This is a genomic window from Cupriavidus sp. 05L411, from assembly GCF_056398045.1.
Map to the genome: position 1 here is coordinate 1 of NZ_JBFTOQ010000044.1, position 56,449 is coordinate 56,449.

Consider the following 56,449-nt stretch of genomic DNA (forward strand, 5'->3'; position numbering starts at 1 on the left):
CAGGCAGGCCGCTTCCGCCAAGGACACCCTCGCCGGCGACAAGTACGGCTATGAATTCCGCACCTCGGTCCCCGCCGACAAGTACGGCTACGACTTCCGCGCAACCGACGCCTTCACCGACGGCGCACGCAGCGGCAAGCTGGATACCTTCACCGAAGGCGCACGCATCGCCGGCCTGGACCGCTCGGGGGTTTCGGCTTCGCCGGCTCGCGGATTCGATGCCTATACCGACGGCGCACGTGCCGGCAAGTTTGACCCGTACACCGATGGCGCGCTGGTTGCCGGCCTGGATCGCACCGGCGTATCGGCTACGCCGGCCCGCAGCTTCGATGCCTACACCGACGGCGCCCGCAGCGGCAAGGTCGATGTCTTCACCGAGGGTGCCAACGCTTGATGCATCCGTTAGCAAGCGGTTTCACCGCGCGCGGTGCCGGCTGACAGCCGCGCCGCGCGCTTTGCTTTGAAGCGAGATGGAACAGGTGAGCTAAGGGCTAATGGCTAACGGCTAACGGCTGGATTGCATTTCGCCGTCCACCCGCACCGCAAGGCCCAGCGGATTGCCCGCGCGCAACGCTTGCGGCAGCAAAGCCGCGGGCATGTCCTGGTAGCAGACCGGACGCAGGAAGCGCGCGATCGCCAGCGAGCCGACGGAAGTCGAACGCCCGTCCGACGTGGACGGATATGGGCCGCCGTGCACCATGGCGTGGCTGACTTCCACACCCGTGGCGAAACCGTTCACCAAGATCCGGCCCACGCGCCGCTCCAAGGCTGGCAGGAAGCTGCGCGCAGTGTCGTAATCGGCTTCATCGATGTGGATGGCGGCGGTCAATTGCCCTTCGAGGGATTCCACCACGTGCTGCATGGTGGCCAGGTCCGGGCAACGCACCACCAGCGACGCCGCGCCGAAGATTTCCGCGCGCAGGGCCTCGTGTTCAAGGAACGCTTGCGCGGTGGTGGAGAACAATGTGGCCTGTCCCTGGTATTGCACACCCGCCTGGCCACGCGCCACGGTGCTCACCTGCGGATGGCAGCCGATGGTTTCCACCCCCGCGCCGTAAGCGCGGTGAATGCCGGGCGTGAGCATGGTTGAAGCCGGGATCTGAGCAATCGCCGCTTCGGCCGTTGCCAGGAAGCGCTCCAGATCCGGGCCGTCCACGGCAAGGATCAGGCCGGGATTGGTGCAGAACTGGCCCGCACCCAGCGTCAGCGAGGCAGCGAATGCCTTGCCGATGGCATCAGCGCGGTTGCCCAGCGCGTGCGGGAACAGCAGGACCGGGTTGATGCTGCTCATTTCCGCGTAGACGGGAATCGGCTCGCTGCGGGCTGCGGCGAGCTGCATCAGCGCGGTGCCGCCGGCGCGCGAGCCGGTGAAGCCGACCGCCTTGATGCGATGATCGCTGACCAGCCCCTGCGCGATCTCCAGCCCGGAATCGAACAGCAGCGAGAACGTGCCCTCGGGCAAGCCAAGTTCTTCCACCGCCTTCTGGATCGCACGGCCGACCAGCTCCGAGGTACCGGGATGCGCCGGATGCGCCTTGACGACGACCGGGCAGCCGGCGGCGAGCGCCGACGCCGTGTCGCCACCCGCCACCGAGAACGCCAGCGGAAAATTGCTGGCGCCGAACACGGCCACCGGGCCCAGCGCGATGTGGCGCAGGCGCAGGTCCACGCGCGGCAGCGGCATGCGCTCCGGCTGCGCGGGATCGATGCGCAGGCCGAGGAAGTCGCCCTGCCGCACCACGCCGGCAAACAGGCGCAACTGGCCCACGGTGCGCCCCCGTTCACCTTCGATGCGGGCGCGCGGCAGGCCGCTCTCGCTGACGCAGCGCGCGATCAGCGCGTCGCCGAGCTCCAGGATATTGGCGGCGATCTTCTCGAGGAGCGCGGCGCGTTGCTCAAGCGGCGTTTCGCGATACACATCGAACGCCTGCGCGGCCAGCGCGCAAGCCTGGTCCAGTTGCGCGCGCGTGGCGCCGCCAAAAGCCGGTGTCAGGGTTTCGCCGGATGCGGGATCGATGGCCCGGATCTCGCCATGGGTGCCGCGCACGGACTGGCGGCCAATGAGCAGTTCGCCTGTGAGGTTCATCTTGGGTCCTTGAAATGAAAAAGCGGCGCGTCAGCGGCGCCGCCAGTCGTTCGATATGGATATGGGTTAGAGGATAGGGGATAGGGGATAGCAGCTCACGTCAGCCACGGCTCGCCTTACTTGCCCCAGCGCAGCACCATCGGATCCAGCCGGCGCGCGATCTGCAGCAAGCCGGCACGCGTGGCCGGGTGCATGGGCTGCAAGGGATGGCGCAGCGCGTCGCAGGCAATCACGCCGCCCTCCTTCATCAGCGCCTTGGCGGTTGCCAGCCAGCCTTGCCGGTTCTCATAGTTGATCAGCGGCAGCCATTGCTGGTAATGCTGCGCGGCCAGCTCCGTGTCGCCGGCCTGGTAGGCATCCACGATCATGCGGATGCCATCGGGGAAGCCCGCGCCGGTCATCGCGCCGGTGGCGCCGGCATCGAGGTCGGCCATCAGCGTGATGGCTTCCTCGCCATCCCACGGGCCGACGATGGCGTCGCCGCCAAGCGCGATCAGCTCGCGCAGCTTTACCGCGGCTTGCGGCACCTCGATCTTGAAGTACGAGACGTTGGCAATCTCCTTGGCCATGCGCGCCAGGAACGGCGCCGACAGCGTGGTGCCGCTGACAGGCGCGTCCTGGATCATGATGGGGATATCGATCGCCGCCGAGACGGTCGCGAAGAACTCGTAGATGGCGCGCTCGGGCACGCGGATGGTGGCGCCGTGATACGGCGGCATCACCATCACCATGGCGGCGCCGGCATCCTGCGCGGCACGGCTGCGCTCGGCGCAGATGCGCGAGCTGAAATGCGTGGTGGTGACGATCACCGGCACGCGGCCGGCCACGTGCTCAAGCACCGTGGCCATCAGCAGGCTGCGCTCATCGTCGGTGAGGACGAACTGCTCGGAGAAGTTCGCCAGGATGCAGATGCCGTTGGAGCCGGCGTCGATCATGAAATCGATGCAGCGGCGCTGGCCGTCGAGGTCGAGGCCCCCCTGCTCGTCGAAGATGGTGGGCGCCACCGGGAATACGCCACGGTAGGCGGGATGGATATTGGGCATGGTGTCTCTCTCCTTGTTATGGCTCGGCGACTTGCGGCAGGGAATGAATATACGGCGCGCCACGCCGCGCTGTATATTGAAACCTTTCCATCTCGTGATCGCTTTTACGACTCACGTGGCCGCCCACATGACCGCTCACATGGCCGTCACCCTTCCGGAACCCGAACGCACATGAAAGCCACGCTGGACGTGCTGATGTCCCGCCTGCGCATGAAGCAACTGCAATTGCTGATCGCGCTGGACGACCACAAATCGCTGCACCAGGCCGCGTCGGCCATGGCCATGACGCAGTCCGCGGCCAGCAAGGCCTTGCAGGAGCTGGAAGGCATGCTCGATGCGCCGCTGTTCGAGCGCTCCAAGACCGGCATGCGGGCGAACCAGTTCGGCCACTGCGTGATCCGCTATGCCCGCCTGCTGGCAACGGACCTGACGTCGCTGTGCCAGGACATGGCCGAGATCCGCTCGGGCCGTGGCGGGCACCTGGCCGTGGGCACCATCATGGGCGCGGTGCCGCAGGTGCTGGTGCCGGCGCTCGATGCCATGCAGGCCGACCAGCCGAACCTGTCCATCGAGATCGTCGAGGACACCAGCCTGCGCATGCTGGCGCTGCTCGACGATGGCCGCCTGGACCTTGTCATCGGTCGTGCGCTGGTGAGCGACCAGCCCGCCAGCTATCACTACGAGCCGCTGGGCGACGAGCCGATCTCCGTGGTGGTGGGCTATGCCCACGCGGCGCCGCGCGGCCGGGAACTGGGCTTTGCCGACCTTGCCGGCTACCGCTGGATCGTTTATCCCGGCCAGATGCCCATGCATGCCCTGCTGCAGCGGGAGCTGGACATGGCGGGACTGGGCATGCCGCCCAACGCGATCTCCACCTCCTCCACCTTTGTCACCGTGACCATGCTGCAGCGCAGCGCCAGGCTGGTATCACTGCTGCCGACCAGCGTGGCGGAGCTGTTTGCCCGGCAAAAGCTGCTGCGGATCCTGCCGGTGCGGATGCAGTCCCGGCAACAGACCTTTGGCATCGTGACCCGGCGCGGGGGCTCGCTGTCCGCCGCGGCCGGCCAACTGATCAAGCTGCTGCGTGCCGGGTGCTCGCCAGCCTGAAAGGGCGTTTCAGACCGGCCGCAGGGCGTGCAAGACACACCAGGGGGCTTCCCCACGTATTCCCGCAGGTAATCACCCATTCAATAAACATCATTAGTCAGATATCACTCCCATCCTTATAGTCTGGCTATCCGCGCATCAGCACATCAGCGCAGGCCCATAACAATGATGGAGACAATGATGAAACGATGGATGTCCGGCGCCCTCGCCGGCTTGCTGGGAATTGCCACCGCCATTACCGGCGCCTACGCGCAAGATACCCGCCCGGTACGGTTGATGGTGGGTGCCGCGCCCGGCGGCGGCACCGACGTCATGGCCCGCATCGTCTCCGACAAGCTCGCCGCCATCCTCAAGCAACCCGTGGTGGTGGACAACCGGCCCGGCGCTTCCAACACCATTGCCGCCGACATGACCGCCAAGTCCGCGCCCGATGGCAACACGCTGCTGATGGGTGTGGTCACCTCGCAGGCCATCGCGCCGCACCTGCTCAAGCTGCAATTCAATCCGCTCAAGGACCTGGTGCCGGTGGCGCTGGTGTCGTCGGTGCCCAATGTGCTGGTGGTCAACAACCAGGTGACGGCGCGCGACGTCAAGTCGCTGGTGGCGCAGATCCAGGCCAATCCCGACAAATTCCGCTATAGCTCCTCCGGCGTCGGCAGCACCCAGCACCTGGCCGGCGCGGCGTTTGCGCACCAGATCCATGGCAAGTTGCTGCACGTGCCCTACAAGAGCAGCAGCAGCGCGCTGGTGGACCTGATGGGCGGGCAGGTCGACATGAGCTTCGAGACCATGCCGTCCGTCATCAACCATATCAAGGCCGGCAAGTTGCGCGCGCTGGCGGTCACCGCCGATCAGCGCTCGGCGCTATTGCAGAGCGTGCCCACGCTGGCCGAAGCCGGCGTGCCGGGCATCCAGACCAATGCCTGGTACGGCGTCTACGCCCCCGCCGGCACGCCACCCGCCACGCTGCAAAAGCTGGGCGCCGCGCTGGCCACCGTACTCAAGGATCCCGACACCGTGCGCCGCCTGAACGACGTAGGCGCGCTGCCAGGCACACTCAATGCCGCCCAGTTCGATGCCTTCTCGCGCGCCGAATATGCGCGCTACGGCAAGATGATTGCCGAGCTCGGCGTCAAGCTGGACTGAACCAACATCTCCCGATCACTCTGAGAACCCCATGACCCAACGACCCAGAATCGCCATGGTGCTCGGCGACCCCGCCGGCATCGGCCCCGAACTGATCGCCAAGCTGCTCGCGGACCCCGATACCGCGGCGCGCGCCGATATCCTGCTGATTGCCGATCGCGACGAATGGCGTCACGGCATGCAGGTGGCCGGTGTTGACATCGCACTGCGCGAAACCGATTCGCTGGTGTTCGCCGGCAATGACAGCAACAACGCGGCGCGCCTGTTCCACTGGCAACTCGACGGCAAGCCCGCCTACCAGCGCGGCGTGGCCAGCGCCGAAGGCGGGCGCTACAGCCTCGGCACGCTGGCACTGGCGCTGGAACTGGCCGACGCCGGCAAGGCCGATGCCATCCTGTTCGGCCCGCTCAACAAGAGCGCGCTGCATGCCGCCGGCATGGGGCATAACGACGAGCTGCACTGGTTCGCCGAGAAGCTTGGCTACCACGGCGCCTTCTGCGAGTTCAATGTGCTTGATGGCCTGTGGACCTCCCGCGTGACGTCGCACGTGGCGCTCAAGGACGTGCCCGCCATGATCAACCGCGCCAGCGTGGGCGACGCCATCGACCTGATCGACCAGGCCCTGCGCGGCGCCGGCATGGCCCGCCCGCGCATTGCCGTATGTGGCCTGAACCCGCACAACGGCGACAACGGCGCCTTCGGACGCGAGGAGATCGACATCATCGCGCCGGCCGTGGCCGACGCACAGGCGCGCGGCGTGGCGGCCGATGGCCCGTTCCCCGCCGACACCATCTTCCTCAAGGTACAGGGTGGCCCGGCGCAGCGGCAGTTCGACGCCATCGTCACCATGTATCACGACCAGGGCCAGATCGGCATCAAGCTGATGGGTTTCTCGCGCGGGGTCACCGTGCAGGGCGGCCTGCCGGTGCCGATCACCACGCCGGCCCACGGCACCGCCTTCGATATCACGCAGCAAGGCCGCGCCGACCTCGGCGCCACGCTGCAGGCTTTCCGCATTGCCTGCCAGATGGGCAGCAGCCGCGCGGCCCGCAAAGCCGACTAAGCCCGCTAAGCCCACCAAGCCCACTAAGCCCTCTAAGCCCGCCACCCATTCGCCACCGGCAACCAAACCCACGGAGACTCTCTTGAAAATCACCAACATCCGCACCCGCGTCTTTGAATGGAAGGGCAAGACCGTGCCCCCGCAGGCCCACTTCTGCACCAACGCCACCGACATCCTGTTCGAGCGCGGCGACGCCATGGGCTCCTTCCGCTTCCACGGCTGGCTGGTGGTGGAAGTCGAGACCGACACGGGCCTCGTCGGCATCGGCAACTGCGCGCTGGCGCCGCGCGTGGCCAAGGAAATCATCGACCAGTACCTGGCCCCGATCGTGATTGGCCAGGATCCCTTCGACAATGAATACCTGTGGCAGAAAATGTATCGCCGCACTCATGCCTGGGGCCGCAAGGGCATCGGCATGGCAGCGATCTCGGCGGTGGACATCGCGCTGTGGGACCTGATGGGCAAGGCCGTGGGCAAGCCGGTGTTCAAGCTGCTGGGCGGGCGCACCAAGGAAAAGATCTGGTGCTACGCCTCCAAGCTCTACAACAACGATGACCGCGACGCCTTCCTGGCCGAGGCTCAGAGCTATCTCGACCAGGGCTTCACGGCGATGAAGATGCGCTTTGGCTACGGCCCGAAGGATGGCCCCGCCGGCATGCAGAAGAACATCGAGCAAGTGCGCCTGCTGCGCGAGCTGGTGGGCGACAGCGTCGACATCATGCTGGAGTGCTATATGGGCTGGACGCTGGAGTACGCCCGCCGCATGATTCCGCGCCTGGCCGAATTCAACCCGCGCTGGCTGGAAGAACCGGTGATTGCCGACGACATCGAAGGCTACGCCGAACTCAAGAAGATGAGCCCCTTCCCCATCTCCGGCGGCGAGCATGAGTTCACCTCCTACGGCTTCAAGGACCTGCTGGAGCGCCGCGCGGTGGACGTGATCCAGTACGACACCAACCGGGTTGGCGGCATCACCGCCGCGCAGAAGATCAACGCCATGGCCGAGGCCTGGTCCGTGCCGGTCATCCCGCACGCGGGCCAGATGCACAACTACCACCTCACCATGGCCTCGACCGCATCGCCGATGTCCGAGTTCTTTCCGGTGCACGACGTGGAAGTGGGCAATGAGCTGTTCTACTACATCTTCAAGGGGGAGCCGGCGCCGGACAGGGGGTACCTGCAATTGGACGATAACTTGCCGGGGTTGGGACTGACGTTGAATGAAGCGTATTTCGGGGAGTTCGAGATGCTTGAGTGAGGCCGAAGCCGTTTGAGCGGCGCCCGATCGCATCCGGACAAACGGCTTGCGCGCTCCGGCAAGCCGCGGTTGCGAACGATGCATCAGAAAACATGCCGAAGCCCGACCATCGCGCCCACCTTGCCACCCACCCTTCCTTGCGACTTGATCAGCGAGTATCCGCCAGTGATGCGGTTGTAGTCGGCTTCGACATAGACATCCGTGCGCTTGGAGAAACGGTAGTCGGCGAGAAGATAGGCGGCCGAGCGCCGGCCGCCCGGGTCCTTCTGCTCATCGTGGAATGCGCCCACGCCGACCAGCCAGGCCGGTGACAACTGATAGCTGACGCCGCCGATGATGACTTCGTTTCGGGTGCCAGCGGCGTTGTAGCGGTTAGTGAGGTATCCGGCAGTCGCTTTCAGGCGGCCGCTCGCGTATCCGGCCGTAGCGCCCACGGTCTTTCTTGCCTGCGCGCCATTGGCACTTCGGGCCTGCTGGTAAAACGCACTCGCCTGGAATTTCTTGTCGTCGTAGCCGAGGCTGATCCCGGTACTGGCATTGGCGCGCGTGTTGCCGGGCACTTCACCGAAGGCGTGGTGCGCGGCCAGCTTCCAGCTGCCGGCCTTTCCTTCATATTTGACCGCATTGTCTTGCCGGCTACCGGTATAGACGCGAGCGATCGCCAGCGTGTCCAGGTTCGGGTTGCCGAAGATCTGCGCGCCTGCCATCGCCTGATAGGCGACGCCATACTGGCGGCCCAGTGTGATCGCGCCGAAACGGCTTTGCATCCCGACAAAAGCCTGCCGGCCGAACATGCGCCCCGTGCCACCGGATGACGCTTGGCCATAGCCCGCGACGGATGACTGCAGGGCACTTCCCGTGCCGAGGTCAAAGCCCGCTTCCAACACATAGACCGCTGCAGTCCCTGCGCCGAGATCCTCTCTACCCCGCAGTCCGAATCGCGACCCGTTCAGCGCGCCCTCCGATAGTTCGAGCTTGCCGTCCCTGGCCGTATTCGCGTTGGTCGCGTACCGGATGCCGGCGTCGACGATGCCGTACAGCGCCACGCTGGATTGGGCATGCGCTGCGCACGCCATCAGTGTTGAGATCGCACCGAGCGAAGTGTGTTTTGCGACGCGCATGGCGAGGCGGTGTCGGTTCATTTGTCCCCCGTGGTTGGGTGTTGTGAGGCCATGTTGCGAGGCCACGTTGTGAGGTAAGGAGGTGCGCGAATCGTGCGATACACCGATGGTGCCGGGGCTGGCGCCGCACACCGGGAATTGCCGGAATCAGTCCGTGGTCATGCCGGCCGCCTGAACCACCCGCTTCCATTTGGCGACCTCGGCGCGCACGAGCGCGCCGAGTTCCTGTGGCGTGCTGGTCTGCACGTAGGCGCCCTGCTCCGCGATCTTCTCCGCGACCGCCTGGTCGCGCAGCGCTGCATTGAGCTCCGCATTCAGCCTGGCGACGATCTCCGGGGGCGTGCCTGCGGGGGAGAACATGGCATACCACTGATCGACCGCGACATCGATCCCCAGCTCGTTCAGTGTCGGCGTGTCCCTCAGCAGCGGCGTGCGCTTGCTGCTGGCCACGGCGAGAACGCGAACCTTGCCGTTGCGGATCTGCGGGTAGGCGGTGAACAAGCTCGGGAACATGATCTGCGTATTGCCCGCGATCGTATCGACCAGCGCCGGCGCGGATCCTTTGTAAGGCACGTGCACCATCAACGTCTGCGTGGCGAGCCTGAATAGTTCCGCCGCGGCATGGGGGGCGGTGCCGTTGCCCGCTGAGGCGTAGTTCAGGTTCGCATTCTTGTTACGTGCCAGATCGATCAGTTGCTGCATATCGCCGGCTTTCACCATCGGGTTGACGACAACCAGGGTGGGGGAATTGGCGACCATGCCGATCGGCGCGAAATCCTTGACGGGGTCGTAGCGCAGCTTCTGAAGAGCCGGGTTGATCCCATGCGTCGCGATGTATCCGAACAGGATGGTATGCCCGTCCGGCTTGGCCCGCGCAACATACTCGGATGCGATCGCGCCGTTGGCGCCGGCACGGTTCTCCACCACTACCGGCTTGCCGAGCGACACGCTCATGCGCTGGGCGATCACGCGCGCCATGGCATCGTTGCCGCCACCCGCCGAGGTTGGAACGACGATCGTAATGTTCTTGTCGGGGAAGGCGTGCGCCACGCCGACAGTGAGGGCCAGCGCGATGGCACAGGCGTGCCTGAAGGTACAAGTCATGATGGTCTCCTGGTGTTTTTTGTCGTGATGCGATGCTGGTCGAAGCGCCCTGGACGTCAGCCCAGCACTTCGTCGGGAACGGACAGCATGCCTTTCATGATGCGTCTGGCGGTGCGCACTAGCCCGATGCGGCGGAAGCGCGGCGGGCCGCCATCACGCTCCAGCTCGACGTGGACTTCGATGCTGCCGGCAGGGTGATGCACCACGATGCGGCCCTCCGGCGAGAGCGTCGAAGCAAGCCCGTTGGCCACTGTCCCAGGCACGCAATAGGCCGCTGCAATACCGACTGCACCGGTCACAGCGTGTGCCGCGTGGCAATGCGAAGGGGTGAAATAGCGCGACGTGATCTCATTCGCCCTGCCGTGGCGGCTGACGAGAACGGGCTTCGGAATGACGCTGTTGCTGACGTCGCCCAGCCCCATCCGGCGACCAGCCTCCCTGCGCAGCGACTCCAGCCGCGCGAGCATCGCCATATTGGCATCGAGCGCCATGGGGGTTTCGTCTCCACGCACGCCGAGCGAGGCCGCATGAACGACTACGAGAGGCATGGCGGCATCGATGCAGGTAACCAGGACCTCGTCGATCACGTCGATCGTGTTCCCGGTCGGGAAGATGGCGCCGGTCACGCGCCCCCATGCATCCAGGAAGTTCAGCATGATCGGGGCCGCGGTCCCGGCAACGCCATCAATCCGCGTATCGCCGGCGTAGGTCACCTGGCCGCCCGGGGTCTGGACCACGGCTTCGACGACTGACGAGGTATTGACGTTGAAGATGCGGATGGTGGTCGCGCACTGGCCAGCGTGCACCAAGCCCTCCTCGATGGCAAATGGCGCCACGGCGGCTAGCATATTTCCACAGTTGGGACGGGTGTCGACCCGATTCCTGTCGACCGCAACCTGCGCAAACAGATAATCTATGTCGCATCCTGGCCGATGCGAGCGCGACACGATCGCCGCCTTGCTGGTCAGCGAACTGCCACCACCAAGCCCATCGACCTGCAACGCATGGGGCGAGCCCATCGCCGACAGCAATACCTGATCCCGCCTGGCCGGGTCATCGGGCAGCCAGTCCGCACGGAACAAGGGTCCGCGGGAAGTGCCGCCACGCATCAATACACAGGGAATGTCTTTGCTCATGCATTTATGATGTCCTCAAGGTAATCATCTGTATATTGCAATCCCAGGAGACTTCGTTGCATGGCACGCATCAATTTCGATTTGCAGGAACTACAGGCATTCGTGGCCGTAGCGGACCGGCTGTCGTTCCGCGCGGCTGCGGACGACCTCCACCTCTCGCCGCCGGCACTGAGCCGGCGCATTGAAAAGCTCGAAGGCATCCTGGGTGTCAAGCTGTTCGAACGCAGCACGCGCCACGTTGCATTGACGAACGTCGGACGCCTGTTCCTGGATCACGCACGGGCGGCACTCGAGGAGCTTGAGGGAGGGGTGCTGAACATCACGGACCTTGCCGCGCAACGCAGCGGCCTGGTGACGGTGGCCTGCGTGCCGTCCGCCGCCTACTACTTCCTGCCATCGGTGATCCTGCGATTTGCGCAGCACTACCCGCGCATCCGTGTCCGTGTGCTGGATGAGAGCGCCAACACCGTGCTGAATGCCGTCATCACCGGGCGCGCGGACTTCGGCATCAACTTCATCGGAACGCAGGAGCCGGACGTGGCCTTTGAAGGGATCTTCAGCGAGAAGTTTGTGCTAGCTGTCTGCCATACGCATCCGCTTGCGCGCCGCAAAAGCGTAAGGTGGTCGGAGCTGGCCGACGAGCGGTTCATGACTGTCGACCGCTCCAGCGGCAATCGCGTACTGATTGACTCTGCCTTGGCAAACTGCGAACGCAGGCCGACAAGCTTTTTTGAGGTGGCGCATGTGTCGACGCTGCTCGGGCTGGTCGAAGCCGGGCTGGGCGTCGCCGCGGTGCCGCGCCTGGCCCTGCCCGTGAAGGCGCATGCCACATTGCGCGGCATCCCGCTGGTCGAGCCCGAGGTATCGCGGACCCTGGGCCTGATCACCCGGCACAGCGTACCGCTCTCGCCCACGGCCAAGGTGCTTTGCGACATGGTGCAGCAAATCGCCAGGCGAGCGCTATAGGGCGGCAGCCGACGGCCATCGCGTGGCGGACTACATGGATGACATCGGTGATGACCATCCTGTTGCCGCGGTTTGCTTCACCCCTTCACCGCCACCGCCTGCAGCAACGCCCGCACCAGCGCCTGCAGCGGTTCGCTATGCTCCGTGCGCCGCAACCACATCGCGCCCACCGCGGGCAGGTCCCACGTGAGCGTATGTGGCAGCACAGCCGCGCTGCCAGTGGCTGCGAGCTCGGCCGCCACCGCGCGCGGCACGATGGTGATGGCGCGTGGCTGGTTGCGCATCAGCGTGGCGATGGTCTTGATCGAATAGGTTTCCACCATTGGCGTGGGCGGCACCGCGCCGGCGGTGGCGAACAGCGTGTTGATGGTGCGCCGGATCGGCGTGTGCGCGGGCGGCAGGATCCAGTCCAGCGCCGCCAGGCGCTGCCAGTCCAGCTTGCCGCGCGCGAGCCGCGCAGCGGCGTCCACAGGCACCACCAGCGCCGGTTCCTCGCGGTAGAGCGGCGTCTGCGCGATGTCGTCGCCGGGCGCGTAAAAGGACCGCGCGATCACGCAATCAAGCTCGTGCGCGCGCAGCGCCGCCACCAGTTCATCCGTGGTGCCCTCGCGCACCAGCACCGCCACGCGCGGCTGCTGCTGCAGGCCGTGCGAGCAGGCCGCGTCCAGCACCACCGGCGCCACATAGGGAATCACGCCGATGCGCAGCCGCCCATGCAATCCGGCGCCGATCACCGCCAGCTCCCGCCCCAGCGCCTCCGTATCCGCCATGGCCAGCCGCGCATGCGCCAATACCGCCGCGCCGGTCCCAGTCGGCTCCAGCCCCCGGCGCGAACGCACGAACAGCGGCACCATGAAGATCTCCTCGATCTCCCGCAGCGCCTTGGTCACGGCGGGCTGGGTCAGGTCCATCTCGGCCGCCACGCGCGAGACCGAGCGCTGGCGGTCCAGCGCCAGGAGCAGCGCGAGGTGCTTCAGGCGCAGGCGCGAGATGAGGTTGTGCTGGAGTTTGTCGACTGGTGAGGGCAATGAAAGTCCTGGGCCTGTGCGCGTTGCAAGCCTTTGATTCTACTAGGGCACATTTGAACCACCGGCACTGGCACTGGCACTGGCAGCGTACGTGCGGTAACGCGCGGACCGCGGTCATGACGTTGTAGCACAATGCCTGGCGGATCCCGGCTGGACCTCAGCGCCGAAATCGTCACTTCTATGAGAAGACACGATGAACAGGGTCACAGGCCACCTGGCCGTCCTCCTCGCATTGAGCCTGTTTGTCATTCCTGGTGCGCAGGCGTCCGACATCGTCTGTAAAACAGCGCCCGGTGTGGCCCCTGCCGGCTGCCAAGGCCCGGCCGCAAGCCACCTGGCATGCGCGCGGCAAGCAGACAAACGCCCACGCGCGGCGCGGCTTATCTGCGATTACGCCCTTCTGTCGATTGGCTATGAGCGCATCTATGCCGAGCAGCAACGGCAGCTCCACGCGGGTGCAATTCGCAAAGCGGACATCGTAGCCTGGCGCAAGAAGCGGGACGCTTGCGACTCCGTGCACTGTCTTGACGGTGTCTTCGCACAATGGCCGCAGCACGATGCCAGGCCGAAGTCAGCCCGGGACGCCAATCGCTCTGGCAAGCGGCACGAGAAGCTGGAAGCGCATAGCAGCCCACGACGCGGCGAAGCAGCAAGGCCAATGCCCCCCAGACAGAATCCGCCAGCTCCGGCGCAGCCGATGGCCGCGCTGCACAACGCGCCACCGGCCATGACCGCCACCACGACGGAAACATCCGTCCACGCTTTGCCGACGGTCGCCGCTGCGCCCCCTCTCGCCAACAAGACGGCCTCCGGCCCCAAGGGCACTCTTGGTAACCTGGCCTGGTTTGGCGCGTTCGGCATGAGCCTGGCCTACCTGCTCAAACGCGGACGGGACGGGCGCTTGCACAAAGTGGTTGCGCAGTGCCGGAGCACGCCGGCGCCCATGCTGGTGTTGTACGCATTAATCGTTGTGAATGTCCTGCTTCTGCTCTTCGCGTTGGCGAAGGGCTAGTCCGAGTGCGGCCATGGCCCGTGCTATGCATAACCAATCTGTTATGCAACGATAATTTATTGACCAAAAACAGTTATCCGGTGACCTTATACTTCCTGGCACCAACCCACTCGGCTTGCGTTGCGCGCTTGAGCGCCAGCGCGTTTCGCCACCCTGCCCGATCCGCCACGGAGTCTCCATGTTCACCACCCGCCCGGAAATCGTCGGTACCTTTGGCGTGGCCTCGTCCACCCACTGGCTGGCCTCGCAAACCGCCATGAGCGTGCTGGAGCGCGGCGGCAACGCGTTCGACGCGGCCGTTGCCGGCGGCTTTGTGCTGCAGGTGGTGGAGCCGCACCTGAACGGCCCGGGCGGGGAGGTGCCCATCCTGCTGTGGAGCGAGCGCGAACGCGCGGTGCGCGCCATCTGCGGGCAAGGCCCGGCGCCCGCGCTGGCCGACCCGGCCGCGATGCGCGCCATGGGACTGGACCTGGTGCCCGGCATCGGCCTGCTGCCCGCCACGGTGCCCGGCGCCTTCGGCGCGTGGCTAACCATGCTGCGCGACTATGGCACCTGGACGCTGGCGGATGTGCTGGCCCCCGCCATCGGCTATGCGCGCGACGGCTTCCCGCTGGTGCCGCGCATCTCGCAAGCCATCCTGGCGGTGCGCGAACTGTTCCAGAACGAATGGCACAGCTCGGCCGATGTCTGGCTGCCTGATGGCCGCGTGCCCCGCCCGGGCAGCCTGCATACGCTGCCTGGCGTGGCACGCACCTATACCCGCATCGTCGAGACGGCCGAAGCCGCCAGCGGCAAGCGCGAGCAGCAGATCGACGCCGCGCTGGATGGCTGGTACCGGGGCTTCGTCGCCAAGGAAATCGACAGCTTCTGCCGTACCCAGGCGGTGCGCGACACCACTGGCGAGCGGCATAAAGGACTGCTGCGCCATGAAGACATGGTGCACTGGACACCCACCGTGGAGGCGCCCGCCACGCTGGATTTTGGCCGCTATACGGTGGCCAAGTGCGGCATCTGGAGCCAGGGCCCGGCGTTCCTGCAGCAACTCGGCATGCTACGCCACGCCGATCTCGCCGCGCACGCGCCCACCTCGCCCGAGTTCGTGCACCGCATTGCCGAGGCGGCCAAGCTGGCCATGGCCGACCGCCTGGCGTGGTACGGCGACCCCAACTTTGGCGATGCGCCGCTGGCTGGCCTGCTCGACCCCGGCTACCTCGCCGCACGCGCGCGCCAGATCGGCGAACGCGCCTCGCTCGACATCCTGCCGGGCACCGTCGATGGCCGCGCGCCACGCCTGCCTGACCTTGGCGCGGCGCAGCGCACGCTGCGCCACGCCGATGTGCGCTTCGGCGTGGGCGAGCCCACCTTTGCGGCCATGCCGCCGGTAGCGGAATGGGCCGAGCGCGAGATCTTCGTCGGCGACACCTGCCACATCGATGTGATCGACCGCGAGGGCAACATGGTCGCGGCCACGCCATCGGGCGGCTGGCTGTCGTCCAGCCCGGTGATTCCCGAGCTGGGCTTCGCGCTCAATACCCGCCTGCAGATGACCTGGCTGGAGCCGGGCCTGCCCAACACGCTAGCGCCGGGCAAGCGCCCGTGCACCACGCTGTCGCCCTCGCTCGCGCTGCGCGACGGCGAGCCCTATATGGTCTTCGGCACCCCCGGCGGCGACCAGCAGGACCAATGGTCCGTCGCTTTCTTCCTGCGCCACGCCGTGCACGGCATGAACCTGCAGGAAGCCATCGATGCGCCTGCCTGGCATGTCGATCATTTCCCCGGCTCGTTCTGGCCGCGCTCGGTGGTGCTCAACCGGCTCAGCGTGGAGTCCCGGCTGCCCGAGGACACCATCGCGGCGCTGCGCGCGCGCGGCCATGAGGTCAAGGTGGGCGAGCCCTGGTCGGAGGGGCGGATGTCCGCCTGCACGCGGGAGCGCGATGCGCAGGGGCGGCTGGTGCTGCGCGCCGGCGCCAATGCGCGTGGCATGCAGGGATATGCCGTGGGCCGCTGACGATGCATTGGCTCACTGGTCCACTGTCTGCTGGACCCGACTTGCAGGATCGAATCAAACCGGATCGCACCGTGCGGTTCGCATAGCCATCGGAGAAGGAAAGAGATGAAAGCCGTTTTGAAGCGCTGCCTGCTGGGCCTTGCCACGTTCTCGCTGTTTGCCGCCGCCTCGGGCGCTGGCGCCGCCGATCCCTTCCCGCAAAAGCCCATCACGCTGATCGTGCCGTGGGCCGCCGGCGGCTCCACCGACATCCTTGCCCGCGTGCTGTCCGAGCACCTGACCCGCTCGCTCGGCCAGCCGGTGATCGTCGACAACAAGCCCGGCGCATCCGGCAACATCGGCTCTGCCATGGTGGCGCGCGCCAAGCCCGACGGCTACACGCTGCTGGTCGGCTCCATGAGCACGCACGCGATGAACCCCGCGCTGATGCCCAACATGCCCTTTCGCGGCGTGGAAGACTTCACCCCGCTGGGCCTGCTGGCCTTTGTCACCAACACCATGGTGGTCAACCCATCGGTACCCGCGCACAACGTCAAGGAGCTGATCGCCTACGCGCGCGCCAACCCCGGCAAGCTGGCCTATGCCAGCGCCGGCCCTGGCTCCACCAACCACCTGAGCGCGGTGCTGTTCGAAAAGATGGCCGGCGTGCAGATGCTGCATGTGCCCTACAAGGGCGGCGCGCCCGCCGTGGTCGACACTGTGGCCGGGCAAACGCAATTGCTGTTCTCCGCCGGCACGCAAACCCTGCCCCACGTCAAGGCCAACAAGCTGCGCCTGCTCGCCGTGACCGAAGCCAAGCGCTCGCCGCTGCTGCCCAACGTGCCCACCGTGGCCGAGACCGTGCCCGGCTATGAGCTGTCCGTGTGGTACGGCGCCTTCGGCCCGGCCGGCATGCCGCCAGCGCTGGTGGCACGCCTGAACCAGGAGATCAACAGCATCATGTCACTGCCGGACGTGAAGGAAAAGATGAACGCCATCGGCGTGGAAACCGCCACCTCCACACCGCAGCAGTTCGGCACCATCCTGCGCCGCGACGCGGACCGCTATGGCAAGTTGATTCGGGACCTGGGCATCAAGGGAGAGTGAAGCCGTGACCGATATCGTGAATGATGCCGCGCCCTCCGTCGTGACCTTGCCTGTGGCCTTGCTAGCCTCGCTATGCGACACGCTGGCGCGCGCAGCCAAGCCCGCCATCGCCTTCGATGCGATCGGCAGCGCCACTGCCGCGCTGCTGGGCCCGGGGCTGCTCACCATCAACGCCTACCGGCGCGCCAGCTCCGAAGTGGTGCGGCTATGGTCCTCCGACACTGCCGCCTACCCCGTGGGCGGCCGCAAGTACAAGGCTGATACGCCGTGGACACGCTGGGTGTTGCATCAGGGCGAGGTCTTCGTGGGCGAGGGAGACGCGGCGCTTGAAGCCGTGTTCGACGATATCTCGACGATTCGCGGGCTTGCGCTTTCGGCCGTGGTCAATGTACCGGTATGTGAGCGCGGACAATGCGTAGGGACGTTCAACTTCCTTGCGGCGCGCGGCGCGTGGACGCAGACCGAGGTGGCCGTGTTGCGCTTGCTCGCGCAGATGGTGGCGCCGGCGGTGATGGCGGCTAGCCCGGCGGTGGGAGCAGAGCGCTGAGACGGGACGTCCGGCATCCGCGTTGCCGGCCAGCGAAACGTCTACTGTCGGCATTCCGGCGCTTTGCAGGGACCTGACGGAGATCCCTGCAAGGCGCCAGAAGCCGGATCATGCTCCAGTCAGTTAGCTGCGACCAGCTTCTGATAGGCAAGGAACAGCTCGTCCGCGGTAGCAAAGCCATCGATCCGCAGCCATGGATTGCCCGGCGCCGCACGCAGGAATACCACGGGACTGTGGTTCATCTTGTCCTCGTGATAGACGTTGAATGCGCGCTGCGTGGCAACGCTCGCGGCAACAGCGCCGGTGTAGTGCTGCCATTCGGGACCCGCTCCGAACTTCATCGCATATTCCCGCAGGCGCGACGGCGTGTCCTGCTCCGGGTCGATCGAGATCGACACCATGTGCACCTTGTCCCTGTTCGGGCCAAGCTCGCCCTGCAATTGCGAGAGCGTCTGGCTGATCACCGGGCAAACGGATGTGCAAGTGGTATAGATGAACGTCAGGACCACGGGGCGGCCGTCGTCCAGTTCATCCTTCAGGGAGACGGTACGGCCATCGTCTCGTACCAGCGTCACGGATGGCAGTGAGTAGGCCGCGGTGGATGTGCGCGTGTCCCGCATCATGTGGTGATGCGCATGCGGATCGGCGCCATCGTGCGCCAGCGCATACGGCATCACCGCCGCGATCGTGCTCCCCGCCGCAAGGGCCGATACCAGCGCCCTGCCCCATCGTTCTTTGAACGCGCTCATGGAAACCTCCTTCAGCAATTATCGACACGCTGCGCTAGCGGATCATGGCAATCCGCACATCCCTCCGGATGGACCTTCACCTGGATGCTTCCCTACGGCACCGTCCACTCCCCGTCCACGGTCAGCCGTGTATGCTCAGGCTCCGCGAACCGGACGATGTATCCCCCTTTGGAAGCGAAACGCTGGCCCGGCCCAAGCGTCAGGCGTGGATAGTAGCCGGTGATGATGCGGCGCTCTATCATGTCGTCCATGCGCTCCACCAGATAGTCACGCGCAAACGCGTCGACCATGTGGCTCAGCGTCTCAGCCAGCAGGCCACAGGCAAGAAACGTGTCCGCCTGCGTCTGCTCGGCGACGACCGGGATACGCCGGATCGCAAACCAGCCCAGCGCATAGTCCACGCGCACACGCCGGCGCTCTGGCAGGTCGACGGGATAGGCGAGGCGAGTCACGCCGCGCCAGCCCGCAGGCAACGGCGTGCGCTCGAGCCCGCCCATCAGGCCAGACATGAACACGTCGGCGCGCGGCGGCGGCGCGTTGCCAAGCGCGGCGATGTCGCCAGGCCGCAGCCACAGCATGAGCGCGTCCGCGCCCGCTGCGCCGCGCAGCGCTTGAGCCACGCTCTCGCCGTTGGCGAGAGCGTGGCTGGATACCGCGACGCCGTGCCCCTTCAGCTTGACGGCGAGCGCCTTGGCCGCCGGCTCCCCGCTGTCGCCGGCACGATAGAACTGGCGCACCGACTTCGCCACCTTGCCACTGCCCGCATCCAGGATCTTCTTCGCGATCAGGTCCGCTTCCAGCAGCACGCCGCTGGAGAAATACAGGGAATAGAAATCGGTATCGCTGTTGACTGGCACCTCGATATTCGGAAACAGGCATGGCACGGATTCCTGCTCGCAGAAAGCATGGACCGGCGCCCAGTTCCTGCCGCCGAGCCCGGACACCACGGCAAGGACGGGCTCCGCCGCCAGATGCCGCTTGAGTTGATCCAGCCAGGTCGCTTCCGGGCCGGTGAGTTCCCAGACATGCAGTTGCCAGCGGCGATTGACCATGAACATCATCTTGCGCGAGGTGCGTAGCGCAGGGGTCGGCCCGAGCGGAAACGTATTCTTGTCGGCGAAGTAGTGGTCCAGCACATCCAGCATGCCGCGGCGCTTCACGGGATCCGCGTCGGGCGTGATGATGGTAGCGAAATGGAGTACCGTGTCCGTGACCCCCGGCGGCCTGCGTTGGTCCATCCGCTTCAGGTATGCGATCAGTGCGGCCATGTCGGCATCGTTCAGCGCGAATTGCGGCATCAGGTAGTTGAGTGGCCGGCCTTCCGAGTCCAGGCCTTCGCGGATGGCTCGGGCAACGGTGTCATCGGTATACGGATCGCGATCGGCCCGCATGCCCTCGACGTAGGGGAGGTCGAGGTCCTCGAGGCTCTTGGCGCGCGGGTGAAAGAGATAGCGCCCGGTGATCGGCGGCACGGTGCCAAAGCCCTCCTTGGCGCCGAGGCCGCTGCGCCGATGGCAATTGACGCAGGCCGCGGCGGCCCCCTGCATTCGCATGCCGCCATCGCGGATCGCGTCGAGCGGCGCCCCCGAAGGCAGCTCGCCGCGCTGGAAAATCGCTTCGCCGGCATCCGTTGCCGAGGCGCCACTGGCTTGGCCGCCAAACCCCGTCAGCGCAGCGGCGACGAAGCCCGCTACGAGCGCCCGCAGCGCGGATAGTCCCCGGCTCATCGCTATGGCGCCGGCCAGGCCATATCGCCCGAACCTGGCCGCGCCTGGGCATCGATCGACACCGGCTTATCCTGCCTCGGCGTGCCGGGCTTGGCGAACATCCAGTCGCCCAGCGAGGGGTTGAACGAGACTTCGTCAATCACGAGCTTGTCCGTTGCCTGGGCCGTCGCGACGCCGCTCTCGATCGTGCACGGAATCTGGAGCCCGTCGATTGCCCTGTAGTCGCGATAGAAGACAGTGACTGTGTGCGACTGTCCCAGGACATTGCGAGATTCGCGGTCGTATTTGAGTTCCAGGAATGTCTTCGCGTCGATCCACAGGCGGCGGCTCCCGCCCGAGGGTAGCCGGATGCCAAGGCGGTATGCCTTGTGCCCTTCGACTTCATCGACGCCGTCGAGCGTCACGGCGATACCCTTGGCCTCGTAGTCCATGAGCGGCCCGTCGATCACCTGCTCGTCATGCGCGAACTTCACCTCTTCCATCGAATAGGGCTGCAGATTCGGCTTGCCGCCCTGGGTCGGGTGGAGCTTCCAGCCATGGCTGCCATCAAAGACGCGCACGGCCATCTGATTGAGCGCGGTGATCTCGAAGCGTGTCTTGTTGGGACGCTTCATGGCCAGCAAAAAACGGGCAGGCGCGTTCGCGCTCTCCACGTGTCCGACCCAGACCATGGTCTGGATCTTCCGCCAGGCCTCAAGTCCTCCCCGTGCGGCAGCGTTCTTCTCCACGATCTGGGCCACGCTCAAATCGGGCGACGGCGATGGCTGCGCCGCCAGCGCCGCCAGCGCCGCCAGCGAGACACAAGCGGCGAGAGCCCCGAGGGCGATCCGTCTGATAGTCATAGCCCCCCCTTACTTGCCGGGTAACCTGGCCGACGCCAACTGCGGTTTCGCAAACACGGCATCGTCCACCGGCTGGTTCATCGCCACATGCTCGACGGTCATCCGGTGGGCCTTCTTGACGCCTTCGACAGCGGTCTCCAGGACATGCGGCATCTTCAGCCCGCCCTCCGTCTTGTAATCCCGGTAGTAGACGGCAACACCATGCATCCTGCCGTCCAGCTTGCGCGGCTCGCCCTCCATCTTCAGTTCGAGAAAGCTCGTTGCGTCCACCCACAAGCGCCGCTCCACGCGGTCCTTCATCGTCAGCTTGAGCTTGTAGGCCTGGTGCCCCTCCACGGACTCCATCCCCAGCAGTTCCACCTTGGTGCCTTTCCTGGCGTAGTCGACCAACGGGCCATCCAGCTCCGCGGCTTGCGCGGCGATCTTGGCCTCGGCTGCGCTGTACGGCTCGACCTCATCGCGCCCCAGGAAGGGCCTGACCTTCCACCCTTGCGCCCCGTCGTACACCTGCAGGGCCGTCTGGTCCTGGAAGCGAAGCTCGAAGCGGCTCTTGTGCGGCCGCTTCATCGTGGCCACGTACGGCAGCATCACGTCCTTCTTGCCGCCGACATCGATCTGGCCCGACATGGTCAGACTGCTTACCGCCCGCCAGGCTTCAAGCCCGCCGCGAGCCGCCACGTTCCTGTCGGCGATCTGAGCGGCCGTCAGCCGGCTCCCCGATGCGCTTTCCGTCGCCGCGCCGGCAGACCCCGCCAGGGACGCCAGCCCCAATGCCAGGAAGAGAATTCGGTTCATGAGCACACCCCCCTCAATCCATACCTCACAGATCGCGCCCACGCGCGATCATTCAACCACCAGGCCGTCGATATGAAAGGCACCGATCATCACGTTGACGCGGTCCCCGGTTTTAATCAGGTTGCCTTTGTTGGAAAACACCATCCAGTATTCCTGGCCGACCGCCAGCGGGCCCGATTGCCGCAACTGGCCAATCTTGTCCATGACAGGAATCTGCAGAAGTGCCCGACTCCTTTGCCCGAGCAGGTAGGGCGTCGCATTCTTGTCGCCCAGCATCTGGGCGATCCTGGGGTCGGTCACGCGATAGCTAAAGCGGATCAGGTTGCCCGATGCAGTCTGGCGTACGTGCAGATCCTCGACACCGCCGTAGAGATCGTAGTAGGCCTTCGCGTGCTTTGGCAGCTTCACCGGCGTATAGGGCGAGGTCCTGGCGGACGGCGAAGGCGCATGTGTCAGCGCCGCCGAGGGCGCTTCCTGCGGGAAGGCCGAGTCCGCCAGGGCCCTACCCGCCCAGACGCCACCGGCGAGCAACATCGCGATCGTCATCAAGTTTCTGGTATGGCTGGACATCTTCTTATGTCATCCCTGGCGCTTACCTGTTCCTGGCTCCTCGATGCAGGAGGGGGCGCCCAGAGCCGCTCCCCTCCCCCCCCCCTTTTCCACCTCGCGCTCCTCCCCCTTTTCCTAACGTATTGCCACGCCAGTCAAGGCCGAGCTCTGCGTACCGGCGCTATCGGAAATGCTGAGCGTCCCCTTCTGAGCCGAGTTCGCTGCGTCGCGGCCGCTAGGCCTGAACCGCACGGCGATGGCGCAGGTGCCGTTCGGAGTCAGGCTGGTGATCCTGCTGCCCGCGTTCGGGTTGACGGCGCCGCAGGTCGTCTGCTGTGCAACGATGACGAAGTTCGCGCTATCCACCGTGATCGCCGGGTTCGCAATGCCAGTCAACGGTACGCCTCCCGTATTCTTCAGCGTAAAGACATGAACCGGCCCTGCCTCGCCCCGCTCGACGCTGCCGAAGTCCTGGGTCTGCGGCGTCAGGGTCGCGCCGGATGCGGCGCTTGCCACGAACTCGACCGCGCCGATATCGAACTTCGCGCCTTGCGGCCGGACGGTACCGAAGAAGTCGTGATTCGGGGCACCCGCGTCGGTGGCGGTGTCGATTGCCGGCGAACCGGACGTGATCGCGTAGTTGCCAAGCGGCACGTTGTAGCCCGGGCTGCCCGATGGGATGCTGGCATTGAACAGGGAGAGCGGTCCGTAGGACATATTGATCCACTGGTTGCCTTCATCCGGGGTCGCCGTCGGCATCAGGCCGAAGAGCGGGTTGGGCAGCACCGCGTCCGCAATGCCCGGAGGCACGGCGAACCCAATCCCGCCACCTTCCGGCGGCACGCGCGAGCCATTGCAGTACTGGCTGATCACGGCTGGGTTGGAGCCCTGGTTGTTTGCCCCCTGATAGTCCCCGGCGTCGGTCAGGATCGAGTACAGGGGAGTAAGCGTCAGGCCCGACTCATGCTTGTTCGGAGCGGAGTCGCCAAAGGCCCCGATGTCCCAATAGACCGCCTTGGGATCGCAATAGCCCGTTGTCTTGCCCGTCTGGCTCAGCGTGGGGTTCAAAGTCACCAGGTTCTGCAAGCCGGGGATCGTGGCGTTGGGTCCGCCCACCGTGATGTAGAACGAGCGGTTCTGCCAGAACAGATTGTTGGACAGCACCGGGTTCGAGAACGTCGTACATGCATGGGTCGCACCCGGGTCCGTCCCTGCCGGGCAAGTCACCGCGGCGTTGCCGAACGCGGCGATGAAGTTCGGCGTGTGACGCGCCGTCTCCAGTCCGGCCGGCTGGTAGGCCGAGGTCGTGATCGGGTCGCAGGTGGTCTCCGCGCCCACCGTGGTGCAGTTGGTCGGCGGCGGCACATTGGCCTGGGCAGCCGCGGGCGTGTTGAAGAGTACGCCCGCCGACGCAGTCGTGTCGTTGGAAACGACCGTGTTGTTGATGAAACTCACACCCACGGCATCCTGGATCGACACGCCGCCTCCCGCCCAGCCCGCGACGTTATTCGCGATGATGTTGTTGGTGACGGAGACCCGGTACCACTTCGACGAGTCCTTTGGACTGCGTTGTACATCGGTACCATTGATGTTCTGCAAGCGCAGCCCACCGCCTTTACCGCTTTCCGCTGTGTTGCCGATCAGCAGGTTGCCGTCAATCGTCAGGCCCGGGCCGACGCCATCGGACAGCTGCGGTGCGCAATCGACGTCGACGGTCTGGTTCTCGCAGAACGTGCCGTCCGGCGGTACCCCCTGGACGATGACGCCGCCCCCGTAGGTAGGTAACGTCGGATTGTTGCTCTGGTTGAACAGCACCACGTTGTGCGAAATGTCGCCGTTGTAGCTGAAGCCGAAGTGGGCAACACCGCCGCCGTCGCCACTGCTCATATTGCCGCACACCCAGTTGTAGTTGAAATGGTAGTTGTCGGCCCCCGAGCAGAAGGTCACACCACCTACCGACGACGGCGTGGTCGAATTGATCTCGTCGCCGTAGGAAGCGTTGGCGGTCACCGAGTTGTGGTGCACATTCACGTTCATGTTGTAGCCAAACGGAATCTGGGTCACGCCGTCGGCGCCGATGGTGCCGTCCGGCACCTCGACCTGGCCGATCGTGATCCCGCCCGTGAGCGTGCCGGCGTTGCCGAAGACCCGGTTGTTCGAGACCTCCATGTTGTGGTTCCAGCCGTGCAGGAAGATGCCACCACCGCCTTGCGAGCTGTTGGTGAAGGTAATGCCATCGATGCGCGACGGGTTGCAGAGGAAATTGCCGGGATTATTAGCGCAATCCGCGGCGCTTGTCGTCAGCGGCGTGCAGATGCCGTTCGCGACGCAGTTGGGGTCGGGCTGCCCGTTGACGTCCTGCACGCCTTTGGCCAGCACCGTAATCGCCGCACCTTCGTACGCCCCCATCAGCGTCGGCTCGATCAGTAGCTCTCCCAGGTTGCCGTTGAGCGTGTTGTCCCACCCGACGGTCGGCTCGAATGGTATGGGGTCGATCTTCCGCTGCATGGTTGACGGGCAACTGTAGGTGTTGGTGGGATCGAAGGGATTCGACGACGAGATCGCTCCACCATTGCGGGACACGCCGAACAGGCAGCTGACCTGCGCACGCCACGGATCCATCTTGCCTGAAGGGTGCGTATTCGCATTGACCGTCACCGACGCAGCGCCAACGCCTTGCAGCCGGACCGGTTTCCACATCAGCAGCATCTCCTTGTAGACACCCGGGCCCACGATGATCAGGTCGCCTGGGGTAGCGCGGTCGATCGCCGTCTGGATGGCGTTGCTGGTGGCGTTCTCGCCAGCGACGTACGCCGGCGCCTTCCCGCCGATGCTGACGCTGACCGAGTCGACGGACTTCTTGCCATTGCCTGCCGTGATCACCAGTTCGCCGTGATCGGTCGACAGCGTCGGCACCGTGACCGTGATCGACTGGTCGGTCCAGGACGTGATCTGCGCCGGCACGCCACCGATGCTCACGCTCGACGCAACGGTGCAGGCGCCACCGACGGTGGTGCACTGGCTACCGAAACCGTAATGGCGCGTGATGAACTTCTGGTTGTACGGCGCCTTGGTCGCCCCTGGCCCGCTGTAGGCATGGTTGATCACCTGCTGGTCGCCCAGCGCACTGATGGTCAGGCTGTGGCCCGCGGCGCTGACCCAAGGACCGGCACCACCGTTGCTGGTATCGCCCACCACCATCGAGATCGCGGGAGTGGCATCCGGATACGCGCAGTCAGGCTGGTTGTAGCCGTCCGCGAAGGCCTGCACCGGCACCACCGGCGTATCCATGTACTGGGTCTGTCCCGGCATGAAGGGAATCTCATAGCAGAACTGGCTGTACGCTGGGTTGTACAGCGGATCCTTGATGGTCTGCCCTGGGTGCGCGGGATCCGGCATATCCGGGTCGTTCATGCAGGCGACCATCATGGTCGGCGCATAGCCGGTCGGATTTGGCGGGTTGACTTCCCAGGTCGAATAGTTCAGGCCATTGAAGATGCCCCACTGGTCGGAGTACACACGGGCCACTTCGTTGCCGCCGAAATCCTTCATCGACACCGGCACGTTGGGTACGGCGAACTTCTCGCCGAATTGCGGCGAATACGGGTCGAATTCCGAAGAGAAGTCGTCCAGCATGAAGCCGGTGAAGTGCGCGGCGACGTGGGTTGAGCTGAATACCCAGAACTTCGCCAGCACCGTCATCTGATCGGTAAGCGTGACCTCCTTGCGGTCGCACAGGTGCCGCGACGCACCGGCGAACGGCGCCACTTCCTGCGAGCCCGGGAACAGGCTGATATAGTCGGGAACGATGCGCAGCGCACCGACGCAGGGCCAGAAGGTCTCGACGCTCCCGGTGTCGCCCTCATGCCTGGGCGTGGATCCCAGATCCGTGGTCGGGTTCTGCGGATTGTTCGCGTTATAGGTGGCATTCACGGCCGCCTGGTCGGGCAGGATGAAGATACTGCCCAGGCCAGCGAACTGCTGGGTCACCGGCGCGATGTAGTTGTCGCCAATGAGGATGTTCTTGTCTTCCTCTTTCACCAGTTCGTAGCCCGGGGGCACAACCACCTCGACCACATACTTGCCGGGGGGCAGCATGGGCGTTCCGGCCTCAAAGACTCCGCCACCCGCGGGATTCGGCACGCAGATGCTGCAGTTGGTACCCATCGGCCTTCCGGTTTGCGGATTCCTGCTTTTCACGCTGGGGAATTGGTACATCCCATCGTAGGGCGCGGGCTGCAGCTGATTGAACATGTGCATGCCGTCATAGCACTTGAACTGGGAGTTTGCCGGCAAGGCAGTATGCTTCGGATCGAGCCACTGGGTGCTATTGCGCAATGTGAAGAAGTACGGGTCCGTGGTTTCCTGGCCCGGACAGTTCATATTGGGCACGCCGTTGTTGCGAAAGCCCTGCGCCCAATCGTCCCAGCTGCTGGTCGTGGTGGTATCCACCAGGGTCAGGCTGGGCGTTCCATCCTGAGCGGTACCCTCCTGATACAGGTTGACAGTTACGTTCGGCACGTTGGGCGTCCAGCTCGTGTGGATCAGCAGCGCGGGGTCGTCAAACGGCCGCGTAGAAGCATAGATCACCTCACCCTTGATACCGCCGTTCTCATTTGCGGCAAACGGCGCCTTGCCGAACTCGATGAACGAGCTCTGGCCCGAAAAGCCCTGCCAGCCAAGGGTGGTCACCGACGGCGGATCGATCCGGCCGGTCGACGGGTTGGCGGCACTGTGGCCGGGTTGCAGGATCGAATAGCCAGTGCAATCGGCGTTGTCGCAGTACACCGCGCCAGGGACCCGTAGCTGGTTTGGTAGATGTGCGGTCGCGGATTCCGTTGTGTTGGCAAAATTCGCCGCAATGTTCGACTTGCCGCCACCAGGCGTGCCATCCGGCGGACCGCCAGCGTCATAGACCACGTGCACACCCGTCTGCTTGAAACGGGTTGTATCGGCTTCCACCACGTACCAGTTGAACAGCGGGAAGACCTCGTTGAACGCGGCGTAGCCGTTGAGGTCGGTATTGTTGAAATTGGAGTAGCTGCCGTCGCGGAAGCGGATGTTGGTCGGCACCAGCGTGAGGCCGGGCTCGCCGTCTTGCGAAACGCCGTCACGGTTCAGATCGATGAAAGTCCTGGTATAGAGATTCGTGTGCCATTGCAGGACCGCGAGATCTCCGACATTGACGCTCCTCGCGTTAGGTCCGAGCTGTACCGCCGTGGCAAGGCCATCGACGATCTGGTCGTTCCACTGGTCGAAGACCGTTAGCCTGAAAGTGCCATCGGGAATACCGGAAAAGCTGAACTCGCCTTTGTCGTTGCACTTGGTGAAGGCGATATCCTCGCCGTCCGGATCCCCCAGACTCACATAGCACTGCGTGAAAGCCAGGGAGTCGCGCGAGCCGCTGCCGTAGAGATGCTGGTTGGGCGGCCGGCTGTAGTGCAGGTTGGTGATTCTGCCGTTGACCGCATTGGCGCACGAGGCTCCGGAACGGTCGCATAGGCCGGACTTCGCGGCATTGGTCCTGCGATCATTGATGATCTTCGCGTTGGCGAAGCCGACGGAGACGTGGAAGCCGGCCGGGCCAAACTCCTGGAAGTACGCCGGGCCGCCTACCTTGATGAAGGCATCATGGGCTTTCTGTCCGTCAAGCGTATTTGTCTGGAGCCACTCCTCGCCCTTGGCAATTCTGTCGGCTGCCGGCGTTGCGACCACGCCGTATCTGCCGGGCATCAGATTGGCGATGATGGCCTGACCGACCAGCGGGGACGGTGTCTTGCCGTCGGATTCATATTTCGGACAGGTGGGAATCATGCCGACCAGTCCGTCTTTCGCCGACTTCGGCGTTGGCGAGATCGGGCACGCATTCAGGTGCGTGATCGGATCGATCATCCCCTGCAGCGAATTGGACAGCGGCATGTTGAACATGTCGTACGTCATCTGTCCGGTTGGATCGCCCGTGCCACCGGCGTCGTCGAATAGCTTGATCTCGAAGCCTCCCAGTCCCGGCTCCCGGGACGTCCCGAAGGCATCGGTGCCGCCGCTGACGTCGACTTCGCCGTTAAGCGGTGCGTCATCCTCGAACACGAACACCGAGATCTTCGCCGTCGCCAGCGGCGTTTGTTGCAGCGGTATGTTGACCGCCTTCTGTGCAGGCGCGATCGGCGCGCCGCCCATGCCGTGGCCACAGGTTCCCGTTCCGGGGGCGAAATCCGCGACCGACGGGCAGTCCTTGGCAATACTGAAAGGCCTCTGCAGCCCCTGGGGCTTGGCTGGATCGACCGGCTGGGGAGCGCCCGCGCCCGCAGCGAAGGGGTTGCCGGCATCGCCGGGCAAGATCGAAATGTAGTAGTGCTTGGCCGGGTCGAGCGCTACCTGGCTCGGGTCGACCGGGGCCTGCTGCGAGGAGTCCGTGCGACAGACGCCATTGCCAACGTCGCACACGGCTGGCATGTGCGAATTGCTCGCTGGGTCGAAGACTGTCTGCCCCGCCTCGCAAGCAACCTGACCGACACAGCCCGCGGCAATGACAGGCATATAGCTGGTATGGAAGCTGGTCCCCAGGCTCGGCACCGGCAGCGGCGGGCAATTGGCCGGCCGCGTGGCGGAGTTCACCTGGCATGCGGGGTCGATCTGGAAGGTGCGGTCTTCCTCGATGATCCAGCGGTAGTCGGTGATCTTGATCGGCGTTGCCCCCGGCCGCACGCTCGGCGCGTCAAGTACATTCACGACCAGGCCACTGCCGCCCTTGAACGTCACCGTCGCCGTGGCAGCATTGCTCGGCGTCTTCTGCGAATTCACCGCCTTGTACTTGAAGGTCACGGTAGCCGTCGTTGCGGGGCCCGGCGCAGCCGTGGGTATTGCCGTGAACGAGCCATCCGCGTTCAGCGTGACCGTGCCGCCCGTGGCGCTACCGGCAACCAGCGCGGCAGTCAGCGGAAGCTGCGAAGGATCGCTATCGTTCGCCAGCACGCCGGGCGCGCCGATCTGCAACCGCGATGCAATATTGCTGAGGAAGCTGTCGCCGCCGGCTGTGGGCGCCCCTCCCTTGCAACTACCGGTACAGGCGGCCAGCGTCACCTTCGCCGTCAGCGCGGCGTTTCCGTTCGCCTGGTAGGTGAAGCTGTCGGACGTGGTGCCAGCATTGGGCACGTAGGTAAACGTACCATCAGGATTCAAGGTGACCGTGCCGCCCGTGGGTGTTGTCAGCAGCTTGACGCCGTAGACGCCCACGTCGTTGGCGACCACGCCCTTGGCGGGGTCCGCCACCGTCAGGCTACTGCCCGAAGCCAGGAAGTAGGAGTCGGGGTTGGCCTTCGCAGTCACCCCGCTGGAGGGCAGTGTGGCGCCATTGGCGCCGATGTATGCCATCATGCCGCCGTCGCGCTGATTGTTGGTGGATAGGCTCAACTGGCGATCAAACACCGCCAGGGCCGCTGGCGCGGTCGCCGGAGCGACAGCCACGGGGGCATTGATCAGTACGTCATACGTCTTGCCTGCAGCCAGGAATACTTCATTCTGCACTCGCCGGTTCCCCGGGAGGAGATTGCCGTCCTCCGCTAGCAGCGACAGTCCCGAAACCACCTTGGGCGTACCTGAACTGTTGTCGGTGGTCAGCGCCCCTACGATGGACGGTACGTGCATGCGCAGACCAGCGTTGACGAAGCGCACCAGGACACTGCCAGTGGTGTTGGCAGGGTTCGTCGAGAATAGCGAACTGGCGGTCTTGGTCCTGTCGAAAGCGATGCCATTGATAAGGTAGTAGCGCGGATCGTAGTTGACAGCAGGCGGATAGCACGCGGCTGCGCGGTCACTGCAAATCACGCCTGTCAAGGTCAACGCCGCAACGACCTGCGCCCCGGTGCCGGTGGTACTCGTTACCGTAACGTCGGGAACGGCGTAATAACCCGTCCCGGCACTGTCAACCGTGATACCGGTGATAGCGCCGGTGCCATCCACGCTTGCGACATGAGCCGTCGCCGCTACCGAAGCGCCGCCACCGGAGAACGCGACGAGATCGCCAGCCTTGTAGCCGGTACCCGCGATGGGGTTGCCGGCGGAGTCGAGCGCCACCGAGATGGAACTGACAGAGTCCCTGAGGACGCGGGAGGAGGTTTCGCTGAAATTCGCGGTCGACACAGCCGTGGCAACGGCGGCATTTTGCGTGGCATCGATTTCGCTGAGCAGCAGAGGAACGTCCGCGTTGTAGGTGACGCCCGGATAGGCTGTGCCCAGCGCGGGCACTACGGGAGCGGTGGTAACCACCAGCACGCCATAAAGACCCAYCGGACCCTGGATGGACGGGTGGGTTCCCGATTCGATCAGGTAAGTACCGGGCTTGAGATTGCTCCATGTCAGCGCCGTTGGGCTTGCGCCGGTGGCCGTGGCCACTTCGGTTGCAAAGGACTGGACCCGGGGCCCCTGATTGGGCGGACTAAAGGTAGCGCCGTTGCTATCCCCGGCGATCGGCCAGGTCACGGCCTGGACCGCATGGTTCGGGCTGGGCATTGTTGTTCGCGCCGCGCCCAGACCGCCGCCCAATTGACCCACGATCACCAGCGACGTGGGAATTCCCGAGGTGGCGCCCGGAGGCACCGGCAGATGATTGGTAAGGTTGATCGTCAGATTGCCAGGAGGGACGGTAATCACCACTGGCGTCCAGCTCGTCCCGGCATTCGGATTCAAGCCCTTGCAAGCGGCGGGCGCAGCGGCGCCGGTGCAGGTGTAGCCCCACATCGGTACAACTTGTCCGTCGGGCAGCGTGGTACTTGTCGCGCTCGCGGTCAGGTTGACACTCTGCGCGAACGATGCGCAGCTCGCCATCAATAGAATCGATGCAGCGAGGCCTGTCTTGAGCAAGTCGAAGAGGCTCGCCTTGAACTGGTTGGATCTCATCGCGTTTCCCCTGACCTCTAATTGGCTTCGTTGATCGTGAAGGCTTGTGGATCGACAAGCATCATCATCATCATCCCGCCCGGGAAGATATTGTTCGTGGTGATCTCGCGCTCATTGTGCGAGTGCCACATGAAGGCGAACCCAGCTTCGCTCGTCGGGGGATTCGCGATCGTGCCCGAGGGCGGCGTAGTGCCCGTAGGCCCGACAGCGCGGACCGTCGCATCGGGCCCCAGATAGGGACTGCCGCCATACCAGGTACCGTTCGTCAGGATGTTCGCATCGGGTAGCGTTACAGGACCGCCGCTGCCGACCTGGCCGAACGGATGGGTCTCGAGGGCCTTGTTATGATCCTGGCACCACTCGTAGTAGTTCGGCGCCATCGGGTCTGCCGTGTAATAACCGTTTGCATCCGGGGTGCATACCACCGGCTTACCGAGGTATGCAGGGAACGCCGGGTCGGTGTACAGGCCGCCGTCGACATGGCCATACACGTCCCAGTTGAGACCTCGGCCCGTCCAGTAGAAGATGCCATCCATCGCCACGCCAGGTGTGGTCGTCGTGGTGAACAGCAGCGGCCCGGCAGGCGAGACATTGTCGGTCTGGCTGAGTATTAGATTGCCGTCGCGCGCCAGCACCCRCACGTGATTGCCGTGCTCATGGAACGGATGCTGCCAGCGGCCGGTACCGATGATTCTCAGCAGCACGAGCTCGCCGGGATGCATATGCGGATTGCCGTTGTACGGCTGGTGCGGATACTGCACGGCATAGTTCGGATCCATGTCGTCGGGCATGGAGCGGCCATTGATCATGAAATAAGCTGGATGATAGGGTTCGGTCTCGACGGTCATGCAGCCGTTGGGCCGTGTGCACGCCTTCCCGGCCAGTGTCCCGACCTGCTGCTCCGCCTGGGAATGGATGCGGGGATCCATCTCGGAAAATTGGAACAGGTACTCGCGGTCGTAGCACGCCGCGCTGTTGGTGTAGGCTGCCGCCGCGTTGCGGAAGTCAGTCTGTCCGTCCGGCAGCGTGCTGCCGACGGCGCGGCAGCCAGCAGGTAGGGTGGTCGGCAAGACAATGATGGCCCCATACAGTCCCATCTCTATCTGCAGGTCGCCCTGCGTGCCGCTGTAGTAACCATGGGTACCCTCCGCCGTTGCGACGAAGCTATAGGTGACCGACCCGCCGTGCGCGGCCTCCCTGGTGAGCAGGCCTGGCACGCCGTTTGACGTGGTGACCTGGAACCCGGGGAAGAGAATCGAGGTATTGCCGGCGGCCGCCGGCAGGTTGTTCCTGAGCGTCACCGTCACGGTATCGCCCTTTCTGACGATCAGCGTCGGGCCCGGTATCTGCATGCTGGGACAGGCCGCACCGGGGATAGCCGCAGGGGAAAAGCCGGCCGGCGCAGTGCCGCCGGCACGGCAGCCGTAGCCCCAGGAGTAGATGCTGGAGCCATCCGGCTGGCTAATGCGCGCCGCCTCGGCAGTCAGATCGAAACTCGTCCCCGTTATGCCTGGCGCCGCGGCGTGCACCGGCACGCAGAACAGCACGGCAACGATAGCGCAGGCAAGCCGCGCGAAAGTCGCAATCCACGTGTTGCTGGTAGAGTGGCCCACGGCGCTTCTCCTAATTGCAGGACTTGGTAGTCGGGTCCACCACATTGCAGATGTGGACCTCGGTCATCAAGCCACCGAAGTTCTCGGCGTCATTCGAAAGGTGATCCAGATTCGGCGTGTACAGGTAATACGTCGATCCCACCGGGTAGCGGCTCTTGTTGCTTGCGTCCAGGATCACATCGATCGATTCACCGCCCCCCAGGGTGATCGAGTTCGTGTCGTAGGCCAGATTGTTGCCCGTCATATCGCGCAACAATCGCGCGTTGACGCCAACGACATGCATCGGGATGCCGAGTGAAGCCAGCGTCTGGAACTCGCTGACGTCGAGATCCGAGATCCTTAGTAACGCCTTGCCACCGAGTGGAATGTTGATGACGGTCGGCAGCGGCTGCGAGAAATGCGCTGTGCCATCCGCCACCTGTGTACTCATGGGCCCCTGCGTTACCGTGTCCGGATAGCTCCGTCCGTTCAAAAGGAAGTACTTGTCCTTCATGTCGGTAAATGGCTCCGGGTTGAAGGTCATGCCAACGAAGTGGAAATTCGGATCGAAACCATGGATCTGGATCGGGTACTCGACGTCGTAGGCGGTCGTGCCATCGCCGTCGTTGTAGGCGTACAGCGTCGGTGAGTTGCTCTTGTTGGGCTGGTGGGTAGCACCATTGTCCACGCGCGGCAGCGGCGTCGAGCACAGAATGTCGCCTCCGCACTTCGTGCGCGGATCGCTCTGCTGGGCTTGCAACGCAGCGTACAGCGAAGCGTTCAAAGGGACCCGGTTCTGGCGTGGCCGCACATAGATCTGACCCACCATGCCCATCTGGAGGTGCTCCGGCGGGGTGATGTGGCAGTGCCAGAAGTAGGTTCCCGCGTCCGGCGCCAGGTAGTAGTAAGTGAAACTGCCGCCGATGTTGATGGCGACGGAGGCATCCGGCACGCCGTCGTAGAACGAGGACGCATTCGGGTAGCCGTGGAAGTGCACAGTGTGCTGCTCGAACAGGTCCGGGCGCATGATCATTCCGACGTTCGTCAGGGTCAGGAAGAATTCATCATCCTCATCGATCGCCATGGTAGGGGCCGGCATGTTGCCATTCATGACACCGACATCCATGATCGCCCGCGCATCGACGTGTCCCGTGATTGCGCCACCGGCATTCGGATCCGGGACAAGGCCAATCGCGCCATTCGGATCTTCCGGCGTGCGAAACACGGACGCCTTCTGCGTTCCCGGGAGGCCGTTCTTGATATCAGTGAGGCCCGACAGTGGACCGAAGGCAAACAAGTAGGTCTGCGTGCCATCGCCCATCGTTGCGTAGCCGTCACCACCCGAGATCTGCTGACACTTGATTCCATCGCTGACCACACCCGTGGCCGACTTTGGATGAAGCGGCGTTTCTTCAGGACATTGAACCCGGAATGACTGGGCCGCCGCAGGTAGAGCGAAGAGAAGCAAAACCAGCGCCGACACGCCGCCGCGATATATGCGAGTACTAAACATATAACCTCCTTCCTGCGGGTCAGCCAGCGCGATTCCCGTAGGACATCAATTCCCACGCCTGCGGCAATGACACCCGTCCTTGCCGGTCATCACTGATCAATGCAAAGCGCGCAACCAGCGCCGGGATAAGCAAACTCCCTGGCCCTGGTCCCCAGCCCGATGAACGAAGAAGCGCAACGCGCCTTCAACCGTCTCGTTCCGGGGACGCCCTTTCTGCGGTTCTCTCCCCACGCTTGTATTGTGGAGAACGCCGATGGAGGTTTGCATGGGTCAACACCCTACTGATGCGGTAGGGCAATCCATCGAACGCCCTGCCGCGCCGGCGACGTCATCTGGACCGCCCGTTGGGACTGAACGGAGATGCGTTGTTCACACCTGTGCGCCGAGCAGCTGCATCGGCTTGTCCGGTCGAATCTTGCGTACTGGGAAGCGGATTGCTCGCGCGGCTTCGGCGGCCCGGTGGCAGATAAAAGAACTGCCACTCGCCATAGGTCTTCGCGTTGGCGAAATCCGCATAGCGCCGGGGGAAATTCGCGTGTTTGATCGCGGGCGCCGTGGACTTGCTATACACACCGTAAATACGGTCGCCGTCGCGGAGAAACAGCCAGTCGTTCTTCCCGGTGATCGGGTCCGGGTAAGCACGCCGCAGATGGTGTAGCGGCACAGGAGAGCGCTTGTCTTCCAGCAGGTCGTCGACCGACGCCGGCAGAGTCCGGCCCGCCTGGTAGTAACGCTGGATGGCCAGCCGGTACTGGTTGCCGACGAACAGCAACTCCTCTTCCTGCAGCCGCTGCCGTTGCAATGACCAGACATCGAGCGCGCCCATCAATGCCACTGAAACAAGGATCAGGGCGATCAGCAGCGTCAGCAGGACCAGGCCATGGGCGCCGTCGCCCTGGCGATGCCGGCTTGAACGACGCATACAGCGAAGGCGGCTCATTTTTCCGGCACCACGGCAGCAGCCGCCGGCACCGCCGCCGCTTCGCTCGCCGGCGCGACGTCATAGACGCCAGCCTTGTCCGTATCCGGCGGCGCGATGACCGTCCAGCTGGTGCCACCCGTGACCGGATCTTCCGGGACCCTGCGCAGATAGTGCTTTAGCACCAGTTCATCGAGATTCTCCGGATACTGGCCGTTGTCACCGAAGTACTTATCGATCGCATCCCGCATCACGGCAAGGTTCTGCCGCTGCACCTGCTCCTTGCCGCGATCGATGCTGCGAAGGTAGCGCGGTAGTGCAATGGTCAGCAGCAAGCCGATGATCGCCATCACGACCACCAGTTCGATCAAGGTAAACCCATGGAGCCTGCGGCTGCGAGCGGGTTTCATCGTGAGCCTCACCAATCTTTGTAGGGAATGCCATTGAGACCGAGGCGGTCAGTCTTGGATGACACGTCAAACACGTCATTGCCACCTTGCGGGCCGCTCTCCACGCTGCCGTAGGCACGCGAGTTCCAGGTGTCCTCCGCCGGCGTGGAGGCATCACCATTGAAGAACGGATCGCGCGGCACGCTGCGCAGGAACATCAGCAGCCCGGCCTTCGGATCCTTCGCGTCTTTGACGCCGGTCACCAGCACGGTCAGTGTCGGCGGATAGCCGGAAGCACCGACTTCTCTTTCTATCGAACCGTAGTCACTGGCGTCCTTGTAGGCGTCCAGCGCGGTACGGATCTGCCGCAGCGCGAGCCTTAGCTCCTGCTCCTTTTCACGCTGCACCATCAACTCGGAAAATGGCAGGATCGCCAGCGCGACAATGCCAACAAGTGCCAGCGTTACCACCAGCTCCATCAAGGTGAAACCGCGGCCATGAAGGAGCGGGCGACCGCGGCAACGTGCAGACTGGGCCTGGAGCGTCATGAGTCAATGCGTCCCATTGGGGACCGGATAGAGTGGGTTGTCGCTGGACATGTCGCCGGGCGGCATCTTCAGGATTGAGGGTGGCACAGGAGCTGGCCCTGCCGCGGGTGCAAGCACTTGCGTCGCGCCTGCCGTGCCGGTCGCGTCCGGGACGGCCGCGTTCGCATCAGCCGGCGCCGCCGCCACCGGTGCCGCCGGCGCGGCCTGGATCGCCGGGAACCTCCCCGCATACGGATCCACTGGCGGGGTTGTCCGCGGCGACGCGGGAGCCTGCCCGAGCGAGCCTCTGGGCGGCACCGGAGAAGGCGCGGGCGGAGAGGCGCGGCCACCCGCAGCAGCCGGTGTGCCTTCTCCAATGGCCGCACCGCCGACACCCGCCGGTGCCACGGGCACCACGGGTGCCACGGTTCCGCCGCCAACCCTTCCTGGCTTGACCGGCGCCATGGGATCGGCAACGGCGGGCGCAGGGGCGCTGGCGGGATCGAGACGCAACTGCTCGGTGCGCACATTGGCATCCGTGCCGGACCAGATTTCACGCGTATCGGCATCCGCGATGCGTTGAGGACGGATGATGTGCGGGGTGATCTGCAAAACGATCTCCGTCTTGACATGGTCGCCGTTGTGATCCGAAAACAAACGCCCGAGAATCGGCAACTGGCCCAAGCCAGGCACCTTGTCCGCCGTGGTGCGATCGACATCCGAAATCAGGCCGCCGAGGACCTGTGTCTCGCCGTCCCTGAGACGCAGACTGGTCGATGCGCTGCGTGTGCCGATCTGGTAAGCCAGCGAGCTGAGGCCGGTCTGTGCGTTGCTGCTCGATATTGTCTTCGTGATGTTGCTGACCTCGAGACTGATCTTGATGCCGACATCGTCGTCGCGGTAGACCTGCGGTTCAACCTCAAGCTTGATACCGACATCCAGGTACTGGATATTTTGCGCATAGGAAGGACCACTGGTGCTCGGGGTGCTCGAACTCGATATCACCGGCACCTTGTCGCCAATCAGGATCTTTGCTTTTTCCTTGTTACGGGTGCGGATGCGAGGACTCGCAAGCAGGTTCGCATCGGTATCCGTCAGCTTGAAGTTGGCGGTTGCCGACAGCCCGCTGACCACCAGTTGGTTAATCGGCAGCGTGTGCAGGGCGCCCCACGTGGACGCCGTACTTGGCGTGGCCATCGTGAAGCTGTTCGGCCATGCAATTCCCAGGTCCGTCAGCCGTTCATGCGAGACCTCCAGGACTTGAACCTCCAGCATGACCTCGGGTTCGGGAAGATCCTGTGCGGCGATCAGCTGTTCCGCGAGCCGAATGGTGTCGGGCGTTCCGCGAATCGACAGGGTGTTGGCATGTTCGTCGATCACGATCTCCTTGATCTTCAACAGGCTCTTCAACAAGGCCTGCACCTGTTTGGCGTCGATGTTCGACAACTGGAAGGTTCGGACCTTCAGCTCCTGGTACTCCAGTTGCTTGTTTGGCGTGGCGGGATAGATGAAGAGCGTGTTCGCATTCAGGACCTTCTTGTCCAGTTGGTTTTGCAACAAGATCAGATTGACCGCGTCCTCGATCGCGGCGTTGGTCACGAAGATCGTCGTCTTGAGGTCCGTGCGCACATCACGGTCAAAGATGACATTCAAGCCCGACGTGCGCGACAGCGCTTCAAAGACCATCCGCACGTTCGCGTCGCGAAACTGCAGCGTCACCGGCGTACGCATGATCGAGGCGGCCGCGCTCTTTTCCTCGCGCGCGGCCCGCAGCTGCCGCCGCTTGTCTTCGATCAGCCTCATCATCTGCTGTGCCTGGACGTTGGTCGGATTCTCCGCAAGCACGTCGTGCACACGTTCCGCCGCACTGTCATATGAGCCGCGCTCAAGCATCCGCTGGACCTCCGCCAAGATGACAAGATCGCGTATATCGATCTGTAGCGCTGCGCCCAGCTTCCGCCCTCGCTCGCTGGTGGGATCGATCCTGCTCGCTTCATCGAGCTTCAGCGCGGCTTCATGAAACTGGTAACTGGCTCGCAGCCGGTCCACCTCATCCAGCATCGCGTTCATCTGGCCGTTGCGTTCGTGCATGTAGTTCAGCTGTATCTCCGCATCGGTGGGGTAGCGAACGCTCGCGTTACGTAGCGCGCCTGGCTCCACCGCGCAGCCACCGAGCACCATCACGATCAGCGCCGCACTGAATCGACGCGCGTGGTAGCTGGCATAACGTACACGAGGAGCCGTGCAACCTGACGCGGCTATTGACCTGAGGGACGCGTCGCAGCGCTCTACTCTGCAGGCAGCGTCCGATCTGCACCGGGATTTCATTTACTTTCCTTCGCCCTGGGTGGACATGACCTGTTTCACGTTAAGCGGCAAATAGGTAAAGGTCGCACCTGTTGCCGTGATCGCCTCAAGGCGGTATTGCCCGTCAATCACATCCCCCAGCGATACGATCAACAAACGGTCACCACTGCTCAGGAACATTTGCTCCTTCGAAGCGTCCGCACCCAGCGCGCCAACATAGGCAAACGGCAACGGCGGCGCCGTGGGAGCCGGAGGGGGCTGGGCCGGAGCGGGCGGTGCCGGTGGCGCAGGCGGGGGAAGCCAGGACGAAACGCTGAATGGATCGTGGCCCGTATCTGGCGACAGCGGCGCACGCAACGCCGCAAGCCGTTCGCGCGGCGCGGCCTCGGAAACCGGGCGCGCCGCGGGCTCGCTTGCCGCAGCTTGCGTGCGCCGCGGCGCCCCCGCGATCGAAGCCGGAGGGGCGGCGGGCATGACGCCTGACCTGCTCGGCAGGCTGCGCCCATAGGCAGCCCTGATGGCAGAGGCCACGGCCGGCACGCGGTGCTCCGGCGCCTGGTCCCAACCAATCAATGCGGCGGTCGCCAGGCCCGTGCCGGCAATCAGTATTCTCCTGACCAAAGCGCTGTTCATGGCCGGCTCGTCCGATAGATCAGATCGAAGCGGATACGGGCCTCGAGAACATTCCCGTCCACCGCTGGCCGTTCGACATGAATCTCCTGCAGCGCGGCGTTTGGCACGCTGTTGAGAACGGATGCAACAAAACGGCGAATCGTGCCGTACTGATCCTTGACCGGCAGCACAACCTGGTAGTGCGTGAATCCTGCCCCAGGCTCCGTCACGATCTGGTACTGTGCCGATCCCAGGGTCAGATGGCTATCACGCGCCTGGGAGAAGATCACGGCGATGTCGTTCCCGCTCTCGGCGAAGGTCGTGAACAAGGCCGGCAGCTTGCCCAGGGAGTTCACTTCGGCCGGCGCCCGGCCAGCGTCGCCGGGATATCGTGCTTTCGCAGCACGGGCCTGCCGTGCGCTGTCGAGCAAGCCTCTGGTCTGCGCCTCCACGGTGGGAATCACGCTCCATGTCGCGGCGGCCACACCTAGCGCCAGCGCGCCAAGCAGGCCTGGCACGCCAAATGTGCGCCGCATCTCGAAATGCAGCGTCAACAGCAGATCGGCAAGCCGGTGGGTCGTCATGGCTTTCTCCACACTGCGACGATCTGGAAGCGCACCGGCGTCCCGGGCACGTTGGTCTCGATCAGGTGACCGCTCAACACCGCCTCATGCAGGAGCACGCTGCCCTGCAGATACTTCAGGTAGGCGATCATCCCGTCGGCATCCTTGGCCTCCGCCGTGATGCGGATCTGACTCTGCGCGGGACTTTGATCAATACCGATCAGCGCAACGTCGCGGGCAGGATAATCCTCCACGATGGACAGCAGGCTCTGCCATGGCACGGTAAGCTCGCGCAGGATCGCCTCGCCCTGCTTTTCAGCCAATTTGGCGGCAGGCGTGGGCGCGGTCTTGGGCGGGTGCTTACTGGCGTTCTCTTCGCGCGCTGCTATCCCGAACTGGGTTCGGGCGCGATCATTGTCCTCATACGCGAGCCACAGAGCCCTGGCGCTGAGCAGCAGCATCAATCCCGCCAACATCAGCAGCACGACGCCGCTTGGAGCCAGTGTTGCCGGGCGCCGGCTGAAGTCGATCTTGAGCGGCGGCATCATAGCGCGAACCCCATCAAGCGCAGCGGGGCCGAAGCGCTCGACACGATCTGCTGCAAGCGGCGCACGGTGGCGAACCGTTGCTCGAACGCAGAAGGATCAAGGTCGATCCCGCCCAGATAGATCGTGCAGTCCTCTCGCCGCGTTTTCGAGAACCGTTCGAAGACTTGCTCGGCAATGGCCGCAAGCCGCAATGTATCGGCGACATCGTCGGCAAACAGGCGGTGCGCGCCATAGGCGGCCCAGCGGTTATGGTCAATCAACACGGCGTGCAGTACGGTTTCGGCCACCACCACCAGCATTGAAGCGCTGCCGTCGACGCAATGCCGGGCCCGATTCATCGCCTGAGGCAGCCCGAGCATCAGGCTTTGCACTTCCACACGCGCCGCCGCGCTGACATCGCGGATGCCATCGTGCAGCGATCTCGACAGCGCGCTGGCGAACATCGCTCTGCCGCCCCGCTGCATCACGGTGCGGATCACGATGGCATCGCCATCCAGCCCGAACGTCTCGGCGAAGTAACTCCGGGCGATATCTTCGACCTCCCGCGTGCGCATGGTGCGGAAGTCGCCCCGCAGGATCCCGTGATTGGCCCAGAAATCGTCCAGCACGATGAACGCACGGCGCTTCGATTGCGTCGAGCGTCCAGGAACACCGGGGGCTTGCTCCAATGCCTGACCCAGGACGTCGAGCGCGCCTTGCTCGGAGAAGTGCTGTGCCTCGACCATCGCGATGCTGGCGTGCTCGACGACCGGCGGCAGGGACGACGGCGCGGCGACAACCTTTTCCCCCTGGCGCACGCGCTGCGCCAGGCGCAGCAGATACTGCAGCCTTGTGGGGCGCACCCCGACCGCGGCTGCACAGGTGCCCAGCCCGATTGCGAGGACATCATTCGACGATCGTGACACGATTGATCTCCTCGAGGGTCGTTTCGCCCTTCGCCATCAGACGGACCGCCGCGGTGCGCAGGGTCTCCATCCCGTGGCGCAGCGCCGCGCTCTTGATGCGGCCGAGCGGCGCTCGCTCCGACAGCAGTTCGCGCAGTTCGTCGTTCATCCGCAACGCTTCCGCAATGGCGCGTCGCCCACGATATCCCGAGCCACGGCAGGCGGCGCAGCCGAGCCCCCTGCGGAAGCGAAAGCCCGCTGCCACCTCAGGATCGATCCCGGCACGTGCCAGCGCGTCCGCATCTCCCGCCTCCTCGATCGCACAATCGGCACAGCATTGGCGAACCAGGCGTTGCGCCACCACGCCGTTCAATGCGGACACGAAGCTATAGGGATCGACGTCCATATTGGTGAAGCGGCCGATGACATCGAACACGTTGTTCGCGTGCACGGTCGTAAAGACCTGATGCCCCGTGAGCGCCGCTTGCACGGCGATCTGTGCGGTCTCGGGATCGCGGATTTCGCCGACCATGATCTTGTCGGGATCGTGTCGCAGGATCGAACGCAGCCCCCGGGCGAACGTCAGCCCCTTCGCTTCGTTCACCGGAATCTGGAGGATGTCGCCCAACTGATACTCGACCGGGTCTTCAATCGTCACGATCTTGTCAAGGCCGTCGTTGATTTCGGTCAGGATTGCGTAAAGGGTGGTGGTCTTGCCACTGCCCGTCGGCCCGGTCACGAGCAGCATGCCGTACGGCATCGACGCGACCGAGCGCATGAAACGCATATCAGCCTCCTGGAAGCCGAGCGCCTCGAGCGTCAAGCCACCCGACGCCTGCGATAGCTGGTAGCGATCGAGAATGCGAAGAACGGCATCCTCGCCGAACAGGTTCGGCATGATCGACACGCGAAAATCGATGTCTCGCCCCGCATATTGGGCCTTGAAGCGACCATCCTGCGGCACCCGCCGCTCGGCGATATCGAGTTCCGAGATTACCTTGACGCGCGATAGCACCTGGTCGGCGACGCCTCGTCCTTCCGCCCGGCCGACCACCGTCAGCACACCATCCACGCGGCATTTGATCACCAGGCCGTTCACCCTGCATTCAAGGTGAATATCGCTGGCCTTCATTTTCAATGCGTCGTAGATCGTCGAATTGAGCAGGCGCACGACCGCGCTGTCGTCGCTGCTGATGCCCTGTAGCGTCAGGGCCAGCGCGGACGGATCATTGGTGCGTTGTATCGGGTCATCGAAAGCGAGCGTGTCCAGAGCGCGCACATCCTTTTCACGCGCGGCCAGGTAGGCAGTCAGATCGCCAACACTGGCCAGCGACCAACTGTAGTGCACGGTAGGGCGTGCGCGCATGCGTTGATCGACACAGCTGCGGGTTCGCGTGTCCAGCGGGTCGGCGATCACGAATAGCAGGCCCGTTCCTTGCCGGAAACCTACGCACAGCCTGGTAGCCGCCTCGACAAAGGGAAGGACTTCAAACTCCGGCTCAAGCTGATGCAGCTCACGGATACTGATCGGGACCATCCTGAACTCGGCCGCCAGCTGCGCGAGAACCTCGTCGGCGCCCATGGGCTGTTGTGCAAACAATGCCTCGAGGGCGCGTATCCCGGAGCCGTGGCGCTCGCCGAGCTCGCGCAGGGTGGCTCGGAACTGAACGCTCCCTCTTTCCATATTCGCGCCGTTCGGATCCATGACGTACCTATTGGAGGCTGGAGGCTATTTCAAAAATCGGCAAATACATCAGGACGACAATGCCGCCGATGACCACGCCGATGAAGATCATCATCATTGGCTCGACCAATCGCGAGATCACATCGATGGCCCGTGACACCTTTGCCTCCTGGAATCCGGCAATCTTGTCGAGCACGGGGCCCAGGCCGCCGGTCTTTTCGGCGACGGTCAGCAATCGATAGGTAATCGCGCTTGCCAGCCCGCAATCCTGGAATGCGTCGGACATCTTTCCGCCGTTCCGGATGGTATTCATCGCCGTGGCGAGCGCCACGCGGTCGCCACGGCCGATCAGGCCACGGGCGAGATCGAGTGCCTGGACCACCGGAATGCCGCCATCGACCAGCATCGCCGAGGTTCTGAAGAATTGCGACTGGCGATAGATACGGAAATGCATGCCGATGCCGGGCAACGCAAGGATGCGATCGGCAATCCAGTTGCGCACGCCCTGCCGGCGCAGTACAACGATCGATCCCAGCAGAATCACCGCGAAGCCTGCTACCAGCGAAGACCCGTGCGCGTGGACCAAGCCGCCCCAGGCCATCAGCCATCGCGACAGCAGCGGAAGTTCGCGGCCGCTGTTCTCGAGCAGGTTCGCGAAACGCGGGACGACAAAAGCCAGCAGGAAGAAAACCACAGCCAGGCCAACGGCCATCAGGACGGATGGATAGATGGCTGCGGAAACCACCCGGGCGCGCAATTCTCGCAACGTGGCGCTATTGCGCGAATAGCGCTTCAGGCTTTCGGCAAGGCCGCCAGTTTGTTCGCTGGCCTTTACGCAGGCTATCAGGACGGTCGGGAAGACATGCTCCGCATGCTCGAGCGCGGCGGACAATGCGTGGCCTTCATCCAGTTGCCTTAGCAGTTGCCGGTAGGTTCTTGCCGAAGCATCGCGGCCCTCATTGCTGCCCAGCGTGCGTAAAGCGTCGATCACGCCAACACCGGCGTCCAGCAAAGCGGCCAGCTCTCTTGCAAACAACTCGACGTCGAACTTCGTTACCTGCAGCGTCATCCAGCGGCCAGGCCCGCGCTTGGCGCCAGCGGCTTGCCGAATCGATACCACGCGCAGCCCGCGCGAGCGCGCCGTTGCGGCCGCACTGGCCGGCGAGTCGCTGTCGATGTGGATTGACTGCACCTCGCCGCAGGTATCAAAGACGCGCATCAGGTACTTCACCTCGTTCTCCCTGTCGGGCCATCCGACCAGCGCGCTACCTCTTCGCAGGCAGGGCACGCTTACCAGGACGTGACATCCGCGTTTTCGCCATCGCCTCCAACTTGGCCATCCTTTCCGAAGGAGACCAGATCGTAGTCACCATGCTCGCCTGGCGAGCGGTATTGATAGGGTCTGCCCCATGGATCCAGCGGCACGGCCTTCTCCAGGTAGGGCCCGCTCCAGCGCGGCTCGTTCTGTGGTTTTGCCACCAGGGCTTCGAGCCGCTCTTCCGTGGTCGGGTAGGACCCCACATCCAGTCGATACTGGTCCAGCGCCTTGCCCAAGGAACTGATCTGCGCCTTGGCGATGCTGATGTTTGACTTACCGAGTTGAGCGAAGTACTTTGGTGCAACGAGGCCTGCCAGCAAGCCGATGATGACCAGGACGACCAGCAGCTCCAGCAGCGTGAAGCCCTTGGTTCGACCCCAATTCTTCAGTTGCGTATCGATGCGCATGGAAAACCCCCTGCCCTCGGGACGATCGCCTCGGCCCAACCGCGGCCTTTTTCTCATTCTTGGCTAGCGAGCGATGGGAAAGAAGTAGGGATACCCGCCGAACGGCATGGGTAGAGACCCTCCACATGGCTACGGCAATGAGCCGTATTGGCAATTGGCTTCCCGGGTACATACAATAAGACACACCTGAAGAGGAATGCCCTTAGGCGGCGTCTTCCCGTGTTCCTGGACATCGCCATTGCGTAAGAAGGTGGCTAGCGCTTTCCGTCCATTTCGCGCGGACCGCGGCCGCATCAGCACTTTAGGAGTTCCGATGAGCGCAAGCACTCCCCACGGAGGAGAGCATCTGAAACTGCGTGACGTCACCGAAGCAATGCGCAAGATGATGGCCGCGATCGATTCGAGCAACAGGGTCCTGCGCGCGATAACAGATGTTCACGGTACCGCTCTGGCCATTCTCGCGCCGGGCGGACGGTTTTTGTCGGCGAACAGCAGCGCTGCGGCGATGTTTGGCTATTCGATTGCGGACTTGATAGGCAAGTCGCTTGTCGAACTGGTTCGGGACAGCGATCAGAAACGCGTTAGCGAGGGATTCTCCGGCAGTGCGTCAAGTGCGTTTCACTCCTTTGGCACGGTCTTGCGCGGACGGGGAGGCCGGGACACCGATATCCTGTTGCACAAGCAACCCATTGCGGATAGCGAGGGCAGCTTCAGCGCGTTCCTGGTTGTCTTCGAGGAACCCGTCATTCTGCAAAATGGCAGCATCGAAGCGCTGAGCCGTCCTGAATCGGACCTTCGTCGCCTCTACGCGCACCTGATGATCGGGCAGGAGAAAGAGCGCAAGCGGGTATCCTCCGAGCTCCACGATGGCCTCGGGCAGGCACTGACATTGATCAAGCTGATGGTTGAAGACTCACTGCTGCGCATCGAGCGCGGCAACGTCGAGGAGGCCGTTGCGTTACTTGATACCACGGTACTGCGTATCCGTGAAACCATCGGCGAGGTGCGCCAGATCTGCAACGAGCTGCGCCCCAGGCTGCTGGATGACCTGGGCCTGGCCCCCGCACTGGCATCCCTGTGCAGGCAGGTGGAGCACGGCAGCGGGAAGGTCGTCGTCATCTTCGATTGCCGGGTCAGGGAAGACGAGGTTCCGGACAGTCTCAAAGCAGATATGTACCGAGTGGCCCAGGAGGCAATAAACAACGTCGTGAAGCACGCGGTGGCAACCGAGATCAGGGTGACATTGCAACGCAACGCCAGCGACATCCTGCTAACGATACAAGACAACGGCATCGGCTTCGAGCAGCTTCCCCTTTCGGCCGACGACGCGTCCTTCTCGGGGCTGGGCCTGATCGGGATGCAAGAGCGGGTCGAATCGAATGGCGGGAGTTTCTCGCTCCAGTCAAGCGAGTGCAGCGGAACCCTCGTCTCGGCAACGTGGAGAGCCTGATCCGCCGCGGGACAACGACAACGTCCCTGCATCGGCTTGTGGTCCGGACATGTGCCTCATTGCCACGCAAACTGTGCAAGCTGTGCGGGCGGCCATACGCACGCCGCCCACGCCAACTAACCTACTCTTGAGCGTCGCGACGAGGACAACCAAGCCGATCCTCGTTTCCGGCGGTGCTGCCGGACTGGCCATCCCGAACGGCATCGGCGCTGCTCGCGCTGTCATTGGGCGCTTCATGTGCATGCGTCAGCGGCGGGTCTTCATTGCGATTCGGATCATAGTATCGCTTGGCCAGGGAGGTGATCAGGCCCATATTGATTGCGATCAGAACCAGCCCAGTCAGATTTGTGATCCCTAACTTATGCATCAGACTGGCACGATACTTCTCGATGGTTTTTGGGCTGAGGTTCAGGTATTGCCCAGCCTGCTTATTGGATCGGCCCTCCGCAACGAGCTTCAGGACGCTGCGTTCCCTGGCCGTAAGCACATCCCACGCATTCTTGTTCGAAGCCAAATGGTCATTTCCGCTAACAAACGATTCCACCAGGTTTCCATACATTTCCGAACTCAGATGCTTTTTGCCCTGCATGACGGCATGCATCGCAAAAACCAGGTCTTCGAATGAAGAATCCTTCAAGACGTAGCCATCCACACCAGCGCGCAGCGCCTCCCGGACGTACTCGTCGCTTTGGTGAACAGTGAGCGCAATGATCCGAACGGCCGGCGTTCGGCGTCGGATCGCGGAGATCGCATCGATTCCGTTCATGCCGGGCATCGATAAATCCATCAGGATCAGGTCCGGATTCAATGAGATAGCAAGATGACACGCCTCTCTGCCGTCTTTCGCCTCGCCGACGACATTGAACTCGCCGATGCCGGATACCATCGAGCGTAGCCCGCTTCGTAGAAGATGATGATCTTCGACGATCAGAACATTATATTTTATATTCACTTCCCCCTCCCTTTACCACCCTATTTTATTCTGTTATTCATTTCTGCGATTGGCTGAAATCAACGAGAACCTCCCATAAAGCATGGATCGAAACAATGTGCGGCCGTAAGTGCCGCCGGCATGAAAAAGTGCCCGCCGGGGGACGGGGCACGAAACTGTTCTGCGTCACGCGATCATTCTCGCCATGCGCTTTATCTGAGCGATGCAGGTACGCCCCAGGGTGCCGCCGTAGTACGCACGCGGAGCATTGGCCGGCCAGCACCCACTCGGAATCAAGGGGCCTGACGAGGAGCCGCTCCCATAACGCCTGGTGGCCAGATGGAGATGGCTTCGGCTCGATTCTCCGCTGGCATGGAGATATCGCGGCAGGTCGGTGCAGCCCTCCCAGCGCTTGCTCATCATGACCTCTCCCGGCTGGTCTTCGCGTTTCGTAACTTTCTGTAATATAAGGCTAGGAACTAAATTCACGGAGATACACCACCCAGATGGATTAGGGCTGTATTTGGTACAACCCATTCAAACACAAGATTAATGCATTGCCTCGAATACAATAACGTCACTGTTGGCCTACATATAGCCAATGCGGACGTACCATTCACCGGGCCAAACGGCGCTTGTCACGCAATGGCGGGGACACCCGGCACTCTGTGCGACAGGCAACGGTACGCGCCAAGGCGCTAGACGCACCGGGCTAGCCGTCCCTGAAGGCTTGGGTGTTCTGCTTGTGCCGAGAGAGAAAGGCCGGGCCGGAATACCGGCACGACCTGGGCAAGCTGCGCACGCGCCTCGCCATCATCCATCCGGACTACTGCTCCGTCGGATTCTTAGCGCCATCGTCGGCCACGCTGTCGTGGCTCATCGGCTCGTCTTTCATCTGCTGCTCGCTCATGCTGTCCGGGCTCGCCGGCTCGTCCTTCATCGGCTCCGCAGCCATGCCACGGTAGTTCTCCGCATCGCTCTGAGCTCCTTCCTGGGCCGTGACTTCGTGATTCATCAGGCTTTTGATGGCGATGTCGCCAACCGTGTCATCGGCAGCAAGAACGCCTGCGGCTGCGAACACCAAGCTGCAGGCAAGTGCGGCGGCGGTGGGCTTGTTCATGATGGTCTCCCTCAGCGATTCAATAACGGCCCGGGACATCCGGGGGCGAAGCGAGGCGACACCAGTCCCGGGGTTCTATCACTATGCTCGGCCAAGCGGGTAACAAGAACAGTGGTAATCCACGCCAAAAGGCATGGGCAAAATCCCCCAATGCAAGGCGGTGCGGATCACGCCCCCCATCATTCATCGCCTGTACGATGCGGCTCCTTGGTGGGTAGCCCTACCTCATCTGTAGGGTGTTGACCCATGGCGAACGTAACCGGCCACCAGCAAAATGCAAAGGCCAGGAGGAATCAAGCGCCGCGGCGTGCCGCTGCCATCCCTCGACCCACGGCAGCGATCTTGTTGACGACACGCAACCGGGAGATGCAAATGAAAACGAATGCCTTGACCTTCATCGCCGTTTCCATCGCCTTCGCGCTTGGCCAGGCAGCACCCGTTTTCGCTCAGCAGCCCATCAGCAAGGAAAGCGGCAGCTTGCCAACGGACACATTGGCGATCGTGAATGGCGTGGCGATTCCGCTAGCGCGGCTCGGCGACGCCATGCGCGCGGCGCGTCAGCCGGATACGCCCGAGCTGCGCCGGCTGTTCAAGCAGGAACTCATTGCGCGCGAGGTCTTGCGCCAGGGTGCCGAAAAGCAGAACTACGGCATGAAGCCGGCGGTACAGGAAGCGGTCAATGCCAGCAAGGCTGCTGCGGAGACAGAACTCTACTTGCGGGACAACATCCATCCCGAGCCGATCACCGACGCGCAGGTCAACGCGCGCTACCACGAGATCGTTGGCTTGATGGGCGACGAGGAGTATAAGCTGCGGATTCTATCCGTGGCTGACGATGCTACGGCAGCGAAAGTGCTTGAACGATTGCGCTCAGGTGCGGCCTTCGACGCGCTCGTGCGCGAGTACAGCATTGCTTCGAGCAAGGAAGACGGTGGTGAAATGCCATGGGTCAGTTTCAAGACGCCCGCGGCCGAGGGAAAGACGCAAGGTGTGCCGCTAGCGGTCGCGCAGGCCGTGACGCAACTCTCCGCCGGCGGCGTTACGCCCGCGCCGATTGCCGTCGATAACGCTCGCGTGATCGTCAAGCTGGAAGCCAAGCGTGCGACCCAGGTGCCGACATTCGATCAGATGAAGGGCGCAATTCGCCAGCAGTTGCAAGTGCTCGCCCTCAAGAACGCGAGCGCTGGGTTCATCAGTGCCCAGATGCAACGCGCGACGATTCAGCAATAGTGACGGCAGGTGCCTCCGGCTGGCTGGCGGGATGCGAGAAGCGGATTATCAATCGCTCCGAGCGCCATGCGCGCGCACCCGCTGCCTAGGGGCTCCTGCTACTGCTCAAGCGCCGGTAGTGCGCCATCACCATCGGCACGTAGCTTTGCGTTTCCGCATACGCCGGGATGTGATAGCCCGCCCGGATCACCGCATTCTCTCCCGCGTTATACGCCGCCAGTGCCAGCTCAACATCGTCTCTGAACAGATCCAGGAGAAAGCGCAGGTATTTGGCGCCGGCCAACACATTGTCGCGGGGATTGAGGATGTCGCCCGCGGAAAACCGCCTGGCGGTCTCCGGCATCAACTGCATCAGGCCGCGCGCTCCCTTCTTGGACACCGCGTTCGGGTTGTATCCGGATTCGACCACGATCACCGCACTTATCAGCTCCGGTGGCACCCGGGCATCGCGGCTCGCCTCGGCGATGATCTCGGAATACTGAGTGGAGTCCATCGTCGCGGACGCGGCGGCATTGTCCTTTCTTGCGCCCCGCGCTGCCGGCTCGCTAGAGGTGACAACCAGATGCAGCGCAGGATTACCCGGTCTGTCTGTCAGGATGATCGATCCATCGGCACCGACGGCGCCGAATATCTGGGCCCTTGCCACGCACGGGCAAGCCAGGCTCAGTGCGAAGGACGCAATGAGAAAGCCAACGCTCAGCAAGGGCGGCAATACGCGAGCACGCATCTGGATATCCCCCAGGCAGCATTGTGCAGATGAGCAACGAGATGCGGAATGGGTTGGTTCCCTACTGCTGCGGTAGGACATGCCATCGCATCCCGTCTTGCCCCCGCCCGAGGGCGGCGCTCGCGATGCGCGCTATTCCGAGCCAATGGTGGATGCACCCAGACGAGCAGGAGTAGATCTCCCACTTAACGACCGCGCATCGCTGACCTAGAGTTTTCTGTAAGACTGAAGCCGAGCGAATGGCAGATGGGAGAACGGTAATGAAGACCCTCTGTGCTGTCATTAGATGCGCCGCGCTTGCGCTTTGGTTGATCGTCAATTTTGGCTTCATTCCGCGGACCGAAGCCAATCCGCTATTTGCCAGGCAAACCGGCCTGAATTGCGCGTCCTGTCACACGATCTATCCTGAGCTGACACCATTCGGACGGAAATTCAAGCTTGGCGGATACACGCTGGGTGAGCGCGAGAAGGTTCCACTAGCGCTGATGGCGGTCTTTTCGCGCAACTCCATCAACGACAATACCGACAAATCGACCGGCGATAAGCTTTACGGCAAGAACAACGAGTTTGTCGCGGAAGCCATCAGCCTGTTCTCCGGCGGGAAGATCACGGACAACGCCGGCGCTTTCATCCAGTGGACCTACAACAACGTCAGCACCACGGACAACCAGACGTTCGCCGGACATAGTGCGCTCGACAATACGGATCTACGTGTCGTGAAACTGTTCGGGTCGGAAGAAAAGCCAACGATCGTCGGCCTGACATTGCACAACAACCCCACCGTTCAGGACGTTTTCAATACGGCACCGGCCTGGAGCTTTCCGTACTGGAGCCCGAGCATCGCGGCCCCGGGCCGAGGCACACTAACGTTCCTGGAGTCGGGCGCCCGGGTTGCGGGAATTGGTGCCTATGCGCACGTGCTGGACTCCCTATACCTTGAGGCGACCTCATATCAAACGGCGAAAGGGGCACTCTCTGTCTTGCGCGCGGGCACCCCGGATAGTCAAAGAGTTTCACTCTCTGGCGCCAATCCGTACTGGCGAATCGCTTATACCATCGGCAATGAACACCAGAATTTCATGATCGGCCACTTCGGAACGATTGCCTCGGTCGAAGTGCCGGACAGCGGCGGAACACCCGCGGACCGGTTTCGCGATCTTGGCTTCGATGCCCAATACCAGTTCTTCAGCAAGGATGATCGCCACATCATCAGCGCGCAGGCTGCCATGATCAACGAAAAAACCGACTGGCGATCAGGCTTTCCCAACGGGAACAATGACAATCCCAGCTCGACGCTGCGTTCGACCCGAGCGAAGATCACCTATCTGTTCGATCGCACCTATGGCATTACCGCCGGTGCATTCAAGGTGACAGGCGACGCCGATTTCGCCGGGTTTGGCACGACAACAGGCAAGCCGGATACGTCGGGCTATCTCGTCGAGCTGAACTATTGGCCGAAGTTCAAGTTTGCTTGGGACCCGCAAATGAACGTCCGATTTGGTCTTCAATATACAGGCTATACCAAGTTCAATGGTAGTCACTCGAACTACGATTCAACGCTCAGACGCGCAGCCGATAACAACACGCTGTTCTTCTATGCGTGGTTCATGTTCTGAGCCTGTATCAGGGAGGAAACACCGTGAAAAAAATCATACCGTTGTCCCGCCGAAACTTGCTTCGTCGCGGCACCATCATGCTCGGATCCATTGCTCTGATTCCGATCGCGATTCACTCACCGTCCGCCAAGGGCGCTTCCGCGACAAAGGGGATGCTCCACTACCAGGAGAGCCCCAAGGATGGGCAATCGTGCTCCGACTGTAGTTCGTTCAGGCCCTCGACGGCACCGGATTCCGATACTGGAACCTGCAAGATTCTGGAGGGTCCTATCAGTCTTCACGGGTGGTGCATGGCGTTTTCGCGCCGCTGAGTCCGCATCCCGAAGCAAGGCTGCCTTCCGGAGTGCAACGAGGAGTCCGACGATGCGCGCGCTGCTAATGCTGCTGTCCGCCCTGTTGTCAGTTTCGGTGCCGGCTATCGCAGGCGAGCTTAAGGTCGGCGCGCCGGTTCCGGCCTTCGACATCAAGCTCACGGACGGGCGGCACGTAACGCCAGCCACCGCGGCAGGCCGCGTTACGATTGTCAATTTCTGGGCGAGCTGGTGCGCGCCCTGTCGCAAGGAGATGCCCGCGCTTGAGGCGTTCTACGAAAAAAATCACGAACTGGGGGTGGACGTCATCGCTGTCAACATCGACAAGGCCAGCGATCAGGCGGAAGCACTCTCGGTGATGAGATCATTCTCCTTTGCGCTGGCCTTTGTCGGCGATGCTGACGTGACGGCTTTTGGCCGTCTATGGAGAATCCCGGTCACGTTCGTAATCGATCGCAACGGCGTCCTGCAACGGGATGGATGGCACGCTGAGCCAACCATCGATCTGCCGCAGCTTGAGACGCAGGTGATGCCGCTCCTCAAGCCGTAGGGCCCCCGACAGCCAATTCAGAAAACGTAGCGTGTGCCGACTGTTCCCGTCCAGCGTGGGGCCAGCTGCAAGCCGTTGACACGCTGGTAGATCGGCAGCTGCACAAAGGCATAGAGCTTGATGTGCCGGTTCAGGTTGATCGTAACGCCCGGGCTCAGGTACATCAGGGTACCGCCACTATTAGGGGTGTCGGCAGCGTCGCCAAGGTCGCGCTTGGCGACTCGCGTGTTGATCTGTAATTGGGGAGTGACGATATCGAAGCCCACGTATCGCACCCCAAGGTTCGCGGACAGGGACATGCCAGGCTTGTATTGCTCCCGGTAGTCCAGCGGCATCTGCAATAGCACCTGGGCGAAGCCATCGAAGTCCTGGCTGATGGCACCGTAGTAGTACGCGCCCACCAGCAGGTCGGTGGTGCCCGTGCCGAGTTGCACGCCCCGATCCAGCGGAGTCCCTGCAGAGGGCCCGCGATCGAAGCTCTGGTGGAAGGCGCCGGTTGGGAGCTTCAGACCGAGTTGGACGCCCAGGTTCTTGCTCTCGGCCAGGCCCTGGTAACGGCCCACCACACGCACGTCGCCCGGCCCGTTGCCGGACGAGCCGGATACTTCAGTATCGCCGGGGGAGAGCGTGGTGTGTGTCCGGTCCACATAGGGAATCTGGACGTTGACGGCCCAGTCCGGGTTGAAGCTGTAGTCGATACCGAGTGTGGTGTAGCGATTGATAGTGCGTTGCTCGAGTTCACGATCGCTCGGGATCGCGTAATCGCTGCGGTTGACGGCGCCCGTACCGGAGCGCAATTGCGCCTGATTCAGGTAGTCATAACGCAGGTCGAGCCTGAGCCCCGCATCGGCGTAATACCCCTGACTATCCCAATCCGAGCTCAGTGTGCAACCGCAGCTCGCGCACGCAAGCGCCGCCGCGGGAAGGGAGATGACGATGCAGGTCGCACCTGCGCGAAAGATCGGATGCATGAGGCTCTGGGGAAAACCGGAGTGCCGGTGCTTAGCTCGCGACGCACAGGCCCACGGGCGCTATATCTACTAACGAGACTATGCTGGCTCTGGACAGGTCGTCTGTTAGGTTGCGCACATGCAGTGCAAATAGCGCGTTCTGGAGTTCTGTCACGTTGATCGGAAATCGGTTGCTTTTCCCGAGCAATTAGGCAATATGCGACGCCCTCTCGATCATCGATTTTTCAATACAAAAACGATAACCAGGAGAGCGACAAGCGCCGCAAGCCATTTCAAGCTTGCGACCAGCTTGCCGAGCTTCTCCACCAGTACGCCAATGGCATCTGCCTCGGTAGTGTTTATCTGCTCTTGAAGCGACGGCGCCTCGTGCGAACCCTGTTCTTCTTGGAGCCGGCGCAAGCTGACTTTCGCGAGATCCAACGAGAGATGAACAACATATCCGCTTGCGATTTCCGGCGACTCCACGGTGTTGTCGCCCATGCCGGGGTTAAGGAACAGACATGCCTCCCCTGGCAAGGCAGCCAGCCCCTGGTCGGACATGTAAATGTTGCGCAGGCATAGCCCGACCTTAACGGCGGTGAGCCGACCGCTCTCAACGCCCTCGCAAAGCGCTTGCAGGCTGCTTTCGGGCACGTGGCACGACGCCCACCACTGATCCGGCTCCTGCATCTCGCGGTCAGAGCGGTTATAGCCGAGCCTTGCTGTGCCAAGCGGCGCGTCGGAGAAGGCAATGCCAAGCGCTTCTTGCCATTCGCGAAGGCCTTGCTGGTCCGCCACGCCGATTTCGCGGGCTGCGAAGGAGATCTGGACCGTACGCGTTCCGTTCTCGGATTCACCAATAATGGACAAGCGACTGTCGTCGAAGCGCGCGGTCCCGTGGATGTAGGTAGCAAGCGTCGATTGCGTTGCACCTCCGGCGGGCTCTAGTTCTTGGACGACCTGGAGATCCTGCAAGGTGAGCCACAGTGACTTCGCGGGGTAAAACGTCTGCGGCTTGCCAAATGCGCCAACGTGTTCGAGCGTGTAGCCTCGGTGCTCCTTGATTTTGAATCCAACGCTCTCTTCGCCATACGCCGGGTATCTTCTCTGGCTCAAGCGCGGAAGGTCGTTCTCCACGAAATGCTCGGGATCGAGAGACCTCAGGTGCGGCCCGGCCGTGCCATGCAGGCTATCCAGAATGTCGTCACGCTGACCGACCTCCGCGATACGTTTTCGGTCGCGTTCAACCGACGCGTCGCGGGGACCCGACAGCATCTCGCCGAGGGCATCAGCCAGGCGCGCCACGTTGCCGCGCGCCATCATCGGAATCCTCCTCGCAACCGGATCGAGGTGAAGTGGCGGTGATTCGTCGGCGACCTCCACGGGCAGCGGCATTAGCCGCCTTAACAGGTTCGCGTAGACGGAAAGCAACGGCAGGAACAGGCAGGCGAGAGCCAGGTTGAATAGCGTATGAAAATCGGCAACCACACGCGCATTGTCAGGTTCGATCGTGACCATGAACCGGCCTATTGGCCCGAGCGCGGCGAGTGCCACCGCGACGCCGACCGCGCGCATGAGCAGGTTTCCAACGTGTAATCGCCTTGATGGCGGATCGTTCGGCGTGGTCGCGGCCAGCACGGGGTTGATCGCGGTGCCTAGGTTCGCACCCAATACCAGTGCAAAAGCGGTATCCGGCGGGACCACGTTCTTTGCGCAAAGCGCCGTAACGAGCAGAACGATCGCCACGTTCGAATTTGCAGCCCAGGTCAAGCCGACGGCCAGCAGAACATCGACCACCGGTACGGTGGATGCGGCGCCCAGCAGCATGCGAAGACTGGGGGCATCCTCATAATCCGTCATCAACATCAGCAACTGGTTCAGCGCGAGCAGCATCAAGCCCAAACCAATGAACATGCGGCCCAGGTCGTGCGCACGCGTGTTCGATACCTTGCGGAACATCAGCACACCAACCAGGATCAGCGCAGGTGAGACTGCCGCGACCTCAAAGGACAGCGCTTGCACGAGAAACGTCGCGCCGACGTTTGCGCCGAGCATGACGGCAAGAGCGGGAACAAGCCCGGCGAGTCCCTCGGCAGCAAAGCCGGCAGTCATCAGTCCGGTCGCCGTACTGCTTTGCAATATCGCCGTGACACCGATTCCACCGAGGAAGGCGCGGAATCGCCCGCTTAGCGCCCGACCCAGGAGGGACCGAAGGCCGGCGCCGAAGGCGCGCTGTAGACCGGTTTGAACCATTTGGGTGCCCAACAGCAGCAGCGCTATGGAACCAGCGAGATCGATCAGCGTGTACGTAAATGCCATGATTCACAGCCCTCGACGTCAAACAGTTGCCCATGTGACTCTCACCGCTGGCCTTCCGCGTTTCAGCTGAAATCGTGCACCAGTTGAAAAGTGCGCGATCAAACAGTGGGACCAGTCTAACGTGACTTTCTCCAGGAAGCCGAAGTGGAAAAAGAGCAACGATGGCACCGGGAGCTTGCCACGGCGGGAAACACGCTGCCGGGCGTCTTGGAAAGTGCGGGAGCCGGAAACCCGGAGGTCCAGCTTGCGAGCCGGAGCCGCTCGTGCCATTGCGCAGAGCCGGGAACCTCGCTAAGGCACATTGTCAGCGCTGAGCGCTGCCAGCCAGCTGATGCCACAGACGCCAATTCAAAAATTCTGAATAATCTATCCGGATAAGACTGGTCTAACGCACCGATGACTCTCCTATAGTTCGTTACATGGACGGCGCGCACAAACAAAGCAACGTTCTGGCAGTCGCAGCGAACAATCAACGAAATTCAACGAATTTTAAGATACTGGAGAACATCATGACCAAGACCTTCGCCCTCAAGCTCGCTTCCACCCTCGTGCTGTCGCTCGCCGCCATCGGCGCCGCCCAGGCCGCTTCCGCCAAGGACACCCTCGCCGGCGACAAGTACGGCTATGAATTCCGCACCTCGGTCCCCGCCGACAAGTACGGCTACGACTTCCGCGCAACCGACGCCTTCACCGACGGCGCACGCAGCGGCAAGC

At 63.3% G+C, this 56,449-nt stretch carries 45 protein-coding genes and 1 pseudogene; 16 read left to right on the forward strand and 30 right to left on the reverse strand.

Going from position 1 to position 56,449, the window contains the following annotated elements; genetic code table 11:
- On the forward strand, positions 1–394 hold a 394-nt coding region (locus tag AC1DQR_RS32610; protein WP_477134475.1), incomplete at its 5' end, for a copper resistance protein CopQ.
- Between the two features lie 111 nt (positions 395–505).
- Here the strand turns inward: AC1DQR_RS32610 and AC1DQR_RS32615 are convergent.
- The gene (locus AC1DQR_RS32615; protein WP_477134476.1) at positions 506–2,086 is read right to left on the reverse strand and encodes an aldehyde dehydrogenase (NADP(+)); all 1,581 of its coding nucleotides are present in this window, start codon (positions 2,084–2,086) and stop codon (positions 506–508) included.
- Between the two features lie 116 nt (positions 2,087–2,202).
- Positions 2,203–3,129, reverse strand: a complete 927-nt coding sequence (locus AC1DQR_RS32620; protein WP_477134477.1) for a dihydrodipicolinate synthase family protein — start codon at positions 3,127–3,129, stop codon at positions 2,203–2,205.
- 171 nt (positions 3,130–3,300) lie between these two features.
- Between AC1DQR_RS32620 and AC1DQR_RS32625 the strand changes: the two genes are divergently transcribed.
- The 4 genes from AC1DQR_RS32625 (at position 3,301) to AC1DQR_RS32640 (ending at position 7,703) form a co-directional block, all read left to right on the forward strand.
- Positions 3,301–4,236 carry a LysR family transcriptional regulator gene (locus AC1DQR_RS32625; RefSeq protein WP_477134478.1) on the forward strand — a complete coding sequence of 312 codons (936 nt, stop codon included), beginning with the start codon at positions 3,301–3,303 and terminating at the stop codon, positions 4,234–4,236.
- Between the two features lie 180 nt (positions 4,237–4,416).
- Positions 4,417–5,382: a Bug family tripartite tricarboxylate transporter substrate binding protein gene (locus AC1DQR_RS32630; RefSeq protein WP_477134496.1), complete on the forward strand. Its 966-nt coding sequence runs from the start codon at positions 4,417–4,419 to the stop codon at positions 5,380–5,382.
- Between the two features lie 31 nt (positions 5,383–5,413).
- The gene (locus AC1DQR_RS32635; RefSeq protein WP_477134479.1) at positions 5,414–6,445 is read left to right on the forward strand and encodes a 4-hydroxythreonine-4-phosphate dehydrogenase PdxA; all 1,032 of its coding nucleotides are present in this window, start codon (positions 5,414–5,416) and stop codon (positions 6,443–6,445) included.
- Between the two features lie 82 nt (positions 6,446–6,527).
- The gene (locus AC1DQR_RS32640; RefSeq protein WP_416050889.1) at positions 6,528–7,703 is read left to right on the forward strand and encodes an L-rhamnonate dehydratase; all 1,176 of its coding nucleotides are present in this window, start codon (positions 6,528–6,530) and stop codon (positions 7,701–7,703) included.
- An 83-nt stretch (positions 7,704–7,786) separates the two neighbouring features.
- On the opposite strand, the gene AC1DQR_RS32645 is transcribed toward AC1DQR_RS32640, so the two are convergent.
- From AC1DQR_RS32645 to AC1DQR_RS32655, 3 genes are all read right to left on the reverse strand, one after another.
- Positions 7,787–8,845, reverse strand: coding sequence for a porin (locus AC1DQR_RS32645; protein ID WP_416050890.1), 1,059 nt, complete (start codon positions 8,843–8,845; stop codon positions 7,787–7,789).
- A gap of 126 nt (positions 8,846–8,971) precedes the next feature.
- Complete coding sequence (locus tag AC1DQR_RS32650; protein ID WP_416050891.1) at positions 8,972–9,928, reverse strand: Bug family tripartite tricarboxylate transporter substrate binding protein; 957 nt, start codon at positions 9,926–9,928, stop codon at positions 8,972–8,974.
- A gap of 56 nt (positions 9,929–9,984) precedes the next feature.
- Positions 9,985–11,064 carry a 4-oxalomesaconate tautomerase gene (locus AC1DQR_RS32655; protein ID WP_416050892.1) on the reverse strand — a complete coding sequence of 360 codons (1,080 nt, stop codon included), beginning with the start codon at positions 11,062–11,064 and terminating at the stop codon, positions 9,985–9,987.
- A 60-nt stretch (positions 11,065–11,124) separates the two neighbouring features.
- On the opposite strand from AC1DQR_RS32655, the gene AC1DQR_RS32660 reads away from it, so the two are divergent.
- The gene (locus AC1DQR_RS32660; RefSeq protein ID WP_477134480.1) at positions 11,125–12,030 is read left to right on the forward strand and encodes a LysR family transcriptional regulator; all 906 of its coding nucleotides are present in this window, start codon (positions 11,125–11,127) and stop codon (positions 12,028–12,030) included.
- Positions 12,031–12,107: 77 nt separating this feature from the next.
- Here AC1DQR_RS32660 and AC1DQR_RS32665 read toward each other — a convergent pair whose 3' ends face one another.
- Positions 12,108–13,058 carry a LysR family transcriptional regulator gene (locus AC1DQR_RS32665; protein ID WP_416050894.1) on the reverse strand — a complete coding sequence of 317 codons (951 nt, stop codon included), beginning with the start codon at positions 13,056–13,058 and terminating at the stop codon, positions 12,108–12,110.
- 193 nt (positions 13,059–13,251) lie between these two features.
- Here AC1DQR_RS32665 and AC1DQR_RS32670 point away from each other — a divergent pair, with 193 nt between their 5' ends.
- The 4 genes from AC1DQR_RS32670 to AC1DQR_RS32685 all read left to right on the forward strand — a co-directional run bounded on the left by AC1DQR_RS32670 (position 13,252) and on the right by AC1DQR_RS32685 (position 17,711).
- Positions 13,252–14,070 (forward strand): hypothetical protein, encoded by an 819-nt coding sequence (locus tag AC1DQR_RS32670; RefSeq protein WP_416050895.1) that lies wholly within the window; start codon positions 13,252–13,254, stop codon positions 14,068–14,070.
- 178 nt (positions 14,071–14,248) lie between these two features.
- Positions 14,249–16,078, forward strand: coding sequence for a gamma-glutamyltransferase family protein (locus tag AC1DQR_RS32675; RefSeq protein ID WP_477134481.1), 1,830 nt, complete (start codon positions 14,249–14,251; stop codon positions 16,076–16,078).
- Between the two features lie 105 nt (positions 16,079–16,183).
- Positions 16,184–17,164 carry a Bug family tripartite tricarboxylate transporter substrate binding protein gene (locus AC1DQR_RS32680; RefSeq protein ID WP_477134482.1) on the forward strand — a complete coding sequence of 327 codons (981 nt, stop codon included), beginning with the start codon at positions 16,184–16,186 and terminating at the stop codon, positions 17,162–17,164.
- Positions 17,165–17,168: 4 nt separating this feature from the next.
- A complete protein-coding gene (locus AC1DQR_RS32685; protein ID WP_477134483.1) occupies positions 17,169–17,711 on the forward strand; it encodes a GAF domain-containing protein in 543 nt (180 codons plus the stop codon).
- 119 nt (positions 17,712–17,830) lie between these two features.
- On the opposite strand, the gene AC1DQR_RS32690 is transcribed toward AC1DQR_RS32685, so the two are convergent.
- The 19 genes from AC1DQR_RS32690 to gspG all read right to left on the reverse strand — a co-directional run bounded on the left by AC1DQR_RS32690 (position 17,831) and on the right by gspG (position 44,531).
- Positions 17,831–18,460, reverse strand: a complete 630-nt coding sequence (locus AC1DQR_RS32690; protein WP_477134484.1) for an SCO family protein — start codon at positions 18,458–18,460, stop codon at positions 17,831–17,833.
- A gap of 92 nt (positions 18,461–18,552) precedes the next feature.
- On the reverse strand, positions 18,553–20,187 hold the full coding sequence (locus AC1DQR_RS32695) for a cytochrome c/ABC transporter substrate-binding protein (protein WP_416050900.1): 1,635 nt from the start codon (positions 20,185–20,187) through the stop codon (positions 18,553–18,555).
- A gap of 2 nt (positions 20,188–20,189) precedes the next feature.
- Complete coding sequence (locus AC1DQR_RS32700; RefSeq protein ID WP_477134485.1) at positions 20,190–21,029, reverse strand: LolA-like protein; 840 nt, start codon at positions 21,027–21,029, stop codon at positions 20,190–20,192.
- Positions 21,030–21,038: 9 nt separating this feature from the next.
- The gene (locus AC1DQR_RS32705) at positions 21,039–21,824 is read right to left on the reverse strand and encodes an outer membrane lipoprotein-sorting protein (RefSeq protein WP_416050901.1); all 786 of its coding nucleotides are present in this window, start codon (positions 21,822–21,824) and stop codon (positions 21,039–21,041) included.
- Positions 21,825–21,872: 48 nt separating this feature from the next.
- Complete coding sequence (locus AC1DQR_RS32710) at positions 21,873–22,370, reverse strand: hypothetical protein (RefSeq protein ID WP_416050902.1); 498 nt, start codon at positions 22,368–22,370, stop codon at positions 21,873–21,875.
- A 138-nt stretch (positions 22,371–22,508) separates the two neighbouring features.
- Complete coding sequence (locus tag AC1DQR_RS32715; protein WP_477134486.1) at positions 22,509–31,268, reverse strand: Ig-like domain-containing protein; 8,760 nt, start codon at positions 31,266–31,268, stop codon at positions 22,509–22,511.
- A 17-nt stretch (positions 31,269–31,285) separates the two neighbouring features.
- Positions 31,286–32,881 carry a multicopper oxidase domain-containing protein gene (locus tag AC1DQR_RS32720; RefSeq protein WP_477134487.1) on the reverse strand — a complete coding sequence of 532 codons (1,596 nt, stop codon included), beginning with the start codon at positions 32,879–32,881 and terminating at the stop codon, positions 31,286–31,288.
- A gap of 10 nt (positions 32,882–32,891) precedes the next feature.
- Positions 32,892–34,373 (reverse strand): multicopper oxidase domain-containing protein, encoded by a 1,482-nt coding sequence (locus AC1DQR_RS32725; RefSeq protein ID WP_416050905.1) that lies wholly within the window; start codon positions 34,371–34,373, stop codon positions 32,892–32,894.
- A 328-nt stretch (positions 34,374–34,701) separates the two neighbouring features.
- Complete coding sequence (locus tag AC1DQR_RS32730; protein WP_477134488.1) at positions 34,702–35,313, reverse strand: type II secretion system protein; 612 nt, start codon at positions 35,311–35,313, stop codon at positions 34,702–34,704.
- On the reverse strand, positions 35,310–35,702 hold the full coding sequence (locus AC1DQR_RS32735) for a type IV pilin protein (RefSeq protein WP_416050907.1): 393 nt from the start codon (positions 35,700–35,702) through the stop codon (positions 35,310–35,312). The genes AC1DQR_RS32730 and AC1DQR_RS32735 overlap by 4 nt, the downstream gene beginning before the upstream one ends.
- An 8-nt stretch (positions 35,703–35,710) precedes the next feature.
- Positions 35,711–36,229, reverse strand: a complete 519-nt coding sequence (locus AC1DQR_RS32740; RefSeq protein WP_416050908.1) for a type II secretion system protein — start codon at positions 36,227–36,229, stop codon at positions 35,711–35,713.
- 3 nt (positions 36,230–36,232) lie between these two features.
- The gene (locus tag AC1DQR_RS32745) at positions 36,233–38,389 is read right to left on the reverse strand and encodes a secretin N-terminal domain-containing protein (protein ID WP_477134497.1); all 2,157 of its coding nucleotides are present in this window, start codon (positions 38,387–38,389) and stop codon (positions 36,233–36,235) included.
- A 147-nt stretch (positions 38,390–38,536) separates the two neighbouring features.
- A complete protein-coding gene (locus tag AC1DQR_RS32750; RefSeq protein WP_416050909.1) occupies positions 38,537–39,148 on the reverse strand; it encodes a hypothetical protein in 612 nt (203 codons plus the stop codon).
- Positions 39,145–39,711: a hypothetical protein gene (locus AC1DQR_RS32755; protein WP_416050910.1), complete on the reverse strand. Its 567-nt coding sequence runs from the start codon at positions 39,709–39,711 to the stop codon at positions 39,145–39,147. The genes AC1DQR_RS32750 and AC1DQR_RS32755 overlap by 4 nt, the downstream gene beginning before the upstream one ends.
- Positions 39,708–40,238, reverse strand: coding sequence for a hypothetical protein (locus tag AC1DQR_RS32760; protein WP_416050911.1), 531 nt, complete (start codon positions 40,236–40,238; stop codon positions 39,708–39,710). The genes AC1DQR_RS32755 and AC1DQR_RS32760 overlap by 4 nt, the downstream gene beginning before the upstream one ends.
- Positions 40,235–41,143 carry a hypothetical protein gene (locus tag AC1DQR_RS32765; protein ID WP_416050912.1) on the reverse strand — a complete coding sequence of 303 codons (909 nt, stop codon included), beginning with the start codon at positions 41,141–41,143 and terminating at the stop codon, positions 40,235–40,237. Before AC1DQR_RS32765 ends, AC1DQR_RS32760 begins: the two co-directional genes overlap by 4 nt.
- Complete coding sequence (locus AC1DQR_RS32770) at positions 41,124–42,827, reverse strand: GspE/PulE family protein (protein WP_477134489.1); 1,704 nt, start codon at positions 42,825–42,827, stop codon at positions 41,124–41,126. The genes AC1DQR_RS32765 and AC1DQR_RS32770 overlap by 20 nt, the downstream gene beginning before the upstream one ends.
- Positions 42,828–42,834: 7 nt before the next feature.
- Positions 42,835–44,037, reverse strand: a complete 1,203-nt coding sequence (locus AC1DQR_RS32775; protein ID WP_416050914.1) for a type II secretion system F family protein — start codon at positions 44,035–44,037, stop codon at positions 42,835–42,837.
- A 59-nt stretch (positions 44,038–44,096) separates the two neighbouring features.
- Complete coding sequence (gene gspG, locus AC1DQR_RS32780; protein WP_416050915.1) at positions 44,097–44,531, reverse strand: type II secretion system major pseudopilin GspG; 435 nt, start codon at positions 44,529–44,531, stop codon at positions 44,097–44,099.
- Positions 44,532–44,844: 313 nt separating this feature from the next.
- Between gspG and AC1DQR_RS32785 the strand changes: the two genes are divergently transcribed.
- Positions 44,845–45,981 carry a PAS domain-containing sensor histidine kinase gene (locus AC1DQR_RS32785; protein ID WP_477134490.1) on the forward strand — a complete coding sequence of 379 codons (1,137 nt, stop codon included), beginning with the start codon at positions 44,845–44,847 and terminating at the stop codon, positions 45,979–45,981.
- Between the two features lie 121 nt (positions 45,982–46,102).
- Here AC1DQR_RS32785 and AC1DQR_RS32790 read toward each other — a convergent pair whose 3' ends face one another.
- Positions 46,103–46,933, reverse strand: coding sequence for a response regulator (locus AC1DQR_RS32790; RefSeq protein ID WP_416050917.1), 831 nt, complete (start codon positions 46,931–46,933; stop codon positions 46,103–46,105).
- 805 nt (positions 46,934–47,738) lie between these two features.
- Entirely contained in the window at positions 47,739–48,032 is a 294-nt protein-coding gene (locus AC1DQR_RS32795; RefSeq protein WP_477134491.1) for a hypothetical protein, read from the reverse strand.
- Positions 48,033–48,278: 246 nt separating this feature from the next.
- Here AC1DQR_RS32795 and AC1DQR_RS32800 point away from each other — a divergent pair, with 246 nt between their 5' ends.
- Positions 48,279–49,262: a peptidylprolyl isomerase gene (locus AC1DQR_RS32800; RefSeq protein WP_416050919.1), complete on the forward strand. Its 984-nt coding sequence runs from the start codon at positions 48,279–48,281 to the stop codon at positions 49,260–49,262.
- 85 nt (positions 49,263–49,347) lie between these two features.
- On the opposite strand, the gene AC1DQR_RS32805 is transcribed toward AC1DQR_RS32800, so the two are convergent.
- Positions 49,348–49,989 carry a lytic transglycosylase domain-containing protein gene (locus AC1DQR_RS32805; protein ID WP_416050920.1) on the reverse strand — a complete coding sequence of 214 codons (642 nt, stop codon included), beginning with the start codon at positions 49,987–49,989 and terminating at the stop codon, positions 49,348–49,350.
- A gap of 260 nt (positions 49,990–50,249) precedes the next feature.
- Between AC1DQR_RS32805 and AC1DQR_RS32810 the strand changes: the two genes are divergently transcribed.
- The 3 genes from AC1DQR_RS32810 (at position 50,250) to AC1DQR_RS32820 (ending at position 52,466) form a co-directional block, all read left to right on the forward strand.
- On the forward strand, positions 50,250–51,605 hold the full coding sequence (locus AC1DQR_RS32810; RefSeq protein WP_477134492.1) for a cytochrome C: 1,356 nt from the start codon (positions 50,250–50,252) through the stop codon (positions 51,603–51,605).
- 152 nt (positions 51,606–51,757) lie between these two features.
- On the forward strand, positions 51,758–51,916 hold the full coding sequence (locus AC1DQR_RS32815; protein ID WP_416053313.1) for a high-potential iron-sulfur protein: 159 nt from the start codon (positions 51,758–51,760) through the stop codon (positions 51,914–51,916).
- A 52-nt stretch (positions 51,917–51,968) separates the two neighbouring features.
- Entirely contained in the window at positions 51,969–52,466 is a 498-nt protein-coding gene (locus AC1DQR_RS32820; protein WP_477134493.1) for a TlpA family protein disulfide reductase, read from the forward strand.
- A 17-nt stretch (positions 52,467–52,483) separates the two neighbouring features.
- Here the strand turns inward: AC1DQR_RS32820 and AC1DQR_RS32825 are convergent, their stop codons facing one another.
- Together AC1DQR_RS32825 and AC1DQR_RS32830 are read right to left on the reverse strand one after the other, a co-directional pair.
- Positions 52,484–53,437 carry a TonB-dependent receptor gene (locus AC1DQR_RS32825; protein WP_477134494.1) on the reverse strand — a complete coding sequence of 318 codons (954 nt, stop codon included), beginning with the start codon at positions 53,435–53,437 and terminating at the stop codon, positions 52,484–52,486.
- 213 nt (positions 53,438–53,650) lie between these two features.
- Positions 53,651–55,735, reverse strand: coding sequence for a Na/Pi cotransporter family protein (locus tag AC1DQR_RS32830; protein WP_477134495.1), 2,085 nt, complete (start codon positions 55,733–55,735; stop codon positions 53,651–53,653).
- Positions 55,736–56,244: 509 nt separating this feature from the next.
- Here AC1DQR_RS32830 and AC1DQR_RS32835 point away from each other — a divergent pair.
- A pseudogene (locus AC1DQR_RS32835) lies at positions 56,245–56,449 on the forward strand (hypothetical protein); the annotation flags it as partial.

What these genes read in the sequence shown, in the direction of transcription:
- AC1DQR_RS32615 (WP_477134476.1), bottom strand. Translation starts at nt 2,086, where the DNA reads ATGAACCTCACAGGCGAACTGCTCATTGGCCGCCAGTCCGTGCGCGGC.
- AC1DQR_RS32620 (WP_477134477.1), bottom strand. Translation starts at nt 3,129, where the DNA reads ATGCCCAATATCCATCCCGCCTACCGTGGCGTATTCCCGGTGGCGCCC.
- AC1DQR_RS32625 (WP_477134478.1), top strand. Translation starts at nt 3,301, where the DNA reads ATGAAAGCCACGCTGGACGTGCTGATGTCCCGCCTGCGCATGAAGCAA.
- AC1DQR_RS32630 (WP_477134496.1), top strand. Translation starts at nt 4,417, where the DNA reads ATGAAACGATGGATGTCCGGCGCCCTCGCCGGCTTGCTGGGAATTGCC.
- AC1DQR_RS32635 (WP_477134479.1), top strand. Translation starts at nt 5,414, where the DNA reads ATGACCCAACGACCCAGAATCGCCATGGTGCTCGGCGACCCCGCCGGC.
- AC1DQR_RS32645 (WP_416050890.1), bottom strand. Translation starts at nt 8,845, where the DNA reads ATGAACCGACACCGCCTCGCCATGCGCGTCGCAAAACACACTTCGCTC.
- AC1DQR_RS32650 (WP_416050891.1), bottom strand. Translation starts at nt 9,928, where the DNA reads ATGACTTGTACCTTCAGGCACGCCTGTGCCATCGCGCTGGCCCTCACT.
- AC1DQR_RS32655 (WP_416050892.1), bottom strand. Translation starts at nt 11,064, where the DNA reads ATGAGCAAAGACATTCCCTGTGTATTGATGCGTGGCGGCACTTCCCGC.
- AC1DQR_RS32660 (WP_477134480.1), top strand. Translation starts at nt 11,125, where the DNA reads ATGGCACGCATCAATTTCGATTTGCAGGAACTACAGGCATTCGTGGCC.
- AC1DQR_RS32670 (WP_416050895.1), top strand. Translation starts at nt 13,252, where the DNA reads ATGAACAGGGTCACAGGCCACCTGGCCGTCCTCCTCGCATTGAGCCTG.
- AC1DQR_RS32675 (WP_477134481.1), top strand. Translation starts at nt 14,249, where the DNA reads ATGTTCACCACCCGCCCGGAAATCGTCGGTACCTTTGGCGTGGCCTCG.
- AC1DQR_RS32680 (WP_477134482.1), top strand. Translation starts at nt 16,184, where the DNA reads ATGAAAGCCGTTTTGAAGCGCTGCCTGCTGGGCCTTGCCACGTTCTCG.
- AC1DQR_RS32690 (WP_477134484.1), bottom strand. Translation starts at nt 18,460, where the DNA reads ATGAGCGCGTTCAAAGAACGATGGGGCAGGGCGCTGGTATCGGCCCTT.
- AC1DQR_RS32695 (WP_416050900.1), bottom strand. Translation starts at nt 20,187, where the DNA reads ATGAGCCGGGGACTATCCGCGCTGCGGGCGCTCGTAGCGGGCTTCGTC.
- AC1DQR_RS32700 (WP_477134485.1), bottom strand. Translation starts at nt 21,029, where the DNA reads ATGACTATCAGACGGATCGCCCTCGGGGCTCTCGCCGCTTGTGTCTCG.
- AC1DQR_RS32705 (WP_416050901.1), bottom strand. Translation starts at nt 21,824, where the DNA reads ATGAACCGAATTCTCTTCCTGGCATTGGGGCTGGCGTCCCTGGCGGGG.
- AC1DQR_RS32710 (WP_416050902.1), bottom strand. Translation starts at nt 22,370, where the DNA reads ATGACGATCGCGATGTTGCTCGCCGGTGGCGTCTGGGCGGGTAGGGCC.
- AC1DQR_RS32725 (WP_416050905.1), bottom strand. Translation starts at nt 34,373, where the DNA reads ATGTTTAGTACTCGCATATATCGCGGCGGCGTGTCGGCGCTGGTTTTG.
- AC1DQR_RS32730 (WP_477134488.1), bottom strand. Translation starts at nt 35,313, where the DNA reads ATGAGCCGCCTTCGCTGTATGCGTCGTTCAAGCCGGCATCGCCAGGGC.
- AC1DQR_RS32735 (WP_416050907.1), bottom strand. Translation starts at nt 35,702, where the DNA reads ATGAAACCCGCTCGCAGCCGCAGGCTCCATGGGTTTACCTTGATCGAA.
- AC1DQR_RS32740 (WP_416050908.1), bottom strand. Translation starts at nt 36,229, where the DNA reads ATGACGCTCCAGGCCCAGTCTGCACGTTGCCGCGGTCGCCCGCTCCTT.
- AC1DQR_RS32745 (WP_477134497.1), bottom strand. Translation starts at nt 38,389, where the DNA reads ATGGTGCTCGGTGGCTGCGCGGTGGAGCCAGGCGCGCTACGTAACGCG.
- AC1DQR_RS32750 (WP_416050909.1), bottom strand. Translation starts at nt 39,148, where the DNA reads ATGAACAGCGCTTTGGTCAGGAGAATACTGATTGCCGGCACGGGCCTG.
- AC1DQR_RS32755 (WP_416050910.1), bottom strand. Translation starts at nt 39,711, where the DNA reads ATGACGACCCACCGGCTTGCCGATCTGCTGTTGACGCTGCATTTCGAG.
- AC1DQR_RS32760 (WP_416050911.1), bottom strand. Translation starts at nt 40,238, where the DNA reads ATGATGCCGCCGCTCAAGATCGACTTCAGCCGGCGCCCGGCAACACTG.
- AC1DQR_RS32770 (WP_477134489.1), bottom strand. Translation starts at nt 42,827, where the DNA reads ATGGATCCGAACGGCGCGAATATGGAAAGAGGGAGCGTTCAGTTCCGA.
- gspG (WP_416050915.1), bottom strand. Translation starts at nt 44,531, where the DNA reads ATGCGCATCGATACGCAACTGAAGAATTGGGGTCGAACCAAGGGCTTC.
- AC1DQR_RS32785 (WP_477134490.1), top strand. Translation starts at nt 44,845, where the DNA reads ATGAGCGCAAGCACTCCCCACGGAGGAGAGCATCTGAAACTGCGTGAC.
- AC1DQR_RS32795 (WP_477134491.1), bottom strand. Translation starts at nt 48,032, where the DNA reads ATGAACAAGCCCACCGCCGCCGCACTTGCCTGCAGCTTGGTGTTCGCA.
- AC1DQR_RS32800 (WP_416050919.1), top strand. Translation starts at nt 48,279, where the DNA reads ATGGCGAACGTAACCGGCCACCAGCAAAATGCAAAGGCCAGGAGGAAT.
- AC1DQR_RS32805 (WP_416050920.1), bottom strand. Translation starts at nt 49,989, where the DNA reads ATGCGTGCTCGCGTATTGCCGCCCTTGCTGAGCGTTGGCTTTCTCATT.
- AC1DQR_RS32810 (WP_477134492.1), top strand. Translation starts at nt 50,250, where the DNA reads ATGAAGACCCTCTGTGCTGTCATTAGATGCGCCGCGCTTGCGCTTTGG.
- AC1DQR_RS32815 (WP_416053313.1), top strand. Translation starts at nt 51,758, where the DNA reads ATGCTCCACTACCAGGAGAGCCCCAAGGATGGGCAATCGTGCTCCGAC.
- AC1DQR_RS32820 (WP_477134493.1), top strand. Translation starts at nt 51,969, where the DNA reads ATGCGCGCGCTGCTAATGCTGCTGTCCGCCCTGTTGTCAGTTTCGGTG.
- AC1DQR_RS32825 (WP_477134494.1), bottom strand. Translation starts at nt 53,437, where the DNA reads ATGCATCCGATCTTTCGCGCAGGTGCGACCTGCATCGTCATCTCCCTT.
- AC1DQR_RS32830 (WP_477134495.1), bottom strand. Translation starts at nt 55,735, where the DNA reads ATGGCATTTACGTACACGCTGATCGATCTCGCTGGTTCCATAGCGCTG.